Here is a 54,201-nt window from a genome sequence, read left to right on the forward strand (position 1 = left end):
CCATGATTCTGCATCAACACCGCACGAGAACGATGCCCCCGAAGCGTGTCCACGATCCCCCGACCGATCGAATCATCACCGATGATCGCGAACGGCCCCACCGGAACCGGACCCCCGAACTCATCCGCCATCGCCGTGACCACACACGGGATCTCCTCACCCCGCGCCGCCCACGCCACCGCATACGGCGAATGCGTGTGCACCACACCACCCACCTCGGGCATGTTCCGATACACATACGCATGAGCCGCGGTATCACTCGACGGCGACCGATCACTACCCGGCGTCCCCGGCACCACAGTGCCATCCAGATCGCACACGATCATGTTCTCCGGAGCCAACTCCTCATACGACACCCCCGACGGCTTGATCACGAACAGATCAGCGCGGGGATCCCCACCCAGACGAACCCGCCCCGACACGTTGCCCCCGGTCCACACCACCAGCCCGTACCGCACCAGCTCACCGTGCAACGACGCCACCTCGGCCCGAACCCGCGCCACTTCTTCGTGCTCCATCGGATGCTCCCTCGCCTCGGATACCCGGACCGCCGACCGATCGGGACGGACGCCATGTTACCGGTAACAGGCTCCAGGCTCCGCGGGAAGTCTCGGCGAGCGCTCTGTCAGGATGGGTCGAGTGGGTGACAGCGTTCGACTCGGCGTGATCGCGATCGGCCTCGGCGTGATCGTGGGCATCGTCCTGTTCGTGCCCTTCGTCGCGGTCCAGTACCGCCGCGCCGGGCACCTCACCGCCGGCCAGTTCGCGCTCTGGGCAGCAGCGCTCGTGTACTTCTGCGCCATCTGGACTTACACCCTGTTGCCCCTGCCCGAGCCCGCGGGCATGCGCTGCGCGGGGGTGAATCTCAACCCTCTGCAGCTGATCGACGACCTCCGAGGCGCCGCCCGCCGCGCAGACGGCAGCCCGCGCGCGTTCCTGGCGGACGTCGCCGTGCTGCAGCTGGCCCTGAACGTCCTGCTCCTCCTGCCACTGGGGTTCTTCCTGCGCGTGCTCGGAAGGCGCGGCATCCTCGTCGCCTTCGCCGCGGGCCTCGGCATCTCGCTCGTCATCGAGTTCACGCAGCTCACGGGCGTCTGGGGCATCTACCCCTGCGCCTACCGCGTCTTCGACGTCGACGACCTCCTCACCAACACCGCCGGCGCCGTGCTCGGCTCGATCCTGGCATTCGCCGTCCCCCGACGCGCTCCGCGTGACGAGCCCGACGCCCCACGGCCCGTCACCCGGGGCCGTCGCATCCTCGCGATGGCGTGCGACCTGCTCGCGTACACGGTCGTCGGGATCGTCGTCAGCGTCGTCGTGCAGCTGGCCTTCGCGGTCACGGGCAACCGCGACGTCGCCCTCGCCGGTGACATCGCGGGGCAGGCCGGGTCGATCGCAGCACTCGCCGTCGTGGTCGGATGCGTCGTCGTATCGGGCCGCTCGATCGGCGACGTCGCAGTGCGCCTGCGCTACCGCGGCGTCGCCCCCGCCCCCGCCGCCGTGTCGCGCCTCGCCCGGCTCATCGGCGGGATCGGCGGATACGCGCTGCTCGACCAGCTCCCCGACGGCTGGGGCCTGCTCACCGCCGCATTCGCCCTGGCCGCCCTCGTCGTCGCACTCGCGACGCCGGACGGTCGCGGTCTCCCCGGGATGCTCGGCCGGCTCGAGCTGCGCGACAGCCGCGAGGATCGTCCTGCGGGACGATCGGATATCAGCCGTTCGGGGGACGCGCGAGGCAGCGACCGTCCGTAGCGTCGAAGCCATGGACGTCGAAGCTCTCGCCCACACCGCCACCGGCGCCCTCGTCGGCATCGCCCTCGGGTTCGTGATCGGGCTCGTGACCCTGAACCCCATGCTCGGCGTCGTCGTCGGGGGCGTCGCGATGGTCGTCCTCGCGATCGCGGCCGCCATGCTCCTCCCCCGCGGCGCCTACCGCTGACATCCCGCTTGACCCTCACGCAGCGTGAGGCCCGAGAGTCGTCGTATGACCGACTACTACGACGCCTTCGAGATCAGCCCCGTTCCCGCGCCCGGACCGGATGCGGTCGCCCCGCAGCCCTACCGCGGCATCTACGGCATGCCCGCCTTCGTCACCGTGCCCACCGCCGACCTCGCCGCGTCGACGGAGTTCTGGACGGCCGGCCTCGGCTTCTTCGAGCTCTTCACGATTCCGGGCACGCTCGTCCACCTGCGCCGGTGGGCTTTCCAGGACGTCCTGCTCGTCGCCGCCGAGCGGGAGGCGGAGCGCGCCAGGGCTGACGCGCCCGCGATGACCTACACCTTCGCCTGCGTGCTCCCTGAGCTCGACGCGATCGCCGAGGCATGCCGGGCACGCGGCACGGGGAGCGTGTCGCCGGCTCGCGACACGGCGTGGAACACGCGCGACGTCGAGGTCGTCACCCCCGAGAACGCGCGTATCGTCGTGACGGCGGCGAAGCCCTACGAGCCCGACAGCGCAGCCGCCCGTTCGCTGGCCGACATCGGAATCGCACCGGCGCCGGACGGGCACCGCGTCGACTCCAGCACCCGGAAGGCACCGCGATGACCGATCACGACGGGCTCGGTGTCGGTCGGACCGCCGCCGAGCTGAACGTCACGGTCCGGACCCTGCACCACTGGGACGAGATCGGCCTGGCGCGTCCCTCGCAGCGCAGCACTGCCGGATATCGGATGTACACCGCGAGCGACATCGAGCGATTGCAACGGATCATCGTCTACCGCGAGGTCGGCCTGGGGCTCGACCAGATCCGCGCCGTGCTCGACGAGCCCGGCGCGGACACGACCGCCGCGTTGCGCGCGCAGCGCGACGAGGTGGCGCGGTCGCTCCGACAGCTGGAGGGGCTGCGCACGGGCCTCGACCGCATGATCGAGGCCCACGAGCGCGGCATCCTCCTGACCGCCGAGGAGCAGCTGTCGATCTTCGGGCCCGACTGGGATCCGGACTGGCCCGCGCTGGCGCAGCGGCGCTACGGCGACAGTGAGCAGTGGCACCAGTACGCCGAGCGTGCGGCGACGCGGACCCCCGACGAGTGGCGCGCGATCACCGCGGCGATGTCGACGCTCGAGCACGATCTCGCCGCCGCCGCGGCGGCCGGCGTCGAAGCAGGCAGTCCCGAGGCCGACGTCCTGGCCGAACGGCATCGCGCCGCGCTCGGCGCCTTCTTCACCGTGAGCCCGTCGATGCAGGTCTGCCTGGGCCGCATGTACGAGGCCGACGCGGGCTTCACCGCGCACTACGAGGGCATCCGGCCCGGCCTCACGACGTGGCTGCGGCGCTGCATCGACGAGAGTGCCCGCGGTCGCGGCATCGACCCCGACACCGCCGCCTGGGAGTGACGTCCGCGGCGCCCCGCGACACCCGTGACGTCCCGTCAGGCGCGTCCGCCGGTGAACGCGCGCCACATCACGGCGGCGTGCGACTCCTTCGCGTGCGCGACCCCGACCTCGTCGCCCTGCTTCGCGCTGAACCACTCCTGAGCGCGGTAGCGCATCGCCCGCAGGATCAGCGGGATGCCGCCGTAGGCGGGCTGCGGGACGCGCGACTCCTCCCGCGACATCTGGCCGCGCCGGGCGAGGTCGCCCGCGGTGAACGCCCTCATGAGCTTCGCGACGCCGATCGCGTTGCCGTTGATGACGGAGTGGGCCGCGCCGTGCACCTCCCACCGCCAGGCATCGCGCGCGACGGCGACGAGAGCCGAATGGAAGTATCGCGGCGACGAGAAGTCGCGGGCGCCGCGGATGAGCAGCACCTGGGCCGATACCTCGGCGAGCCGATCGGTCAGCGGATACCGCATCATGTGCGGGAGCACCCGGATGAAGTACGCGAACCCGCAGAGCAGGTAGGCACTGACGGCGAGCAGCACCAGCCGGAACGGCTCGAAGAACGACGACTGCGCGAAGCGGATGGCCTGCAGCACGGTCGACCGCTCACGATCGTTGACCACCGGGCCGATGAGCACCGCTCGACGGATGCCGGGCCGCCGCACGAGCACCTCGGTCACGATCTGCGTTCCGAACGAATGCCCCAGCAGCACCGGGTCGTCGAGTCCGAACCGGTCGAGCACGGCCTCGACCTGGTCGGCGAAGAACGCGACCGACGGCTCGTCGCGGGGTGCGCGCTGTCCGGCGAAGCCCGGCAGATCGAGCGCGTACACGCGCGCGTCCTGCGCCAGCGTGGGAGCGAGCAGGTCGAAGTAGGTGGCCGCGACGCCGATGCCCGCGATCAGCACGAACACGCGCCCGGACTCGGCCGACCGCTCGGTCTGCACCCGCGTCACGCGGGTGCGCACACCGTCGAACTCGACCGTGTCGACGTCGATGTCCGCCGGCTCGAGCTCGTCCGAAACCCCGTCTCCGTCCACCATTCCCCTACCGTCTCACACCCGACGGCGGGCAGACTGAGCCGATGAGCATCACCTTCGCGATCGTCGGCAGCGGTTGGCGCAGCGAGTTCTTCCTGCGCATCGCCGCCGCACTGCCCGAGCGTTTCCGGGTGTCCGGCCTCGTCACCCGGAGCTCCGACACCGCCGCGGCCGTCGAGCGGCGATGGGGCGTCCGCGGCCACCGCGACCTCGACGACCTGCTCGCAGCCGGCACCCCCGACTTCGTCGTGGTCTCGGTGCCGCGCGACGTCGCCCCGTCGGTCATCGTCGAACTGGTCGAGCGGGGCATCCCCGTCCTCACCGAGACCCCACCCGCGGGCGGGCTCGACGACCTCCATCGGCTGTGGGATCGGGTGGGTGGCGCCGGGACGCCGACGGTACAGGTCGCCGAGCAGTACCACCTCTCACCCCTGCTCTCGGCGCAGCTCGCCGTCGCCCGCTCCGGACGCCTGGGCCGACCCACGCAGGCGCTCGTCGCGCAGTGCCACGATTACCACGGGATCAGCGTCATGCGCCGCGCGCTGGGCGTGGGCTCCGAGGAGGCGGAGATCACCGCATCCGTCTTCCGGTCGCCGCTCGTGGCCGGTCCGGGGCGCGACGGCGATCCCGTCGAGGAGCGCATCGTCACGGCGACGCAGACCACCGCCCGGTTCGAGTTCGGCGACCGGTTGGGCGTGTACGACTTCGCCGGCGAGCAGTACTTCTCGTGGATCCGCGGCAACCGGCTGCTCGTCCGGGGCGAGCGGGGCGAGATCGAGAACGGCGAGGTGCGCTATCTGCGCAGCTACGACGAGCCGGTCTTCGACACGCTCCGTCGCGTCATGACGGGCGAGGGCGGCAACCTGGAGGGCATGTTCCTGCGCGGCATCCTGCTGGGCGACGAGTGGGTGTTCCGCAACCCGTTCTCGCCCGCCCGCCTGAACGACGACGAGATCGCGATCGCGCGGATGCTGGACGGCATGCCCGCGGCGATCGCGGGCGGACCCGCGGTCTACTCGCTCGCCGAGGCGAGCCAGGACCACTACCTCGCGCTGCTCATGCAGCGGGCGGCCGACACCGGCGAGCGGCAGCGCTCGACGGTGCAGCCCTGGGCCGACGCACTCGGATTGCCCTGACGGCACCGTGCAGGGTAATTTTTCGGTATGCCGAAAAATCTGCGCCGCCGTCTCGCGCCCGCGCTCGTCGCCGTGGCGGTCGCGGTCTCGGCGCTGAGCGGCTGCGCCGAGACCGGCTCGGGCTCGGCGAACGGAGCCGGCGACGGCCGACCGGTGGTGCTGACGACCTTCACCGTCCTCGCCGACATCGCGCAGAACGTCGCCGGCGACCGCCTCGACGTGCGCTCGATCACGAAGGTCGGTGCCGAGATCCACGGCTACGAGCCGACGCCCCGCGACATCGCGGCCGCGTCCGACGCCGACCTCGTCCTCGACAACGGCCTCGGTCTGGAATCGTGGTTCCAGCGCTTCGTCGACACCGCCGACGCCCCGCACGCCGTCGTCTCCGACGGTGTCGAGACGATCGACATCACCGGCGACGCCTATGCCGGCAAGCCCAACCCGCATGCCTGGATGAGTCCGCTCAACGTCCAGATCTACGTCGACAACATCGTCGCGGCCTTCTCGGAGCTCGACCCGAACGGAGCCGACGAGTACGCGAGGAACGGCGCCGCCTACGCCGCCGAGTTGCAGCGGATCCACGACGAGCTCGTCGCCGATCTCGCCGAGGTTCCGGTCGCGCAGCGCGCCCTGGTGACGTGCGAGGGTGCGTTCTCGTATCTGGCGCGCGACGCCGGGCTGACGGAGGCCTACATCTGGCCGGTGAACGCCGAGCAGCAGGCGACGCCTCAGCAGATCCGGCAGACCATCGAGTTCGTCGACGAGAACGCGGTGCCCGCGGTGTTCTGCGAGTCGACGGTGTCCGACCGTCCGATGCAGCAGGTGGTCGAGGCGACCGGCGCGGTCTTCGGCGGAACGCTCTACGTCGACTCGCTGTCGGAGGCCGACGGTCCCGTGCCGACCTACCTCGACCTGCTGCACCACGACACCCGCACCATCACGGCGGCGCTGACGGGTCGCGCGTCGTGAGCGCCGGCCGCGCCGCCGAGGCCACCGGCATCGAGATCACGGGCCTGTCGGTGCGCTACCGCGACATCGTCGCGCTCGACGACGTCGCCCTCTCGGTCGCACCCGGTCGGGTTACCGCGCTCATCGGGATGAACGGGTCGGGCAAGTCGACGCTGTTCAAGTCGATCACGGGCATCGTGCGTCCCGCGAGCGGCACCGTCGCGGTCGGGGGCCAGACGCCGGCCGCCGCGCGCCGCCGCGGCCTCATCGGCTATGTGCCGCAGAGCGAGGACGTCGACTGGAGCTTCCCGGTGTCGGTACGCGACGTCGTCATGATGGGCCGCTACGGCCGGCTCGGTCCCACCCGCCGCCCGCGCGCCGAGGATCACCTCGCCGTCGACGCCGCCCTCGAGCGGGTCGAGCTCGTCGACCTCGCGGACCGGCAGATCGGACGCCTGTCGGGCGGTCAGCGCAAGCGGGCGTTCGTCGCGCGCGGCATCGCCCAGGACGCCGGAGTGCTGCTCCTCGACGAGCCGTTCGCGGGGGTCGACAAGAGGTCGGAGGCGACGATCGTGCGGCTGCTGCGGGAGCTGGCCGCCGACGGGCGCACCGTCCTGGTGTCCACCCACGACCTCCACGCCCTGCCCTCGCTTGCCGACGAGGCCGTGCTCCTGCTGCGCCGCGTCGTGTTCCAGGGACCTGTCGGCGAGGCGTTGCGACCCGACAACCTCGCTCGCGCGTTCGGCCTCGATCCGGGGGCGGCCTCGTGAACCCGATCGACATCCTGCTCGAGCCGCTGCAGTACGAGTTCATGCTGCGCGCGCTGTCCGCAACGGCGATCGCCGCGATCGTGTGCGCGCTCCTGTCGTGCTGGCTGGTGCTGATCGGCTGGTCGCTCATGGGTGACGCCGTGAGCCACGCCGTGCTGCCCGGGGTGGTGCTCGCGTACGTCCTCGGCGCCCCCTTCGCCATCGGGGCGCTCATCTTCGGCTTCCTCGCGGTCGCCCTGATCGGCATCATCCGGGGGACGAGCCGGGTCAAGGAGGACGCCGCCATCGGCATCGTTTTCACGACGCTGTTCGCGCTCGGCCTCGTGCTCATCTCGGTCACACCGAGCCAGACCGACCTCAACCACATCCTGTTCGGCAACGTCCTCGGCGTCTCGACCGCCGACCTCGTCCAGATCGCCGTCCTCGCCGCCGTGGCCTTCGCCGTGCTGTTCGTCAAGCGGCGCGACCTGACGCTGTTCGCGTTCGACCCGATCCACACGTTCGCGATCGGACTCTCGCCACGGCTGCTCTCGGGACTGCTGCTGGGCGTGCTCGCGCTGACCGCCGTCGTGGCCCTTCAGGTCGTCGGCGTCGTGCTCGTGGTCGCGATGCTGATCATCCCGGGCGCCACCGCGCACCTGCTCACCGATCGCTTCGGCCGCATGCTCGTGATCGCGCCGACGCTCTCGGCGGTGTCGTCGATCGTCGGCATCTACCTCAGCTACTGGGTGGACGCTTCCTCGGGCGGACTCGTCGTGCTGGTGCAGGGCGTCGTGTTCGCCATCGTGTACCTCTTCAGCCCCTCGCACGGCGTCATCGGGCGCTGCATCGCATCGCGCAAGCCCGTGGCCCGATCCGATTCGGCTGGCTAGCGTGCGGATATGAAGATCAGCGAGATCCACTGGAACGACGAAGCCCGCCAGAAGGTGCTCGACGATGCCGACCGCGTCCTGCAGGATGCCGTCGCCGCCGTCGCCGCCACCGACGACGCCGCGGACGCCGACAAGGCCTACGCCGCGCTCGTCAGCCACATGAAGGACAAGTTCATCGATTGGGAGCCCGGCCCCGACGTGCGCAGGTACGCCGACGCCCTCGCCGCCGGCGAGGTCGAGCTCGAATCGACGGACTGATCACCGCCGCATCCTCCCCCTGGTCGCCGGCGACGCGGATGTCGGTGCCCAGGGGGACGATCGGATGATGGCCCGCGACCGCGCCCCGCTGCTGCAGATCAGCCGCATCTACGCCGAGGAGGCGGCGCTCGCTCTGCCCCGGGGCCAGGAGATCGCGGCACGGTGGCCCGACGCGGAAATCGTGCCGATCGATTCGCACTGGCTCGTCCCCGAGATCCACGGCGACGAGACGAACGTCCGGCGCTGGGTGCGGATCAAGACCGAGGCCCTCGTGCTCGGGGTGAAGAAGTCGGTCGCCACACGCCTGAACGGCCGATCGGCCGATTTCATCGCGCCCTCGACCGCGAACGGCTGCGCGATGGCGTGCTCCTACTGCTACGTCCCGCGGCGCAAGGGGTACAGCAACCCCGTCACGGTGTTCGCGAACATCGACGAGATCTCACGCCACCTCGCCCGCCACATCTCGAGGCAGGGACCGAAGAGCGAGCCGAATCAATGCGACCCCGAGGCGTGGGTCTACGACATCGGCGAGAACAGCGACTGCTCGGTCGACGCGATGATCAGCGAGAACGTCCGCGACCTCAGCGAGCTGTTCCGGATGTCGCCGACCGCGAAAGCGTCCTTCGCCACCAAGTACGTCAACCGCGACCTCCTCGACTGGGATCCGCTGGGACGCACGCGCATCCGCTTCTCACTCATGCCGCACGAGACCGCGAAGGTCACCGACATCCGCACCTCGCCGATCTCCGAGCGGATCGCCGCCGTCAACGACTTCGTCGAGGCCGGCTACGAGGTGCACCTGAACTTCTCGCCGGTGATCCTGACGCCGACGTGGGTCGCCGACTGGACCGCGCTGCTGCGCGAGCTCGACGATGTGCTCTCCGAGCGGGCGAAGGCACAGCTGGCATGCGAGATCATCCTCCTCACGCACAACGAGGGCCTGCACGAGGTCAATCTCGGCTGGCACCCGCGCGGCGAGGACCTGCTGTGGACCCCGCGGATGCAGGAGACCAAGCGTTCGCAGAACGGCGCGATCAACGTCCGCTACCGATCGCCGCTCAAGGGCGAGGCGGTCGCGGCGCTGTGCGCGCTCATCGAACGCGAGCTGCCGTCGTGCCGCATCCGCTACGCGTTCTGACGCGCCGGCCCTCCCTCTCCCCTTGCATCGCGCACGGGGTCTGCGCCACCCTGGCGGGATGTATGTGCTGCTGCCGCTCCTCGTCCTCGTGCTGATGGTCGCGGCCCTCGTCGACGCGATCACCCGTCGCGACGACCAGGTGAAGCACCTGCCGAAGTTCGCCTGGGTTCTCTTCATCGTCTTCCTGCCGTTCATCGGCTCGGTCCTGTGGTTCACGCTCGGGCGCGAGTGGGACGCCTCCCCGAAGGAGTCGATGAGCTTCGGCGACCCGCGCCGCTGGTCGCGGGACGACGCGGGGCCCGCCTCGCCGGCCGGACGGCCGGCACCCCGCGACTACCGCACGACGGCGCAGCAGCTCGCCGACCTCGAACGCGAGATCGAGATCGCCGAGCTCGAGGCCGAGCTGCGACGCCGACGCGCCGTCGACCCTCAGTCGCCGGACGCCGGCTGACGCACCGACACGATCTGCCAGTCGCGTCGCCGCGGGGCGACACGACGCCAGGGGCGGGCGATGAGCCACCCGACGGTCGCGCCGGCGGTGTTCGCCACGACGTCCAGCACGCTCGACGTCCGCTCGACGAGCAGCGCGCCCTGAGCGAGCTCGATGACGACCGAGATCGCGAGGGCGGCCGGGATCACGACGGCATGCCAGCGGCGCCATCCGATTGCGGCGCACCACCCGAACGGCACGAAGAGGACGATGTTCGCGGCGAACTCGATGCGCCCGTACGTGAGCCACGGCACCGCGGCGGTGATGGAGCGCAGCAGCGGACCCGCATCGCGGTCGACGGGCGTCGGCCAGAAGGCGATGAACGCCAGGACGACGATGTACGCGGCCAGCAGCAGCCGAGCGATCGCGGCTGACGAGATGGTGCGCCGCGTCGCGGTCACCGCACGATGACCGTCGGCGACCCGACGTGCGCCGCCACGTGCTCGCTGACCGAACCGAGCAGCAGCCGCGACAGTCCGGTGCGCCCGTGCGATCCGACGACGGTGAGCACGGCGCTGCGCGACCCCTCCTCGATGAGGGCGGAGGCGTCGCCGACGTCGATGCGCGTGCGCACCTCGAGCTGCGGATGCCGCGAGCGCACGGGTTCCAGCATGCGCTCGAGCATCCCCGCTGTGGCCTCGGTCAGGTCGACCGGCATGGGCCCCGTCCACAGGTCGAGACCCGGCTCGGTGCCGACCGAGACGGGCTCCCAGGCGGCGAGGGCGATCAGGGGTTCACCCGCACGTTCGGCCTCGATCGCGGCGAAGGCGAGGGCGCGCGCGGAGACGTCCGACGGGTCCACGCCGACGAGCACGCCCGAGCGTGGCGCGTCGTCGGCGCCGGTCTCGCCTCGGGGGTCGGGCACGACGGCGACGGGGCTGTGCGCATGTGCGATGAGGGCGTGATACGAATGACCGTGCTCGGCCGGGAGCACGAGGATCTCGGCGTCCGTGGTCGCCGCAGCGGCCGTATCGGCGTCGTCGCGCGTCGGCGCGATGAGCAGCTCGCGCAGCGGCAGGCCGAGCGCCTCCGCCCGGCGCACCGCCCAGACACGGGCACCCGCGCCCGCGGCGTCGGTCACTCCCAGAATCACGTCGCTCATCAGTACCGCTCCTTCTTCCCCGGTTCGAAGCCCCCGATCGTCCCAGGCTAGCCGCCCGGCGACGCGATCCTCGGCCCGGCGGGCGCGCCCACCGATAGAGTCGAGGCGTGGCACAGCGACCGGGCTCCGATGCGTCGCGTCGCTATGTCGTCAGCGGGCACTACGAGCCGCCGGCCGAGCCGGACCGGCCGCCGCAGGCCGCTCCCCGTCGCCGTCGACGCCGCCTGCCGCGCTGGGCCGTCATCGTCCTGGTCGTCGCCGCCATCGCCCTGGTGATCACCGGCATCGCTTTGGCGGTGTCGTTCGCGTGGAACGGCGTCCAGACGCTCACCGCCCGCCCTCCCGGCGTCGGCACGGCGTTCGTCGCCCCGGAGGAGTCGAAAGCGGCGCGAGCAGCCGCTGCCGGCGGCTCGGCCGACGAAGTGGCGGCCGCCGAGTACCTGGCGGCCCAGCCGACCGCGTACTGGCTGACGCCCGAGCAGGACCCCATCGGCGAGGTCGGGCCGCGGGTGCTGAACATCGCCCACGAGGCGCGCGAGAGCGACACCGCGATGGCCGTCGTCGTGTACGGCCTGCCCGGCCGTGACTGCGGCAACCACTCGGCGGGCGGCCTCGACGAAGCCGACTACGAGACCTGGACGACCCAGATCGGCACGGCGCTGCGCTCGGTACGCGACGTCAAGAAGATCGTCGTCGTCGAGCCCGACAGCCTCGCGCTGGCACCCGAGTGCGGCAACGTCGACGAGCGCGTCGAGCAGCTCCGCGGAGCGCTCGGCCGCCTCACCGGGGCGGACACCTGGATCTACGTCGACGGCGGCCACTCGAACTGGCTCGGCGTCGAGACGATGGCCGGCCTCATCGAGCGGGTCGCCGGGTCGGGCGTGCGGGGCTTCGTCACCAACGTCTCGAACTTCAACGACACGTACGACGAGTTCGCCTACGCGCACGCGCTGTCCGAACGCCTCGGTGGTCTCCACGCGCTCGTCGACACGTCGCGCAACGGCTCCGGCGCTCCGGGAGACGGCGACTGGTGCAACCCGCCGGGGCGGACCGTCGGGGACCCGAGCGGCACGTACGGCGACGACGTCGTCGACACCAACCTGTGGATCAAGCCGCCCGGCGAGAGCGACGGGCCGTGCAACGGCGGTCCGGACGCCGGAGTCTGGTGGCCCGCGGGCGCAGTCGACCTCGCGCGCGAAGCCGTCCGGTGAATGTCCGCCGTTCGGACGACACTGCCGTACCCCCCGCGTATGGCAAAATTACGCGAACCTGAGGGAGAAGAGTGACGAGCATGGCGTCCGAGCAGCAGAAGACCGCGGTCATCGTCGAGGATGATCCCGACATCCGCCATCTCCTCGTCGAAGTGCTCGAGGCCGCAGGCTTCTCCACCGTCTCGGTCGGCAACGGGATCGACGGCATCCAGGCGGTCCTGTCGTATCGACCGCTGCTGACGACGCTCGACGTCAACATGCCCGGCATCGACGGATTCGAGGCGGCACGCCGCATCCGCGCCCAGAGCGACACGTACATCATCATGCTCACCGGACTGTCGGAAGAGGCCGACGTCGTGCTCGGACTCGGCGCGGGAGCCGACGAGTACATCGTCAAGCCGTTCCGCCCTCGGGAGTTCCGCGCGCGCGTCGACGCCCTGCTGCGCCGGCCCCGCGCAGCCGCGCCGCAGCAGGCCCCGCAGCAGGATTCGGTCGGCCCGTCGTTCCCGGGCGCCCGCGCCGCCGCGGCGCCCGCAGCGGCACCGGCCGACGACGCGCCGCTCTCGTACGAGGAGTACATGGCACGCTTCCCGGGTGCCGCCCCGGCCCCGGCGGCCGCCCCGGCGGCATCGCCGACCCCGGCGCCGGCCCCCGCCCAGCAGCCCGTGTACCTGCCTCAGCAGCAGCCGATCATCGTGCATCACCCGAGCGATGCGCCTGCCGCATCGACCGGCGCCGCGTCGATGGGCGCGGAACTCGTCGTGCATCAGCCCGCGGGCGAGCTCGTCTCGACGGCGGGAGAGCACTGGCTCACGCACCGCGACCTGCAGGTCGACACCGACACCCGCCTCGCCTACGTCGCGGGTGCCGAGCTCGACCTGACCCGCACCGAGTTCGATCTGCTGTCGACCCTCATGGCGTCCAAGCGGCGCGTGCGGTCGAAGGCCGATCTCACCCTGGTCCTGCGCGGCGAGTCGTATGTCACGAGCTACTTCGTCGGCGAGGCCGACAAGCGGGCGATCGAGGCCCACATGACCAACCTGCGACGCAAGCTCAGCGACAACCCGACGAACCCGCGTTACATCGAGACGGTGCGCGGCGTCGGGTACCGCATGACGTCCGAGATGGCCGCCCCGGCCTGACGGCGGGACGGCCATCTCGGCACGTCGTCACTCCGAGCGGGTCAGACCTTGTAGCCGTTCTGCCGGCGCACGAGCTTGGTGAACATGAGGAGCGTCTGCAGCACAGTCACGACGCCCACGATGGGCCAGCCGATCCAGAGGATCGACGACTGGGCGACGGGGCCGATCAGGTTCCAGACGACCGCCATGGCGAGCAGCACGGCGACGAGGATGAGCATCGGCATCCAGTGACCGATGCTGCCGCCGCCGCTCTCGGCCTTGGCCTGCATCGCCCAGTTGTCGACCTTCTTCTTCGACAGGAAGCGCGACCACGACCGCATGAAGTGGCCGAGTCGCACCCACATGAACGCCTCGGCCGGGAACACCAGCAGGGCGAAGAGGATGTCGCGCTGGTTGCGGTCCTTGATGCTCAGCGCCATGCGCAGGTTCAGCGCGATCGCCACCGCCGGGGGGATGAGCCACAGCGGCGAGAAGACGAAGGCGCTGATCGACAGTGAGCCCGCGAGCAGGATGAGGAACGCCACGCGGACGAACAGGTTCGTCAGCATGCCGAAGTTCTCGAACCAGCGCAGACGCAGGTTCGGGTGGAACGGCTGCCCCTTCGTGTCGCCGCGCTGGCCCGGCCACATCAGCTCGATCGCGCCATAGGTCCACTTGACCTGCTGTGCGTCGTAGCCCTTCAGCGTCGTCATGCCGCCGACGTTGGCACGGGCGTAGGGGCTGATCTTCGTCAGGTAGCCGGCGCTCTTGATCTGCAGCGAGAGCAGCGAGTCCTCGACCTCCGAGTCCTTGACCCAGGGGGTCGACTGGTGGTTCGCCTTCATGGCGTCGCGCAGGGCGTTGGTCGAGAAGATCGAGAACTGTCCGCCGAGCACTGCCATGTTGCGACCGCGCAGGAGGTTCTGCATGTTGAAGGCCGCGAACTGTGTGCGCTGACCCGCGATGAGGAACTTCGCGATCGTGCCCTTGATGGGCCGGTCGTCGATGGAGTAGATCGCCGAGATGCCGCCGATGCGCGAGTCTCCGACCGCCTCGGACTCGAGGTACTCGACCGCCCGGGAGTCCGCGATGGTGTCGCCGTCGACGCCGAGGAGGTAGTCGTAGCCCTCGACGAGCGAGTACCCGTAGTTGAGGGCACCGACCTTCTTGTCGGGGTTCTTGCCGATGTCGTGGACGAACACCTCGGTGAACTGGGTGCCGAGCTCGGTCGTGACCTCGTGCGGCCCGGCGTAGCCGGCCGCGATCTTCACGGTGTTGTCCGAGGTGTTGTTCGCGATGACGTGGATGACGTCGGGAACGCGGCTCTGACCGAGCAGCCCCTCGATCACGTCGGCGATCGACTCCTCCTCGTTGTACGCCGGGATGACGCAGCCGATGGTGGAGCGGTGGACGGTCGTGTGCTCGAGGACCGACTCGAAGTCGTCGGGATAGGCCGCGTCGAAGTGGTCGGTGAGCTGCACCGGGACCGGCTGGGCCGCGGCCTGCGGAGCCGGGCGATGCGGCTGCGCGAACGCCGGGTTCGTCGTGTACGGCGTCTGGGTCATGCGATCACGTCCTGTGCGAAGTGGTGGGCAGCTGATGTCTGCCGGGATCCATTCTCGGGGGCGGCGTGTTCAGAGTGGGCGAAGCCAAGCGCAATTTCTGCGCAAGGAACGGGGCCGAGTGGGGTCAGGGCGTCGCCGTCGCCGTCGGCTCGGGCGCCGGCGCGGCTGCGGCCGCCTGCTCGTCGGAGAAGATCGCGATGGGCAGGTACTGGTAGACCGTCTGCTGCGTGAAGCTGGCCTCGTCGTTGGCGTTGCCCTCGACCCAGACGGTCATCGCGAACTCGAGCGTCATGCCGTAGGTGTCCGCGGGCAGGCCGTGGATCATCGTCTCGGGCACGTAGAGACCGCCCTGGAAGCTGTTGAGCAGCAGGCCGCGGTCGGAGCGGATGGTGTCGCTCGGCACGAGCGTGCGCGGGTCGGCGCTGAACTGGAAGGGGCTCTGCACCTGACCCGAGGTCTGCGCCGTCTGCGACGTGATCGAGATCGACGAGATGAACACGCGTCGCTTCTGCGACAGCACCGACTTCTCGTCGACCCGGTTGTCGTGCACGTTGACGGCGAGCCCGAAGGTCTTCTCGGCGTCGGGCGTCCACTCCTGCGTGCGCTTGGGGTTCTGGGCCCAGACGTCGAGGCGCAGCTCGAGGTCCTGGGCGACGTCGGACGAGAGCGAGACCGACCCGTCGTAGGTGAACTGCGAGTTGAAGGCCATCGCGGGCGAAGCCGAGGCTGCCGGAGCCGGCACGGCCGACACGGGCTCGCCCTGGGCGCTGTTGATCATGTCGGTGATCTGCGTGCAGCCCGAGAGCGCGACGAGGGAGACGACGAGGGCGCCCGCCGAGACGGCGGTGCGGAGGGCGAGGGAGCGGCGCGGAGACATGGGAGACCGGGTTTCTCGAGGCAGGGGCCGGCGTGGGATGTCGCGGCCTCGCCATACAACCACCCCCGGGGCCGCGGTCCCGGCGGTTTCGCGATCTCTTCAGCCCGCCTTGCGGCGACCTTGAGGTTTCAGTCCTCGTCGACCTCGCGCGCTGCGATGGCGACCGTGATGCTGTCGGTCGCGGTCTGCTTCGCGAACTCGCTGGAGGTCGGCGTCGTCTGCACGAGGAAGTCGTAGGTGAACCGGATCGTGACGAACGTCGCCTCCTCCGGGACCTCGCCGACGTAGAAGGTCTGCGAGTAGCTGTAGGGCGACAGCACCAGGTAACCGGGATTCGTCGCGGACTGGTCGGAGGTGGGGGCCAGCGGGCTGAGGTCGCCCTCCGCGTTGCCGGGCACGGCGATCATCGTCGCCTTCTGGAGATAGACCTTCTGCCCGTCGTCGGGGCTCACCGTCGTGACGAGTGAGAGGCTGACGGGCTTGAGCGCCGTCGCCGACCAGCGGTCCATCGAGAGGTCCGACCAATAGTTGAGCGCACCGGACACCGAACCGGCGGTCACCTGCCGCTCGGTCGACCCGCTCGAGAGGTCGTTGGGCACGGGAGGCGGCACCGCGGTGCGCGAGATGCTCGGCGAGGGCGCGGGCTCGCCGGCGTCGCTGCTGCCGACTCCGCCACCGGACGGGACGTTCCAGGGCGCGGGACCGCAGCCCACGAGAGCCACGGCCAGCGCCGTCGTCGCGGCAGCCGTCACCCAGCGTCGCATCATCGTCTCCTCCGCTTCCCCTCCCCCCGAGTGTAGGGGGCGAGCGGCGCCGGACGCGGCCAGCGCTCGCGGCTCTCAGCCGGGCTGGGCCGTGACGAGGATGGGCAGGTGGTCGCTCAGGCCCTGCGGCAGCGTCTGCACCCGCGAGATGTCGAAGCCGACGCTCGTGGCGAAGTCGTAGTGGCCGCGGAAGAACTTGTAGCGCGTGTAGGTCCGCGCATCGCTGAGCGTCAGCTCGTAGCCCTGCTTGCGCACGACCTGACCGAGGTTCTCCTTGAAGACCGGATAGTTGTAATCGCCGACCATGAGGATCGGCAGGCCCGAGCCGAGCTCGGCGAGGGCGCCGAGCGCCGCCTGGATCTGGTTGCGGCGCAGCGAATTGAGCGCCGTGAGCGGCGCGGCGTGGAAGCTCGCCACGATGAACTCGTGGCCGTCGTCGATGTCGCGCAGCCGCACTCCGAGCATGCGCTCCTCGGCCGGCTTGAGCACGCGGTCGTGCAGCGACTTCTTCAGCGCGAGCGAACGGACCTCGATCGCCCGGTAGGTGTTCTCGCGGTAGTACACCGCGAGCCCGAGCCGGTTGCGCGCCGTCGCCTCGGCCAGCCGCAGGCCGCTGATCTCATCGGGGATGCCGGTGGTGTCGGCCTCCTGCAGGCACAGCACGTCCGCGCCGTGCTGCTCGACGAGGGCGGCGAGTTCGGATGCCGCGCGGTGCTTGCGCAGGTTGTACGAGATGACCTTCATGGTGCCGCCAGGCTACGCCCGCCAGCTTTCGGTCAGATGTCTGTTGCGCGGCGCGCGCGGGTCTGCTCCGCACGCGCCGCGAGCAGGTCGTCGGCGGGATAGCCGACTTCGGTGAGGGTGAGCCCGCGCGCGGCGAGGACGACGAAGGCGCTCGTGCGCTCGCGGGCGTCCCGCAGCACGGCGACGTCCGAGACGGCCAGCCGACCCTCGCCGACGGCGACGCAGGCTCCCACGAGAGCACGCACCATGCTGTGGCAGAACGCGTCGGCCTTGACGTTCGCGACGAGCACTCCGCGCTCGTCGCGGCGCCAGTCGAACTCGAGGAGCGTCCGGATCGTCGTGGCCTCGGGCCGCGGCTTGCAGTACGCCGCGAAGTCGTGCAGGCCGACGAGGCTGCGGGCCGCGGCATCCATCGCGTCGACGTCGAGCGCCGCCGGCACGAACGTCGTCCGGAACCGCTCGAGGGGGTCGTAGCCCACCGCGCGGTCTGCCACTCGGTACGCGTAGCGGCGCCAGACGGCCGAGAACCGCGCGTCGAATCCCTCGGGCGCTTCAGAGGTCGCCCGCACCGAGACGTCGGCGTACCGCCCGAGGACGCCGTTCAGGCGCGCCGCGAGCGCGTCCGCGCGAGGGTCGCGCCCCCGCCGCAACCTCGCCTCCTGCGCATCCGTCAGGTCGAGGTGGGCCACCTGACCCGACGCGTGCACGCCTGCGTCGGTGCGACCCGCGACGACGAGCTGCGCCTCGCCGCCGAGGATCCGCCCGACGGCCGCCTCGATCGACCCCTGCACCGTGCGCAGGGAAGGCTGACGAGCCCAGCCCGAGAACGCGGTCCCGTCGTAGGCGATGTCCAGTCGCAGTCGCACCCGTTCAGTCTTCCAGCTCGGCCCGGGTGGGCGGATCGGCGCCGGGCCGCGACACGGTGACGGCGGCAGCGCGCGCGGCGATGCGCATCGCGTCGGCGAGGGCGTCGCCGACGGCCGGCACGCCGCGCTCGACGAGGGTCGCGATGAGGCTCGCCATGAACGAGTCGCCGGCTCCGATCGTGTCGGCGACCGTGACCGGCACGCCCGCGACCTCGACGACCTCGCCGTCGGCCGCCCGCCCGACGGCACCGTCGCCGCCGAGCGTGATGACGACCGCGGACGCGCCGAGGCCGGCGATCGTCTCCAGCACGGTCGCCATGTCGGCGTCGGGCCAGAGCCACGCGGCGTCCTCGTCGCTCAGCTTGACGAGGTCGGCGGCGGCGGCCGCGCGCGCCAAGCGGGCGTGCGCCGTCTCGCGCGTACCGACGAGCGCCGGGCGGATGTTGGGGTCGACCGTCACGATCGCGTGGCCGCGGGCCGATTCGAGCGCGGCGAGGCATGTCTCGCCGCCCGGGTCGAGGAAGAGGGCGATCGACCCGCTGTGGACGAGCGCTGCCCCGTCGCGGGGCGCCGGGGGCACGAGGCCCGCGACCGCGAACGCGTACTCCGCGGACCCGTCCGGTCGGATGCGGGCACGCGCGGTGTCGGTCGGCGTCGTGGTCCACGACCCGTCGGCGACCACCGCCCCGGCGTCGCGGACGTGCGCCGCGATGCGTTCCCCCCGGTCATCGCGGCCGAGGCGCGTGGCGAGACGCACGGGCACACCGAGCCGGGCGACGCCCACCGCGACGTTCGCGGGGCTGCCCCCGACGTGCTCGGTGACCGCGTCCTCGGTCTCGACGATGTCGATCAGGGCCTCGCCCAGCACCAGGACCTCGGGAGAGCCCATGTTCCACCCGTTCTCGAACTCGTTTCGCGCTACACACCCCGGTCTACCACATCCCCTCCGCCGCTCCCGTCTACACTGGGATGCCGCCGCCGCCCGTCCCCCCGACGCCCTCGGACACCGCCGTATGACCTCTCCTCCCCTGCCGCGCGCCCGCATCGCGGGAGTCGACGGCCTGCGCGCCATCGCCGTCGCGCTCGTCGTCGTCTACCACCTGTTCCCCGGCTCCGTGCTGCAGAGCGGCTACGTCGGGGTCGACGTCTTCTTCGTCATCTCCGGCTTCCTCATCACGACCCTTCTGCTGCGCGAACGCGCGCGGACGGGACGCATCCGACTGCGCCGGTTCTGGTCGCGTCGCGCGCGACGCCTGCTGCCCGCTCTCGCGGTCGTGGTGACCGTCAGCGCGTCACTGGCCTGGCTCGTGGGCGGCGACGTGCTGGTGAACATGGGACTTCAGGTCCTGGGGGCCGCGACGTTCTCGTACAACTGGGTCTCGATGGCCGACGGCGGCGGCTACTTCTCGGCCGCCGATCCCGAGATCTTCCGGAACCTCTGGTCGCTCGCGGTCGAGGAGCAGTTCTACGTCGTGTGGCCGCTGCTGCTGCCCCTCTTCCTCCTCCTGCCCGGACGCCGTTCGCGTGCCGCCGTGGCGCTCGCCCTCGCTGCGGCATCGGCTGCCGGGGCGTTCCTCGCCGTCGGCAGCGGCGCCGATCTCACCCGTGTCTACTTCGGCACCGACACCCACGCATTCGGACTGCTGATCGGCGTGGCCGTCGCGTTCGGGCTGCACGGCCTCGTCGTACGGCGCGCCTCGGTGGCCGGGGTCGGGCCCGTGTGGGGGCTCATCACGGGCTCGCTCGCGACCGTCGGCATCGTCCTGGCGGCCTCGCTCGGCGGCGGTGGATCGATCGCCTTCCCCGCCACCAGTGTGCTCGCATCAGCGCTGACCGCCGTCGTCCTGATGGTGGCCGCCTGGCCCGGCTCGTGGTTCGGCCGCGCGCTCGACGTCGCGCCGCTGCGCTGGATCGGCGAGCGGTCCTATGCCATCTACCTGTGGCACTGGCCGTTGCTCGTCCTGCTGTCGTTCCATCTCACCGCAGCCGGGCCGGAGGCCGGGGTCGCCGTCGGCGCCGGCCTCGGCGTCGCGGGCGCGAGCGTCGCCCTCGCGGCTGTCTCGTACCGGTTCATCGAACAGCCCGTCCGGATCCACGGGTTCCGCGGTGCGTTCTCGCGCGCCCGCGCCGGTCTGCGCTCTCACCCGCCCCGGCGACTGGCGACTCTCGCGGCCGCTGTCGCCGCAGCGCTCGCCCTCGGCGGCACGACGGCGGCGGTGGCGGCGGCGCCCCGCGAGACGACGAGCCAGAACGCGGTCGAGGCCGGTCGCGACGCACTCGAGCAGGCGCGCCGGCTGCCGACGCCCGCCCCGTCGCCCGGCGCGCAGACGGTGGACGGCACCCGCGTCACCGCGGTCGGCGACTCGGTCATGCTCGCGTCGGCACCCGGCCTGCTCGCGGCGATGCCGGGTATCGAGGTCGACGCCGAGGTCTCTCGCTCGGTGTGGGCCGGTGCGCGCATCGTCGACGAGCTCGCGGCGTCAGGCGACCTGCGCGACTACGTCGTCGTCGGGCTCGGCACGAACGGTCCGGTCTCGACCGATGCGCTGCAGAGCATCGTCGACGCGGCCGGCCCCGAGCGCTACGTCATCCTGGTCAACGCCTTCGCGCCCCGCGATTGGATCGACGGCGTCAACCGCGATCTCACCTCGTTCGCGGCGGAGCACCCGCGCGTCGCGGTCGCCGACTGGGCCGCCACCATCGCGGGACGCACCGATCTGCTCGCGGGCGACCGGATCCATCCGGGTGCGGCCGGCGGCGAGCTCTACGCCGAGACCGTCGAACGGGCGGTAGAAGGCGCGGCGACCCAGCTCGCCACGGCCCAGTGGGCGGCGCAACGGACCCGTGACGGGCTGCTGGAGCTGTTCTCCCGTGTCACGGAGGATCCGGACGCCGAGCGGCGTTGAGCCCGGCCGCGACGGCCCGCTTCAGTAGCGGCGGACGAGCACGCGGTCACGCTCGAACGCGGTGAAGCCGAGCCCGCCGTACAGGGCGTTGGCCCCCGTGGGACTCTCGGTGTCGACGTCGAGCACGGCCGTGCCGAGCCCGGCGTCGCGCATTGCGGCGAGCGACCGTGAGATCACGGCCGGAGCGAGCCCGCGCCGCCGGTGGGAGCGCACGACCCCGACCAGGTCGATGTACGCGTTCGGGCCGAGCACCGCGAAGTCACCCTCGTTCACCGACGCGAGGCAGAAGGCGACGATCCGACCGTCGTCGAGTGCCAGCGTGCAGAGATCAGGGCGCAGGAACGCGCCCCCGACGAACTGCTGCCAGCGCTCGGGCTGACTGGGCAGACTCCCCCAGTGGTCGCGGAAGGCGTCGTTGCGAGCGAGCCGGGCGTCTTCCGCCCGGTCGGGCGAGTACGGCACGAGCTCGATACCCTCGGGCGCCGACACGTCGGCGATGGGCTGCGACAGGTCTCGGTGCATCGTCGAGAACCAGCGCTCGGTGCGGTACCCGTGCGCCTCGGCGATGCGCTCGAGCGCCGCGTCCTTCTCCGACGCGTAGACCTGGATCTCCGCGGGCAGCGCGGCCACCGCATCCGAGGTGGCCGCCTCGACCAGCTGCTGCTCGGCGCGCGCGTGCTGCCAGCCGAACAGCGATGCGCCGATGCCGCGGCCGCGCCGGTCCGGACGCACGGCACCGGTGAGGTACACGTGCAGGTGCTCGTCGCGCGCCGGATGCAGCGTCACCGAACCGACCGCGACCGCCGCGCCCGTGGCGTCGAACGCGATGAGGGTGTCGCGTGCGTGGTCGACGTGCGAGAGCTCGAACGTCTCGGCCACGTCCTCGCGCGGCGTCGTCCAGGTGGGGTGGTCGACCTGGTCGGCCGCCACGAACACGCCATGGATCGCATCGATGTCGTCGGCCGTCGCGGTGCGCCAACGGTCGACCTCGGGGTGGGACGGGATGACCGGATCGGATGTGGCGCCGACGCGCTCGGACAGGGGCTGCTGTTCGCTCACCCCTCCACCATCGCATATCGCCGCACGGAAACGACGTCGGGCCCGCACCCTCGGAAGAGGTGTGCGGGCCCGACGTACGAGCGGAGAGCTCTTACTTCTTGTCGTCCTCGGCGGGCGCCTCAGCGGCGTCCTCGGCCGCAGCCTCGGCGGCCGCGCCCTCCTCCGGCGACTCGGCGCCGGCATCGGCAGCCGCGTCGTCAGCCGGAGCCTCGGTGGTCTCCTCGACGGGTGCCTCCTCGGCCGGGGTCTCCTCGGCGACCGGAGCGGCCGCTGCCGACTTCTTGGCCGACTTGGGCTTCGGGCTCACCGGCTCGAGCACGAGCTCGATGACGGCCATGGGGGCGTTGTCGCCCTTGCGGTTGCCGACCTTCGTGATGCGGGTGTAGCCACCCTCGCGCTCGGCGACCAGCGGAGCGATCTCGGCGAAGAGCTCGTGCACGACGCTCTTGTCACCGATGATCGACGCGACGCGACGGCGGGCGTGCAGGTCGCCGCGCTTGGCGAACGTGACCAGACGCTCGGCGAACGGACGCAGGCGCTTGGCCTTGGTCTCGGTCGTCGTGATCGACTTGTGCGTGAACAGGGCCGCGGCGAGGTTCGCGAGAAGCAGGCGCTCGTGTGCGGGGCCGCCTCCGAGGCGGGGACCCTTCGTGGGCTTAGGCATGTTTCATTACTCCAGGAAGAAAGAGGGGCTCAGAGGTTCTCGTCGTCGTATCCGCCGTAGAAGTGCGCACCGTCGAACCCGGGGACCGAGTCCTTCAGCGACAGGCCGAGGGAGACGAGCTTGTCGCGCACCTCGTCGACCGACTTCTGACCGAAGTTGCGGATGTTCATGAGCTGCGTCTCCGAGAGGGCGACGAGCTCGGACACCGTGTTGATGCCCTCGCGCTTGAGGCAGTTGTACGAGCGGACCGACAGATCGAGGTCCTCGATCGGCATCGAGAGCTCGTTGGTGAGGACCTCGGCGACCGGCGCGGGGCCGATCTCGATGCCCTCGGCCTCGACGTTCAGCTCGCGGGCCAGACCGAAGAGCTCGACGAGCGTGCGGCCGGCCGACGCGACGGCGTCGCGCGGCGAGATGGACGCCTTCGACTCGACGTCGAGGACGAGCTTGTCGAAGTCGGTGCGCTCACCGGCACGGGTGGCCTCGACGCGGTAGCTGACCTTGAGCACGGGCGAATAGATCGAGTCGATCGGGATCTGACCGGCCTCGGCGTACTCGTTGCGGTTCTGCGTCGCCGAGACGTAGCCGCGACCGCGCTCGATGACGAGCTCGAGCTCGAACTTCGCGCTGTCGTTGAGCGTCGCGATGACCAGGTCGGGGTTGTGCACCTCGACACCGGCAGGAGCCGAGATGTCGGCGGCCGTGACCTCACCGGCACCCGTCTTGCGCAGGTACGCCGTGATCGGCTCGTCGCGCTCGGACGAGACGACCAGCTGCTTGATGTTGAGGATGATCTCGGTGACATCCTCCTTCACGCCCGGGATGGTGCTGAACTCGTGCAGCACGCCGTCGAAGCGGATGCTGGTGACGGCCGCACCCGGGATGGACGACAGCAGGCTGCGGCGCAGCGCGTTGCCGATGGTGTAGCCGAAGCCGGGCTCGAGCGGCTCGACGACGAACCGGCTGCGGAACTCGCCGATCTTCTCCTCGGTCAGAGTGGGACGCTGTGCGATGAGCACTATGTGTTCCTTTCGATCACGTGCCCGCTATATGACACGTGCAATTCAGTGAGGTGTTGAGTTTTCAAGGAAACGACGGAAGTCCGGATGCCGCGGGGTGCGGCATCCGGATCCGTGTCAGCTCAGACGCGGCGGCGCTTGGGGGGACGGCAGCCGTTGTGGGCCTGGGGGGTGACGTCCTGGATGGACCCCACCTCGAGGCCGGCGGCCGTCAGCGAGCGGATCGCGGTCTCACGGCCCGAACCCGGACCCTTGACGAAGACGTCGACCTTCTTGACGCCGTGCTCCTGCGCCTGACGCGCAGCGGACTCGGCAGCCATGCCGGCGGCGTACGGGGTCGACTTGCGCGAGCCCTTGAAGCCGACGCCACCCGAGGAGGCCCAGCTGATGACGGCGCCCGACGGGTCGGTGATCGAGACGATCGTGTTGTTGAACGTCGACTTGATGTGGGCGTGGCCCAGCGCGATGTTCTTCTTCTCCTTGCGGCGCGGCTTGCGCGCTGCGGACTTGGCCTGTGCCATGTGCGTGTTCTCCTAAACCTGTGGGGGCCGCGCCTTAGCGCGCCTTCTTCTTGCCGGCGACGGTGCGCTTGGGACCCTTGCGCGTACGCGCGTTGGTCTTGGTGCGCTGGCCGCGCACGGGCAGGCCACGGCGGTGGCGCAGGCCCTCGTAGGAACCGATCTCGACCTTGCGGCGGATGTCGGCGGCGACCTCGCGGCGCAGGTCACCCTCCACCTTGTAGTTGCCCTCGATGTAGTCGCGGAGCGCGACGAGCTGGTCGTCGCTGAGGTCCTTGACGCGGATGTTCTCGTCGATCTCCGTCGCAGCGAGGATCTCGTTCGAGCGGGTACGGCCCACGCCGTAGATGTACGTGAGGGCGATCACCACGCGCTTGTCGCGCGGGATGTCAACGCCGGCAAGACGTGCCATGCGGTTCTCCTAGGAGTAGTCGAAGGTGTGGAGCAGGATCGGTGCCCGGGCCTTCGTCCCGAGGTGTCCCCCGCCGGCCGAGCCGGCGGGTTCTGATCTGCCTGAATGTGTATTGAGTTGTCGTCGGGCCGGGTGCCGCGCGGAGGCGGCATCCGGTCAGCCCTGGCGCTGCTTGTGACGCGGGTTCGACTTGCAGATGACCATGACGCGACCGTGGCGACGGATGACCTTGCAGTGGTCGCAGATGGGCTTGACGGAGGGGTTGACCTTCATGATGTTCCTGATTCGCTGTCTTCGCCGACGGAGCCGGAGCTCCGGGGCGTTACTTCTCGACCGGTGCGCGCTGCGCTCAGCGGTAGCGGTAGACGATGCGCCCGCGGGTCAGGTCGTAGGGGCTGAGCTCCACGACCACGCGGTCTTCGGGGATGATGCGGATGTAGTTCTGCCGCATCTTTCCCGAGATCGTTGCGAGGACCTTGTGTCCGTTGCTGAGCTCGACGCGGAACATCGCGTTCGGCAGAGCCTCGGAGATCACGCCCTCGATCTCGATGACACCGTCTTTCTTGGCCATACGCTCGCTTACAGTTGTGCAGGCCGGTCGGTCTGCGTTGGATGGGATTGTCGGTGACACGCCGAGAGAGGCGCAACGCACCAAAGATCAAGCATACGCGCTACCGCAGGCTCCGGCAACTCGCCGTATCTGTTCCGGCGCGTCGCCTCCCTCCCCGAACCCGTGCGGGCAGGCGAGCAGGCCGCTCAGTCGAAGAGTCTCGCGAACGAGCCGCGCGCGGGGATGTCGCTGTTCGAGATCGTCTCGCCGTTCACCGCGATCGTGGGGGTGCCGATGCCGGACGCGCCGGGCTGGATCGGCGTCTCCTTCGTCATGGAGGTGACGTACGACCCGTAGGTGCGATCGGCGACGCACGAGTCGATGCCGGTCACGCCGGAATCCGACGCGATCTGCAGGATCTGCTCGTCGGTCAGACCGGTGGTCTGCTCGGCGGGCTGCTGCTCGAACATGGCCTGCATGAACGGCACGGCCGCATCGGGATCGGCCTCCGCGACGCAGTACATCGCGTTCGCCGCGCGCGTCGAGTACTCGGTGCCCTGCGAGTACCGGTCGAGGATCGCGATGGGGTGGATGTTGAGGGTGATCGTGCCGTCGTTCACGAGATCGAGGATCTCGGGACCGTACGTCGTCTCGAACTGACCGCAGATGGGGCACATGAAGTCGATGTAGGTGTCGAGCGTCTGCGACCCCTCGCCCACCACGATCGCGCCGGATCCCTGCTCGATGCCCGAGCCGGTCGGCGGCGTGCCGGGGTCGGTCGCGCTGTTGTTCATCCACACGACCAGAGCGACGACGAGGGCCACCACCACGACGACGGCCGTCGACACCCAGATCGCGAACCAGTTCGTCTTGCTCGTCGCCGTAGCCATCACATCTCTCCTCAGCCGATTGCCGTCGGCACGATTCCATACGGAGCGAGCCCCGCGGCACCACCGTCGGGAGCCGTGAGAACCCAGATGCCCCCATCATGCACCGCGACGCTATGTTCCCAATGGGAGCCGTCCGAGCCGTCGATCGTCGAGACCGTCCAGTCGTCGTCCTCGGTGAACGTCTCCTCGGAGCCGGCCACGACCATCGGCTCGATCGCCAGCACGAGGCCGGGCTTCACCTCGGGGCCGAGATCGGCCACGCGGTAGTTGAACACCGAGGGCGCCTCGTGCATCTTGCGGCCGATGCCGTGACCGACGTAGTCGCGCAGGATGCCGTAGCCCTCGCCCGACGCCTCGATGGACGTCTGGATCGCGTCGCCGATCTCGCCGATGCGCTTCGCGTTCGCCATCGCGGCGATACCCGCCCAGAGCGACTCCTCGGTCACCTGCGAGAGCCGCTCGCGCGTTGCGACGAGATCGGGGCGCGCCGGGTCGGGGATGACGATGGTGACGGCGGAGTCGCCGTTCCAGCCCCGGAACTGCGCGCCGGCGTCGATCGACAGGATGTCGCCGGGTTCGAGGGGCCGCTCGCCGGGGATGCCGTGCACGACCTGCTCGTTCACCGATGCGCACACCGTGTGGCGGTATCCCCGCACGAGCTGGAAGTTCGACTCCGCGCCGCGGGAACGGATGACGTCCGCCGCGATCGCGTCGAGCTCGAGGGTCGTGACGCCGGGTGCGACGTGCTCGCGTACCGCCTGCAGCGCCGCGGCCGTGATGAGGCCCGGCTCGACCATCGCCTGCAGCTGGGCGGGCGACTTGTAGATGGAGCGGCGGCCGATCACGCCGTGATGCCGCGTGCGACGAGCGCCGCGGTGATGCGCTCGGTGATCTCGTCGAGCGAACCGACCCCGTCGACCTGGTCGACGATACCGCGCTCGCGGAAGACGTCGAGGATCGGCGCGGTCTCGCGCTCGTAGATGGAGAGGCGCTTCGCGATCGACTCCTCGTTGTCGTCGGACCGCCCCTGCTCCGCGGCGCGCTTCGACAGGCGGGCGATCGACTCGTCGCGGGGCACGACCAGCTCGATGACCGCCGTGAGCTCTTCGTCGCGGTCGCGCAGGAACGCGTCGAGATCGCGTACCTGCGAGACGTTGCGGGGGTATCCGTCGAGGAGGAAGCCGCCGGCGGCGTCGGCCTGCTCGAGGCGGTCGCGGACGATCGCCCCGGTGAGCTCGTCGGGCACCAGGTCACCGGCGTCGATGATCGCCTTCACCTGCTGACCGAGCTCGGTGCCCTCCTTGACGTTCGCACGGAAGACGTCGCCGGTCGAGACCGCGGGGATGCCGAGGGCCTCCGCGATGCGGACGCCCTGCGTGCCCTTGCCCGACCCCTGCGGTCCGACGATCAACAGACGTGCAGCCGTCATCGCAGCAACCCTTCGTAGTGGCGCTGCTGGAGCTGCGCGTCGATCTGCTTCACCGTCTCGAGGCCGACACCCACGATGATGAGGATCGATGCGCCGCCGAACGGGAAGTTCTGGTTCGCCCCGACGGTCGCGAGGGCCAGTAGCGGCAGCAGCGCGATGAGACCCAGGTAGATGGAACCGGGGGCGGTGATACGGGTGAGCACGTAGTCGAGGTACTCGGCGGTCGGACGACCGGCACGGATGCCGGGGATGAAGCCGCCGTACTTCTTCATGTTGTCGGCCACGTCGACCGGGTTGAACGTGATGGCGACGTAGAAGTAGGTGAAGCCGATGATCAGCAGGAAGTACACCGCCATGTAGAGCGGGTGGTCACCGGTCGTGAAGTACTGCTGGATCCACGCCACCCAGCCCGGGACGTTGCCGTCGGCATCCGGGTTCTGGTTGAACTGCGCGATCAGCGCGGGGATGTACAGCAGCGACGATGCGAAGATCACCGGCACGACGCCGGCCATGTTGACCTTGATCGGGATGTAGGTGTTGGTGCCGCCGTAGGTGCGGCGGCCGACCATGCGCTTGGCGTACTGGACGGGGATGCGCCGCTGCGACTGCTCGACGAAGACGACGAGCGCGACGACGACGATGCCGACCGCCAGGACGAGGAGGAAGACCTCGAAGCCGCGCGCGACCGCGATCGACCACAGGGCCGCGGGGAAGGTCGCGGCGATCGAGGTGAAGATGAGGATCGACATGCCGTTGCCGACGCCGCGCTCCGTGACGAGCTCGGCGAACCACATGATGAGGCCGGTGCCCGCGGTCATCGTGATGATCATCAGCAGCTGGGCGTACCAGGCCTCGGAGGTGACGAGCTGCTCGCACTCCGGGACACCGGCGACCGGGATCAGCTGGCCCGAGCGCGCGACCGTGACGAGGGTCGTCGACTGCAGCAGCGCGAGCGCGATCGTCAGGTAGCGGGTGTACTGCGTGAGCTTCGCCTGGCCCGCCTGGCCCTCCTTGTAGAGGGTCTCGAAGTGCGGGATCACCACGCGCAGCAGCTGCACGATGATCGTCGCGGTGATGTAGGGCATGACGCCCAGCGCGAAGATCGACAGCTGCAGCAGGGCGCCGCCCGAGAACAGGTTCACGAGCGAGAGCAGACCCTGCGCGGTGCCGCTCTGGTCGAGGCAGCTCTGCACGTTCGGGAAGTTCACGAACGGCGTCGGCACGTGCGCGCCCAGGCGGTAGATGGCGATGATCGCCAGGGTGAAGCCGATCTTCCGCCGGAGATCCGGGGTGCGGAAGACCCGCGCAATGGCGCTGAACAAGTGGATTCCTCCCAAGGGATGGGCGGCGTCTCGGGAAGACACCGTCAACCAGGGTATCCCAGGCCGTTCACAGGCGCGCCTCGGATACGACGAAGCGAGGGCCGGAGCGAACTCCGGCCCTCGCTGGCGACTTACTTGATGGAACCGCCGGCCGCGACGATCTTCTGCTCGGCAGAGCCCGAGACCTTGTCGACCGACACGGTGAGCGCCACCGAGATGTCGCCGGTGCCGAGCACCTTGACCTTCTCGTTCTTGCGGACGGCACCCTTCGCGACCAGGTCGCTGATGGTGACGTCGCCGCCCTGCGGGTAGAGCTCCGCGAGCTTGTCCAGGTTCACGACCTGGTACTCCACGCGGAACGGGTTCTTGAACCCGCGCAGCTTGGGGGTGCGCATGTGGAGCGGCATCTGGCCACCCTCGAAGCCCACCTTGACCTGGTAGCGAGCCTTCTGGCCCTTGGTACCGCGGCCCGCCGTCTTACCCTTCGAGCCCTCACCGCGACCGACACGGGTCTTCGCGGTGTTGGATCCGGGGACCGGACGCAGGTGGTGCACCTTCAGCACACCGGGACGAGCAGCCGTGGTCTCGGCCTTCGCCTTCTTGTCGTCCTTCTTCTCAGCCATCAGTCGATCTCCTCAACCTTCACGAGGTGCGCGACGGTCTTGACGTAACCGCGCGTCTGCGCGTCGTCCGGACGGACGACCGAGTCGCCGATCCGCTTGAGACCCAGCGAACGCAGCGTGTCGCGCTGGTTCTGCTTCTCGCTCACCTTGGACTTGACCTGGGTGACCTTCAGTCGAGCGGCCATCAGGCACCTACCTTCTGTGCGGCGTTCGCCTCGGCCTCGGCGCGCACGAGACGAGCCGGCGCGACCTGGTCGAAGTCCAGGCCACGGCGTGCGGCGACCGCACGGGGCTCCTCGAGCTGCTTCAGTGCCTCGACGGTCGCGTGCACGATGTTGATCGTGTTCGACGAGCCGAGCGACTTCGACAGGACGTCGTGGATGCCGGCGCACTCGAGCACGGCGCGGACGGGACCACCGGCGATGACACCGGTACCGGCGGCGGCGGGGCGCAGGAGCACCACACCGGCGGCAGCCTCACCCTGGACGGGGTGGGGGATGGTCGAGCCCGTACGGGGCACGCGGAAGAAGTTGCGCTTGGCCTCTTCGACACCCTTGGAGATGGCGAGGGGGACCTCACGCGCCTTGCCGTAGCCGACGCCCACGAGCCCGTTGCCGTCGCCGACGACGACGAGAGCGGTGAAGCTGAATCGACGACCACCCTTGACGACCTTCGACACGCGGTTGATGGTGACGACGCGCTCCAGGAACTGGCTCTTGTCGGCATCACGCGAACCACGGTCGCGGTTGTTGGAACGCTCGCGGCTGCCGCGACGGGGCTCGCGAGCCTCGCGCTCGACGGGAGCGGTGCCGGCGGCCTGCTCGGTCGTGGCCTGTTCGGTCACAGGGTTCTCTCCGTTGTTGTTGGTCACTGCATCGCTCACAGGTTCAGACCTCCCTCGCGAGCGCCGTCGGCGATCGCTGCGACACGTCCCGCGTAGCGGTTGCCACCGCGGTCGAACACGACGTCCTCGACGCCGGCGGCCTTGGCGCGCTCGGCGACGAGCTCGCCGACCTTACGGGCCTTGGCGGTCTTGTCACCGTCGAACGTGCGCAGGTCGGCCTCGAGGGTCGACGCCGAAGCGACCGTGTGGCCCTTGGCGTCGTCGACGAGCTGCACGAAGACGTGGCGGGCGGAGCGGGTCACGACCAGGCGCGGACGGACCTCGGTGCCCACGATCTTCTTGCGAAGGCGGGCGTGACGACGCGCGCGCGCGTCGGACTTGCTCTTCAGAGCCATGCTTACTTACCAGCCTTTCCGGCCTTGCGGCGGACGACCTCGCCCGCGTATCGCACGCCCTTGCCCTTGTAGGGCTCGGGCTTGCGGATCTTGCGGATGTTGGCCGCGGTCTCGCCGACCGCCTGCTTGTCGATGCCGCTGACCGTGAGCTTGTTGTTGCCCTCGACGGTCAGGGTGATGCCGGCGGGAGCCTCGACGGTGACGGGGTGCGAGAAGCCGAGAGCGAACTCGACGGACGAGCCCTTCTGAGCGACGCGGTAACCGGTTCCGACGACCTCGAGACCCTTGGTGTAGCCCTGGGTCACGCCGATGATGTTGTTGTTGATCAGGGTGCGGGTCAGGCCGTGCAGGGCACGCGACTCGCGCTCGTCGTCCGGGCGGGTGACGAGAACCTGGTTCTCCTCGACCTTGGCCTCGATGGGCTTGGCGACGGTCAGTCGCAGCTCGCCCTTCGGACCGGTGACGAGAACGTCCTGTCCGGCGACCTCGACGGTCACACCGGCAGGGATGTCAATGGGGAGACGTCCAATACGCGACATCAGATCACCACACGTAGGCGAGGACTTCCCCGCCGACGCCCTTCGACTCGGCCTGGCGGTCCGTGAGGAGGCCAGAGGAGGTGGACAGGATCGCGACGCCCAGGCCACCGAGGACCGTGGGCAGCTCGGTGGACTTCGCGTAGACGCGGAGACCGGGCTTGGAGACGCGCTTGATGCCGGCGATCGACCGCTCGCGGTTGGGGCCGTACTTCAGGGTCATCGTGAGGGTCTGGCCCACACGGGCGTCCGAGATCTCCCACGCGGAGATGTAGCCCTCCTGCTTGAGGATCTCGGCGATGTTGGTCTTGAGCTTGGAGCTCGGCAGCGACACGGAGTCGTGGTGCGCCGAGTTCGCGTTGCGCAGACGGGTCAGCATGTCTGCGACCGGGTCTGTCATCGTCATAGGTGTATTCCTTCGATCATGAGGTTTCGACTGCCGTTACACGACAGGCGACCTTCTATGAATGTCCATATTCAGTTGTGCAGTCGTTCGGCCCCGGAGCATGCCCCGAGGCCGAACGATCGATTGTACCGGATTACGCCTGAGCGTCGTCCGACTTGAAGGGGAAGCCGAGCTGACGGAGCAGCGAGCGACCCTCTTCATCCGTCTTCGCCGTGGTGACGATCGTGATGTCGAAACCGCGGACGCGGTCGATGCGGTCCTGGTTGATCTCGTGGAAGACCGCCTGCTCCTGCAGACCGAAGGTGTAGTTGCCGTGACCGTCGAACTGCTTGGGCGACAGACCGCGGAAGTCGCGGATGCGGGGCAGCGCGAGGTTCACGAGACGGTCGATGAACTCCCACGCACGGTCGCCGCGGAGGGTGACGTGCGCACCGATGGCCTGGCCCTCGCGCAGCTTGAACTGCGCGATGGACTTGCGTGCCTTCGTGACGATCGGCTTCTGACCCGTGATCTTCGTCAGGTCGTCCACCGCGCCGTCGATCACCTTGCTGTCGCGAGCGGCCTCGCCGACACCGGTGTTCACGACGACCTTCACGAGACCGGGGGTCTGCATGACGTTGGCGTAGCCGAACTCGTCCTGCAGAGCCTTCTTGATCTCGCTCTGGTACTTCTGCTTCAGGCGGGGCTGGATCTTGCCAGCCGCCGCGGCAGTGGTGCTGCTCATATTCAGAGGTCCTTGCCGCTCTTCTTCGCGTAACGCACGCGGACGGTGCGCTTCACGCCGTCCTTCGTCTTCTCCTCGACGCGGTGGCCGACACGGGTCGGCTTCTTCGTCTCGGGGTCGACGATCTGGACGTTCGAGATGTGGATGGGGGCTTCGAAGGTCTCGATGCCGCCCGTCTTGGTGCCACGCTGCGTCTGGCCGACGCGGTTGTGCTTGGTGACGTAGTTGACGCCTTCGACGATCACGCGGTTCTGCTCGACGAGGACCTCGAGGACCTTGCCCTGCTTGCCGCGGTCGCCGCCGCGCTCGGGCTTGGCGCCCGTGATGACCTGAACCAGGTCACCCTTCTTGATGTTCGCCATGATCAGATGACCTCCGGGGCCAGCGAGACGATCTTCATGAACTTCTTGTCGCGAAGCTCACGACCGACCGGTCCGAAGATACGGGTGCCGCGGGGCTCCCCGTCGTTCTTCAGGATGACGGCGGCGTTCTCGTCGAACTTGATGTACGAGCCGTCGGAACGGCGCGTCTGCTTGACGGTGCGGACGATGACGGCCTTGACCACATCGCCCTTCTTGACGTTTCCACCGGGGATCGCGTCCTTGACGGTCGCCACGATGATGTCGCCGAGTCCGGCGTACCGGCGGGCGGAGCCGCCGAGCACGCGGATGGTGAGCAGCTCCTTGGCGCCGGTGTTGTCGGCGACCTTGAGGCGGGATTCGGTCTGGATCATGAGATCACTTCGCCTTCTCGAGAACCTCGACCAGACGCCAGCGCTTGGTGGCGCTCAGCGGGCGAGTCTCGTTGATGAGGACGAGGTCGCCGATGCCGGCGGTGTTGGCCTCGTCGTGGGCCTTGACCTTCGACGTGCGGCGGATGACCTTGCCGTAGAGCGGGTGCTTCACGCGGTCCTCGACCTCGACGACGATCGTCTTGTCCATCTTGTCGCTCACGACGTAGCCACGACGGGCCTTGCGGTAACCGCGGGCCTGGGGGTCGCGGACGTCGTGCTCGCCGTGCTCGTGGCCCTCGGCGACAGCCTCGGCTGCGTTCTTGTCGGTAGCCATTACTCGGTCTCTTCCTTCGCGGCCGCGGGGGCGTCATCCGCCTTCTTGGCCTTGGTCTTCTTCACCTTCGGCGCCTCGGCGACGGGCGTGGCACGGATGCCGAGCTCGCGCTCGCGGATCACCGTGTAGAGCCGCGCGATGTCGCGCTTGACCGCACGGATGCGGCCGTGGCTCTCGAGCTGGCCGGTCGCCGACTGGAAGCGCAGGTTGAACAGCTCTTCCTTGGCCTTGCGCAGCTCCTCGACGAGGCGCTGGTCTTCGAACGTATCGAGCTCGCTCGGGGCGAGCGTCTTGGTGCCGACAGCCATTACGCGTCGCCCTCCTCGCGCTTGATGATGCGTGCCTTCAGCGGCAGCTTGTGAATGGCACGGGTCAGGGCCTCGCGAGCGAGCTCCTCGTTGACTCCGGCGACCTCGAAGAGGACGCGACCCGGCTTGACGTTGGCGACCCACCACTCCGGCGAGCCCTTACCCGAACCCATGCGGGTCTCGGCGGGCTTCTTCGTGAGGGGACGGTCGGGGTAGACGTTGATCCACACCTTGCCGCCACGCTTGATGTGACGCGTCATGGCGATACGAGCGGACTCGATCTGACGGTTGGTCACGTAAGCGGGCGTGAGTGCCTGGATACCGTACTCGCCGAAGGAGACCTTCGTGCCGCCGGTGGCCTGGCCATCGCGCTTGGGGTGGTGCTGCTTGCGGTACTTGACCTTGCGGGGGATAAGCATCAGGCCGACGCTCCTTCTGCCACGGGGGCCTCGTTGCGGGGACCGCGACGGCGGTCACCGCGGTCGTCGCGACCGCGCGAGGTCTTCGGCGCGTTGGCCTGCTCGCGAGCGAGCTCCTTGGCCGTCAGGTCGCCCTTGTAGATCCAGACCTTCACGCCGATGCGGCCGAAGGTGGTCTTGGCCTCGTAGAAGCCGTAGTCGATGTTCGCGCGGAGCGTGTGCAGGGGCACGCGGCCCTCGCGGTAGAACTCCGAGCGGCTCATCTCCGCGCCGCCGAGGCGGCCCGACACCTGGATCCGGATGCCCTTGGCGCCGGCGCGCTGAGCGCCCTGCAGACCCTTGCGCATCGCGCGGCGGAACGCCACACGAGCCGAGAGCTGCTCGGCGATGCCCTGCGCGACGAGCTGGGCGTCGGCCTCGGGGTTCTTGACCTCGAGGATGTTGAGCTGGATCTGCTTGCCGGTGAGCTTCTCGAGGTCGGCGCGGATGCGCTCGGCCTCGGCGCCGCGGCGGCCGATCACGATGCCCGGGCGGGCGGTGTGGATGTCGACGCGGACGCGGTCACGGGTGCGCTCGATCTCGATGTTGCTGACGCCGGCGCGGTCGAGCGACGTGGTCAGCAGACGACGGATCTTGATGTCCTCGGCGACGTAGTCGGCGTAACGCTGGCCCGGCTTGGTCGAGTCCGAGAACCAACGCGACACGTGGTCCGTCGTGATGCCGAGGCGGAAGCCGTACGGGTTGACTTTCTGTCCCATTACTTGCTCGCCTTCTTGCTCGTACCGGCGGTCGCGGCATCCGCGTTCTCCGGCGTCGACAGCACGATCGTGATGTGGCTCGTGCGCTTCTTGATCTGGAAGGCGCGACCCTGGGCGCGGGGCTGGAAACGCTTGAGCGTCGTGCCCTCGTCCACGTACGCGTTCTTCACGTACAGGTCGGCGTCGTCCAGGAACTCGTTGTCCTTGTCGGCCTTGACGCGAGCGTTCGCGACGGCCGATGCGACGAGCTTGTAGATCGGCTCGCTGGCGCTCTGGGGAGCGAACTTCAGGATGGCGAGTGCCTCCTGAGCCTGCTTGCCCTTGATGAGCGCGACGACACGACGAGCCTTCTGAGGGGTCACGCGGATGTGCTTCACGCGTGCGGTGGATTCCACCATGTCTCTCCTCCTCTGTCCTCTCTGGAACTGCCCCCGCGTCAGCGGCGGCGGCCCTTCTTGTCGTCCTTCACGTGGCCGCGGAAGGTGCGGGTGGGCGCGAATTCGCCCAGCTTGTGGCCGACCATGGTCTCGGACACGAACACGGGGATGTGCTTGCGTCCGTCGTGCACGGCGATCGTGTGGCCGAGCATGGCCGGGATGATCATCGAACGGCGCGACCAGGTCTTGATGACGTTCTTGGAGCCGGCTTCGTTCTGCGCGACCACCTTGCGAAGCAGGTGCTCGTCGACGAAGGGGCCCTTCTTCAGGCTGCGAGGCATCTTCCTCTACTCCTACTTACGCTTCTTGCCGGCGTTGCGACGGCGGACGATGTACTTGTCGCTCTCCTTGTTGGGGTGGCGGGTGCGACCCTCAGCCTGGCCCCAGGGAGTGACGGGGTGACGTCCACCGGACGTCTTGCCCTCACCACCACCGTGCGGGTGGTCGACCGGGTTCATGGCGACACCACGAACCGTCGGACGAACGCCCTTCCAGCGCTTGCGGCCGGCCTTGCCCCAGTTGATGTTCGACTGCTCGGCGTTGCCGACCTCGCCGATGGTCGCGCGGCAGCGCGCATCGACGTTGCGGATCTCACCCGAGGGCAGACGCAGCTGGGCGTAGGGGCCGTCCTTCGCGACCAGACGCACGCTGGCGCCGGCCGAGCGCGCCATCTTCGCGCCGCCGCCGGGGCGGAGCTCGATGGCGTGGATGACCGTACCGGTCGGGATGTTGCGCAGCGGCAGGTTGTTGCCGGGCTTGATGTCGGCGCCGGCACCCGACTCGACGATGTCGCCCTGCTGGAGCTTGTTCGGGGCGATGATGTAGCGCTTCTCGCCGTCGAAGTAGTGCAGCAGCGCGATGCGCGCGGTGCGGTTGGGGTCGTACTCGATGTGAGCGACCTTGGCGTTGACGCCGTCCTTGTCGTTGCGACGGAAGTCGATCACGCGGTACTGGCGCTTGTGGCCACCACCGATGTGACGCGTCGTGATGCGGCCCTGGTTGTTACGGCCACCGGTCTTGGCGATCGGGCGGAGGAGCGACTTCTCGGGCGTCGATCGAGTGATCTCGGCGAAGTCGGCCACCGACGAACCGCGGCGACCCGGGGTCGTGGGCTTGTACTTGCGAATAGCCATGTTCGTTGTCCTCTATCCCGACCGTCAGCCGACTGCCGTGAAGATGTCGATGGTGCCCGACTTCAGGGTGACGATGGCGCGCTTGGTGTCCTTGCGCTTGCCGGTGCCGAAGCGGGTGCGACGGGACTTGCCCGCGCGGTTGAGCGTGTTGACCGCGGCGACCTTGACGCCGAAGATCTTCTCGATCGCGAGCTTGATCTCGGTCTTCGACGCACGGGGGTCCACGAGGAACGTGTACTTGCCCTCGTCGATGAGCCCGTAGCTCTTCTCGGAGACGACCGGCTTCAGGATGATGTCGCGCGGGTCCTTGTTGACGTCGGTCATGCCGACACCTCCTCGGTGGCGCCGGCCTTGGACGCGACGAAGGCGTCGTAGGCGGCCTTGGTGAAGACGAGGTCGTCCGAGACGAGCACGTCGTAGGCGTTGAGCTGGTCGAACGTCAGCACGTGGACGTACGCGAGGTTGCGCACGCTCTTGACGGTGAGCTCGTCACCGCGCTCGATGACCACGAGGACGTTCTTCGTGGCGTTGAAGCCGCTCAGGACCGCAGCCGCGGTCTTGGTCGACGGAGCGCCCTCGACACCGAACGAGTCGATGATGTGCAGACGCTGGCCACGAGCACGGTCGCTGAGCGCTCCGAGGAGTGCGGCGGCGACCATCTTCTTGGGGGTGCGCTGCGAGTAGTTGCGCGGCTTGGGGCCGTGCACGATGCCACCACCGGTCATGTGCGGCGCGCGGATCGAGCCCTGACGGGCGTTACCCGTGCCCTTCTGCTTGAAGGGCTTGCGGCCGGCACCCGAGACCTCACCGCGACGCTTGGTCGAGTGGGTTCCCTGGCGAGCCGCCGCGAGCTGCGCGACGACGACCTGGTGGATGAGCGGAACGTTGGTCTTGACGTCGAAGAGAGCGGCGGGCAGCTCCACGGAGCCGGCCGTCGTGCCGGAGGCGCTCCGGACGTCAAGCGCGAGAGTCGAGTCAGCCATGATCAGGCACCCTTCACAGCGTTGCGGACGTAGACGATGCGGCCGCGGGCACCGGGGACGGCGCCCTTGACGAGCAGCAGACCCTTCTCGGCGTCGACGGCGTGCACCGTGAGGTTGAGGACGGTGACGCGCTCGCCACCCATGCGACCGGCCATGCGCATGCCCTTGAAGACGCGGCTGGGCGTCGACGAGGCACCGATGGAGCCGGGCTTGCGGTGGTTGCGGTGCGCACCGTGCGAGGCCGAGACGCCCTTGAAGTTGTGGCGCTTCATGACACCCGCGGTGCCCTTGCCCTTGCTGGTGCCGACGACGTCGACCAGCTGGCCGGCCTCGAACGTGTCACCGGCGGTGAGCTCCTGACCGAGTGAGTAGTCAGCGGCGTCCGCGGTGCGCACCTCGGTGAGGTGGCGGCGCGGGGTGACACCGGCGGCCTCGAAGTGGGCCGTGAGGGGCTTGTTGACCTTGCGGGGGTCGATCTGGCCGGCGGCGATCTGGACGGCCGAGTAGCCGTCCTTCTCAGGCGTGCGGACCTGGGTGACCACGTTCGGCGCGATCTCGATGACCGTGACGGGAACGAGCTTTCCCTGCTCGTTCCAGACCTGGGTCATACCGAGCTTGGTGCCGAGGAGGCCCTTGGAAACCTTGGAGTTGATGTCAGCCATGTCGAACCTCAGAGCTTGATCTCGATGTTGACATCGGCCGGGAGGTCGAGGCGCATGAGCGAGTCGACGGCCTTGGGCGTCGGGTCGACGATGTCGATCAGACGCTTGTGGGTGCGCATCTCGAAGTGCTCGCGGCTGTCCTTGTACTTGTGGGGCGACCGGATGACGCACACGACGTTCTTCTCGGTCGGCAGCGGCACGGGTCCGACGACAGTCGCGCCCGCACGGGTCACGGTGTCGACGATCTTGCGTGCCGAGGTGTCGATGACCTCGTGGTCGTACGACTTCAGGCGAATGCGGATCTTCTGTCCCGCCATTGTCTGCTCACTCTCTTTATCGCGTCTTACGTCTCGCTGGTAGCGAGCGCATTGGACGCCCGGTGGCGCGGTCTGCGCCGGGCACTTCTCACCGCCGGGGCGGTGATGCTGCACCACTGTTCTGATGTCAAACCCGCAGGTCTCCCCGCGGTTCCGCACCGAGCGCGCACGCGCGCATCCTGTCGCCAGGGTGGTGTGGGGTTCGATGTTCGTCTGCCCGCGGCCTAGGACTCTGCGCTCGCGCGCCGCCTATGCACTGTCGTAGCAGTGATCCGGGATGCTGGGCACCCGTCGGAATGTGGAACCTGGATAGTCTACGTGCCGCCCGGGCGTGTCGCAAACCCGGGCGTGTCGCGAGATCCGCGCAGCGCCCCGCGCCGCGGCGGCGGGCCGCCGAACGCGTACCCTCGCCACGACCACGTACCTTCTATGGTGCACCCTCGCGACGGCGGTGCGTCCTCGTCGGGCGGTGCAGACTCAGCGCAGCAGGCCGTGCGAGCGGAGGAACGCGGCGAACGCGGTGCGGGAGCCGAGCCGCTCCCAGCCCCAGCGGACCGGGGTCCAGCCGGTCGCGGCGACGATGCGGCTCTCGCGTTCGCGCTGGTCGCGCAGCACGTCGCGGGGCGAACGGCCCGCCGTGAGCGCGGGATCGAGGTACTTGCCGTCCCCGTCGAACTCGCCGAAGCGCCGCAGCGTCGGCCAGGCGAAGTCGAGGAACGCACACCGGCCGCCGCCGATCGCGACGGGATACTGCAGCGCGGGCTGCGCGGCGCCGAGCTGCAGCATCCACAGCCGGCTGACGCTCTCCCCCGGCAGCTGCGCCCGGCCGTCGGCGATCGCGGCGACGAAGCGCGCGCGCCGAATACCGCGGGCACCGGGCGCATGCTCGATGCGCGCGGCCACCGCCGCGGAAAGCGCCGCAGCGGCAGCGGCCTCGTACACACCCCGTCCGCGCCACGCCACCGATCGCAGCGCGACGTCCATGGCAGCCGTCGCGGTCTCCGCCGACTCCGCGCACAGGACGTCGAAGAGCGTCCGGGCGAGATTCGTCGTGCGGAGAGCGTCGACCGATGTGATGTCGGTGGCCGCGACGTAGTGCCTGTGCCGCACGACGTCGCCCCGACTCGGAGCCGGCGCCGCGCCGAGCTCGAGCGTATGCACGCGAGCATCGTCGCCGCGGTGGACCGGGAGCCCGTGCAGCGCGGCGGCTGTCACGTGCGAGAAGACCGGGTCACGTGTCGCGACGGCGGACAGGGCGTGCGCGCGGAGCCGCATCCTCTCCTCCGGCCGCGCAGCCGACCACCGGGATGCCGCGATGTATACGCCTCGGCGCACCCGCACCACGTCCCCGCAGCGCTGGGGAGGAAATCCCGCCCCGCACGCGAGAACGCACCGTCGCCGCGATCACGCACCATCTACGGTGCGTTCTCGCGGGGGCGGTGCGTTCTCGGCGAGCGGCTTACTGGTTGCCGATGTTCTTGTCGACGTTCTCGCGAACCTCGTCCACCTTCGCGTGATGCTGCTCGGGGACGACCTTCTTCACGGCGTCGGCCGCGCCCTGCAGGAACTTGTCGCTGACCTCCTCGGCCTTCTCGCTCTTGAGGGCCTCCTCGATCTTGTCGCGGTTCTGCTCGAACATCTGCTTGCCCTTGTTGATGATGTCGTCGACGCCCATGGCGGTCCTTTCGGTCGGTCCGTTCGGTACCTGCCCATGACAACGCGCCGCACCCGCGCCGTCAAGCACTTGCGGAAACGACGAAACCCCCCGGATCCGAAGATCCGAGGGGTTCCGCGAAGGAAGTCGGAAGACTTACTTGACGATCTTGGTCACCGTGCCGGCGCCGACGGTGCGGCCACCCTCACGGATCGCGAAGCCGAGGCCCTCTTCCATGGCGATCGGCTGGATGAGCTCGACCGACATGTCGGTGGTGTCGCCGGGCATGACCATCTCGGTGCCCTCGGGCAGCGAGATGACGCCGGTGACGTCCGTGGTGCGGAAGTAGAACTGCGGGCGGTAGTTCGTGTAGAAGGGGTTGTGACGGCCACCCTCCTCCTTCGAGAGGATGTAGGCAGTGCCCTCGAAGTTGGTGTGCGGGGTAACCGAACCGGGCTTCACGACGACCTGGCCACGCTCGACGTCGTCACGCTTGGTGCCGCGGAGGAGCAGACCACAGTTCTCGCCGGCCCAGGCCTCGTCGAGCTGCTTGTGGAACATCTCGATACCCGTGACCGTGGTCTTCTGCGTCGGGCGGATGCCGACGATCTCGACCTCGGAGTTGATGGCGAGGGTGCCACGCTCGGCGCGACCGGTGACGACGGTTCCACGACCGGTGATCGTGAAGACGTCCTCGACGGGCATGAGGAACGGCTTGTCCTTGTCACGCACCGGGTCGGGGATCGACTCGTCGACGGCGTCCATGAGCTCGACGATCGCGTTGACCCACTGCTCGTCGCCCTCGAGAGCCTTCAGGCCCGAGACGCGGACGACGGGAGCGTTGTCGCCGTCGAAGTCCTGCGAAGACAGGAGCTCGCGAACCTCGAGCTCGACGAGCTCCAGGATCTCCTCGTCGTCGACCATGTCGGACTTGTTGAGCGCGACCAGCAGGTAGGGCACGCCGACCTGCTTGGCGAGCAGGACGTGCTCGCGGGTCTGAGCCATCGGGCCGTCGGTGGCGGCGACCACGAGGATGGCGCCGTCCATCTGGGCAGCACCGGTGATCATGTTCTTGATGTAGTCAGCGTGACCCGGGGCGTCGACGTGAGCGTAGTGACGCTTCGGGGTCTCGTACTCGACGTGCGAGATGTTGATCGTGATACCACGCTGACGCTCTTCGGGCGCCGAGTCGATCGACGCGAAGTCACGCTGCACGTTGGTGGCCGACGGGTACTTGTCGGCGAGCACCTTCGAGATCGCCGCGGTGAGCGTCGTCTTGCCGTGGTCGACGTGACCGATGGTTCCGATGTTGACGTGCGGCTTGGTCCGCTCGAACTTGGCCTTAGCCACTGGGTCCTCCTCAGGACTGTCGTTGTAGATCTCCGGGCGCTGGATTGCGACCGGTTCTCTACGGGGATGTTTTCACTCTAGTAGAGAGGTCGATATTCAGTTTGAGTGGATGCCGGGAGCCGAGGCCCCCGGCACCCGGAGGGCTTACTCGCCCTTGTTCTTCTGGACGATCTCGTCGGCCACCGCGCGCGGGACCTCGGAGTAGCTGTCGAACTCCATCGAGTAGACCGCACGACCCGAGGTCTTCGAGCGCAGGTCGCCGATGTAGCCGAACATCTCCGACAGCGGGACGAGAGCGCGGACGATCTTGATGCCCGAGCCGTCCTCCATCGACTGGATCTGGCCACGACGCGAGTTCAGGTCGCCGATGACGTCGCCCATGTACTCCTCGGGCGTGCGCACCTCGACGGCCATCAGGGGCTCGAGGATGACCGGGTTGGCCTTGCGCAGCGCCTCCTTGAAGCCCATCGAGCCGGCGATCTTGAACGCCATCTCGGACGAGTCGACGTCGTGCGACGCACCGTCGAGCAGGATCGCCTTGACGCCCACGATGGGGTAGCCGGCGAGCACGCCGACGTTCATCGCGTCCTGGAAGCCCTGGTTGGTCGGCTCGATGTACTCGCGCGGGATACGGCCACCGGTGACCTTGTTCTCGAACTCGTACGTCTTGTCGGCCGTGACCTCGAGCGGCTCGATCGCGAACTGGATCTTCGCGAACTGACCCGAACCACCGGTCTGCTTCTTGTGCGTGTAGTCGTGACGCTCGACGACCTTCTTGATCGTCTCGCGGTACGCGACCTGCGGCTTGCCGACGTTCGCCTCGACGCGGAACTCGCGCTTCATGCGGTCGACGAGGATGTCGAGGTGCAGCTCGCCCATGCCCTTGATGACGGTCTGGCCGGTCTCGGGGTTGAGCTCGGTGCGGAACGTCGGGTCCTCTTCGGCGAGCTTCTGGATGGCGACACCCAGCTTCTCCTGGTCGGCCTTGGTCTTCGGCTCGATCGCGACCTCGATGACGGGCTCGGGGAACGTCATCGACTCGAGGACGACGGGCTGCGCCGGGTCGGCCAGGGTGTCACCGGTGGTGGTGTCCTTCAGGCCGATGACGGCGTAGATGTTGCCCGCGGTCAGCGAGTCGACCGGGTTCTCCTTGTTGGCGTGCATCTGGAAGATCTTTCCGATGCGCTCCTTCTTGCCCTTGGTCGAGTTCACGACCTGGGCACCCGAGTCGAGGTGACCCGAGTACACGCGGACGTAGGTGAGGCGACCGAAGAAGGGGTGCACGGCGACCTTGAACGCGAGGGCCGCGAACGGGTCGTTGGCGTCGGGGTGACGCTCGATGATCTTCTCTTCGTCCTTCGGGTCGTGCGCCTCGATGGCGGGCACGTCGAGGGGCGACGGGAGGAAGTCGACGACCGCGTCGAGCATGGGCTGGACACCGCGGTTCTTGAACGCGGAGCCGCAGAGCACCGGGTACAGCTCGCCGGCGACGGTGAGCTTGCGGATGGCGCCCTTGACCTCGGCGACGGTGAGCTCCTCGCCGCCGAAGAACTTCTCCAGCAGCGCGTCGTCGGACTCGGCGACGGCCTCGAGCAGCCGCTGACGGTACTCGGCGGCCTTGTCCGCGAGGTCGGCCGGGATCTCCTGGATCTCGTACTTCGCGCCCATGGTCACGTCACCCTTGGCGTCACCGGGCCAGACCAGCGCGCGCATCTCGACGAGGTCGATGACGCCCACGAAGTCGTTCTCGGCTCCGATGGGGAGCTGCAGCACGAGCGGCTTGGCGCCCAGGCGGCTGACGATGGTGTCGACGGTGAAGTAGAAGTCGGCACCCAGCTTGTCCATCTTGTTGACGAAGCAGATGCGCGGGACGTCGTACTTGTCGGCCTGACGCCAGACGGTCTCGGACTGGGGCTCGACGCCCTCCTTGCCGTCGAACACGGCGACCGCGCCGTCGAGGACGCGCAGCGAGCGCTCGACCTCGACCGTGAAGTCGACGTGGCCGGGCGTGTCGATGATGTTGATCTGGTTCTTGTTCCAGAAGCAGGTCACGGCGGCAGACGTGATCGTGATGCCGCGCTCCTTCTCCTGCTCCATCCAGTCGGTGGTCGAGGCGCCGTCGTGCGTCTCGCCGAGCTTGTGGTTGACGCCCGTGTAGAACAGGATGCGCTCGGTCGTCGTCGTCTTGCCGGCATCGATGTGCGCCATGATGCCGATGTTGCGGACCTTGTTGAGGTCGGTGAGCACTTCTTGTGCCACGGGCTGTTCCTTACGTTTGGTGGGGAGCGCCGGCCGGGAGGGTTCTCCCGGCCGGCGCCGAGAAGCTGTTTACCAGCGGTAGTGCGCGAAGGCGCGGTTCGACTCGGCCATCTTGTGGGTGTCTTCGCGGCGCTTGACCGCGGCACCCAGGCCGTTCGAGGCGTCGAGGATCTCGTTCTGCAGGCGCTCGGTCATCGTCTTCTCACGACGGCCCTTCGCGTACGAGACGAGCCAGCGCAGCGCGAGGGTGTTCGCGCGGTGCGGCTTGACCTCGACGGGCACCTGGTAGGTCGAGCCACCGACGCGGCGGCTCTTGACCTCAAGGGTCGGGCGCACGTTGTCGAGCGCCTTCTTCAGCGTGGTGACGGCGTCCTGGCCGTTCTTCGCCTCGACGCCCTTGAGGGCGGTGTAGACGATCGCCTCGGCGATCGACTTCTTGCCGTCCACGAGGATCTTGTTGACGAGCTGCGTGACGATCGGAGCACCGTAGACCGGGTCGTTGACGACGACGCGGCGGGGTGCGGGTCCCTTACGAGGCATCTAACTCAACCCTTCTTCGCGCCGTAGCGGCTGCGAGCCTGCTTACGGTTCTTGACGGCCTGGGTGTCGAGCGCACCGCGGACGATCTTGTAACGGACACCGGGCAGGTCCTTGACGCGACCGCCGCGGACGAGCACGAGCGAGTGCTCCTGCAGGTTGTGGCCCTCGCCGGGGATGTAGGCGGTGACCTCGGTGCCGTTGCGGAGCTTGACACGGGCGACCTTGCGCATGGCCGAGTTCGGCTTCTTGGGCGTGGTCGTGTAGACGCGGGTGCAGACACCCGCCTGCTGGGGGTTCGCCTTCAGTGCGGGCGCCTTGGTCTTGGAGACCTTCGGCGAGCGACCCTTGCGAACCAACTGCTGAATGGTTGGCACGTTCTCTCCTTGTTGTGCTGCACGGTGACAGCGTCGTGGTTTCACCACAGATCCACCGACGCGTCACGAATGCTGCGTTTTCAGGGGGTGGATATGCCGTGGGGGCGCCCTGTTCGCAGGACGATCCCGGTTCGCGTGCTCCGCTTCGACCTGATCGGACCGAGGCACGACGCAGGGCGCGCACGAGCGCACACCCGATCAATGATACGCCCCCGCGGCGAGGCGGGCAAACACCGGTCGGTCGCGGTGGTATCGGCCTCAGACTCCGGGTCGCTCGATGCGCAGTTCTGCGTCTCCGAGCAGGAATCTCTCCCCCGCGGGGGCGTCGGATCCCGGTTCGAGCTCGATCTCGGTGCCGAGGAAGCTCGTCAGCACCACCCCGTTCGTCGAGTGCAGATCGGTTATGTGCCAGAGCCCGGAGCGCAGCTCGAGCCGCGCGTGCGTCTTCGACACGGTCCGGGTGCGATCGTCGATCGCGACGAGCTGAGCGCGAGGGAACGCGGGGTCGGGCGCGGGCTGGCGGCCGACGATCGCGACGTCGCCCGTCAGCGGGGCGATCTCTCCGTCCGGGAGGACGAGCTGCCAGTAGACACGCCGGCGCGAGACGACGACCGTGTGATCGACGTCGGCCTCATCCGCGCCCTCGGCCCGCCGCAGCTGCGCCGGGACGGCGGCCTCGGCGGTGCGGGGCGCGCCGGCGGCGGGGGCACCACGCACTGCCGACACCTCGTCGGAGAGCTCGGGGAACTCGTCCGGGGTCCGCGCGAAGGCGCGACGGGCGATGGGCGACGCGGGGACCGCGTCCCAGGTGCGACGCCCCGGCCCGTACGCGGCCGCCGCGTCGGGGTCGGCGAACGACGGGATGACACCGGGACGGTCGGATGCCGCCCGTGAGGGGAAGGGGGAGGGGGAGATCGCCGAGACGTCGTCGATCTCGGAGGGCCAGCGGGCGTCGTCCGGCCGGTCGTCGTCTCCCGGTTCCGCCGGTCGGGCGGCGGGAGTCGCCGCACCGGCCGCCACGGCCGGCTCGGGAGCGGAGGGAGCAGGAGCGGGAGCGGGCTCGCGCAGGATCGGCGTGCGCACCTCGCGCGGCGCCGGCTCGGAGAAGGCGGGGCGGGCGTCGGCGGGAACGGGGTCGGCGGATGCGGCGTCCGCAGCGCCCGGCGGCGGTGCGTCCGACACGTCGGCGGTCGGGGCGCCGGGGCCGGAGTCGGCGAGCGGCTCCGCGTCTCCCGTGGACTCCGATTCCGGCTCGCTCTCGAGCTCCGGGTCCGATGCCGAGTCGGCCGCCGGTCGCGGCGCGGACGGGGCCGGTGACGCGGGTGGTGACGGGGCCGGGGCCGGGGTGGCGGCGAGCGGCTCGTCCGCCTCGCGCGGGGCGAACGGCGGCGGCGGCGCCCACGGCGAGGGCTGCAGCTCGGCGGGGGTTTCCTCGCGGAGCCGCTCGGGCTCGTCGGCCTCGCCGCTGGACGCGAAGGGAGCGGGGCTGAAGTGTCGGGCCGAGAGCACAGGACTCGCGAGCGTGGGCGGTGCGGCCGGCCCGGGGACCGACCCGGCGGCTGCGGGGCCGGGCGCGTCGTGCGTGAGCTCGTCCGCCCGCTCCCCCTCGGACAGCGGCGGCGTGAACGCCCACGGCGGCGGCGATGCCGCCGTGCGCGCGCCGCGCCAGCGCGCGGGGCCGAGCCCGAGGATGCTGGCCCACACGACGAACAGCAGGGCTGCCAGCACCGTCATCCCGGCGCCGACGGCGAATTGCCGGCCGATGCGATGGGCGGCGACGACGAGCAGCGCATAGAGCGCGAGCCACCCGGCGACCGGGATGAGGCCGACGAGGACGAGCCACGGGCTGAAGCCGGCGATGCGCAGCACCACGGCGACGTTGAGCACCGGCACCCATCCCTGCCACGCCTCCTCGTCGACCTTGCGGAAGAGCGCAGCGAGCGCCAGTGCCGTCCACACGTAGAGGACCGCACCCAGCACCGCCGAGAGGACGACGAGCAGGATGAGGAGCGGTTCGTTGCCGGAGGTGGTCATCGCCATCCACGATAGAGGCCGGACCGCCGCGCGCTGATCGTCACGACTCGCGTCCGGGATCGATCCCCGGCTCGAACGGCGCGTCGAGCGACCGGGTGAGCTCCGCGAGCATCGCCTCGATCTGCGGTTCGACGTGCTGCGCGACGGCCGCCTGCACCCGCAACCGGTGATGCAGGAGCACGGCGCAGATCTCCCGTCCGATCATGTTTGCGTAGTCGTCGGCGAGACCGACCTCCTGCCGCAACGCTGCCTTCGCCTCGCTGCTGAGCGGGGGCAGGTCCGGCACCGCCTGATCGGACTCCTGCGCCAGGCCGGAGATCGTGAACAGGAAGGGCGCCCCCGCGACCGGCTCGGGATCGAGTGGAAGCCCCTCGAACTCGGGCTCGAGACCCTCGGCCGGCCGATAGGTGCGGGCGCGGTTGCGCGCGGCCTGCTGATCGAGCTCGGCCTGCAGCATCGGGAGGTTCCGGGAGGTGTACTCGGCCACAGCCGCGTCGACGATCGCCTTCATCCGGGTCGAGAGCCCGTGCTGAACACCGTGCGGCACGTCGGCGCCGAGCCCGACCGCCGAGAGCACGGGCGAGCCGAAACAGCGCCGGCACGGCGCCACGCGGCCCCGGTGCGTCGCGGGCTGCCAGCGCGGCAACCAGCGCAGCCAGGCGTCCACCGCCTGGCTGACCTGGGTCTCGAGCGACCGCTCCACGGGGCTATTGTCGCCGATCGGCGCCGGCGACGCCGGGATTTCGCGTCATTCGTCCTCGTCGCGTTCCCAGCCCCAGCGCGGCGGCCGCGCGTGCGTGCGCACGAGCGCGACCGCGACCCAGCCGGCGACGGCGGCCGCGACGAGGAGGACGACCGCGAACCACGACAGCGCGAAGCCTCCCGCGGCGGCGATCGCCCGCGCGGGGTCGACGCCGACCACCACGGCCGCGACGACGAGTCCGACCAGGTACGCGAGAGGGGCGGCCACAGCGGCCAGCGCGGCGACGCCGTACGAGGGATGCGGTCCGCGCAGCGTCGCGCCGAGGACGATCGCGAGGGCGACGACCGCGGCGGCGAAGCCCACCGCGCCCGGCAACGGACCGAGGCCGCGGACGGCGATGACGTCGGCTCCGCTCGCGAGACTCAGGATGCCCAGTCCGCAGATGGCGAGCGCCCCGAAACCCACGACCGCGAAAGCGGTGGCGAGCCCGGGGCGCATTCCGCCGGATGCGGTGGACATCTCAGTAGCGGTGCAGCTGCGGTCCCGCTTCGAGGGTGCGCTCGTACTCACGCTGCGCCTCGGCGTTCAGCTCGGTGACGCGGCGTCCGCGCGCGGCGACCCAGGCGCCGAACCAGATCGTGAGCTCGCGTCCGGCGACGAGCGCCACCAGCGCGAGCGGTGCGAAGGCCTGCTCGCTCACCAGCGTGAGGGCCTGGCTCGGAGCGATCGTCCAGAAGGGGGCCTGGAAGAGCTGGCCCGCGATGTGACCGGCGTAGGAAGCGAGCCCGACCAGGAGGCCCAGCAGCACCCACAGGCCCCAGCGGCCGCGGTTGATGAACGCGCCGAGGATCCAGAAAGCGAGGAAGAACACCGCCACCGGCACCCAGAGCCACCACGAGGTCGCGGCGGCCAGGGCCTGCTCGCCGATGTTGGCGACGGTCACCTCGCCCCGCAGGGCGTCGATGCCGAGGGCGGCGCCGAGGTAGACGATCGCAAAGACGACGGCGGCCAGCAGGCCGATCGCTCCCGCAGCGCCGCGGTTCCCGCGCGGGGTGGGCGCCTCGGGGGCCTGCACGAAGATGGGCTGCGGGCTGGGAGCCGCGCCGGGGGTGGACGTCTCGGCGACCGGCTCGCTCGAGCTCACGCTGGTGGTGCGCGCATTTCGGTCGTCGGCGTCGTAGGCGCGGGTCGCGGTGTCGCTTGCCGCCGCGCCTCCGGCCGTGGCAGCACCGGCGGTGGCGGCAGCGGCCGTCGCGGAGCCCGAGTGGTCTGCGTTCGAGGTCGGGGTGCTCGCGTCGGCATCGCGCGGCGTGTCCCACTCGCTCGGCGAGTTCCACGCGTCGGATGCGGAGGACGAACCCACGGTGTCGGTGCGCTCATCACGCGCCGCCGCGGCATCGATCCGCGCGGCATCGTGCGACGCGTCATCGCCGGAGACGGCGTCGTGGGAGACGGCGTCGCGAGAAGCGTCGTCGGTGGCTGCGCCGTCGCGGGGCCGATCGGAGGCGGCGTCGGCGTCCGCCGAGCGCTCGGGCAGCGAGCCGGAGCCGGCGTAGGCGGCATCCCAGTCGTCCGCCGAGACCGCGTCGCGCGACGCCTCGGCGTCGGCGAGCCCTGCCCGGGCGCTGCTCACGACGTCGTCCACCGGCTTCGGCTCGTCGACCGGCTCGCCGTACTTGGGGTCGCTCATGCGCTGTGCTCCTCACGCGGTGACCGGTGCCGCCGCAGAGGCGAGGATATCCCGGCGACGCGGACCGGCCGCGGAGGCGTGCCGACGTGTCTGCGCACCGACCCCGACCGGCCGACGTATCGTCGTGCCATGACCCCGCGCGCCCTCCCCCGCCTGGCCCCGGCGGCGCTGATCGTCGCCGCGCTGCTGCTGTCCGGCTGCGCCCCCGAGCCCGGCGCCGACGGAAGCGCCCCGACGCCCGACACGAGCGCCTCGACCACGGTCGCCGGCCCGCAGCCGACGGCGACGGCGTCCGCCGAGGCGGGCGGCCCGGCCCCGGTCGCATCGGGTTCCGTCGTCTCGACGACGGTGCTCCCCCGCGACTGCGCCGGCATCCTCGGCGCACCGGCGCGCGCGGCGCTCGCTGACGTTCCGCTGAACGACCCCGCGTTCGGCGAGGGCGGCGTCCTCGCCGACGGATCGCTCCGCTGCGTCTGGGCCGACCCCGCCGCAGACACGGCGAAGATCGTCACCACGATCTCGTACGCCGAGCAGAACCCCGTGATCGACTTCCTGAACGAGCTGACCGCCATCGGATTCACCTGCTACGAGCCGGCGGGCGGCGTGCGGTGCGAGAAGACCTGGCAGAACGAGCGCTATCCCGTGACGGACGGCCGCACCCTGTTCTTCCGGGACGGCGTGCTGGTCGACACCCAGTTCTCGCACCTGGCGCCGGAGGGCTACACGTCGGGGATCATCGCCTCGCTCTGGCCGGCGGGTGCAGCGACGCCGGCCGCCTGACGCCGAGGACGGACGCCCCGCCGGATGCGCCGCGGTCGGCGGAGGCTCTCACCCGGCCGAGAAGACCGCGTTGCCCACGCGGCTCGCGTACTGCTCGGGATGCCACGCGTTCTGCGACGTCGACACCCAGTGCCCGTCGCCGGCCTCGATCGTCTCGACGAGGTCACCCTCGGTACGCGCGCAGAGCGTGCGGGAGGCGCGTTCCGTGCACGAGAAACCCTGCGCCGGCAGGGCGGAGGCCGCGATCGAGCCCGCATCTGTGCCGACCGCGCCGACCGTGGTCGAGATCGTCCCGGTCTCGGAGCTCCAGGAGCAGGTGAACCGCACCTCGGGGGCGAGCGCCTCGACGAGCGCCGAAGCCGACGACACGGGCGCGTCCTGCGTCTGTTCGAGCGCGACGCCGGGCGCGTACTGCAGCGACACCCACAGCGCTTCGGGGTACAGGTCGCGGCACTGGGCAGGGCCGTCGGATGCCGCGGGCTGCGGCCCCGCATCGGTCCGCTCCCCGAGCAGGCCCATCCCCGTCGTGACGAGCGGAACCGTCAGCACGGCGAGCACGACGAGGACCGCGGCGCAGAACACGCCCACCGTCCAGGCGAAGACGACGTTCCGACCCCCGATGCGTGCCACACCCCCACGCTAATCCGACCGCATCCGCTCGCCACCACCGACACGACGAAGGGCCCCGGGACATGCCCGGGGCCCTTCGGTGGATCAGCGCTCGATCAGTTGTAGCTGGTGAAGTCGCCGTCGGTCGAGAAGCTGTCGAAGTCGACGTAGCTCAGGTCGGCGTCGCTGTACGCGCCGTCCGACGCGAAGATGCGGTTGGGGTACCGCTCGCTCTTCGCCTCTTCCGTCGCCTCGACGGCCACATTGCGGTACTTCGCAAGGCCCGTTCCGGCGGGGATGAGCTTTCCGATGATGACGTTCTCCTTGAGGCCGACGAGCGGGTCGCTCTTGCCCTCCATGGCCGCCTGCGTGAGGACGCGGGTGGTCTCCTGGAACGACGCCGCCGACAGCCACGACTCGGTCGCGAGCGACGCCTTCGTGATACCCATCAGCTCGGGACGGCCCGACGCGGGACGCTTGCCCTCGGCCACGGCCTCGCGGTTGATCTGCTGGTACTTCTTGAAGTCCACCAGCTCACCCGGGAGCAGCGTCGTGTCAGCGTGGTCGACCACGGTGACCTTCCGCAGCATCTGCCGGACGATGACCTCGATGTGCTTGTCGTGGATCGGCACACCCTGCGACCGGTAGACACCCTGCACGCCGCCGACGAGGTACTTCTGCACCTCGCGGGCACCCTGCACGCGCATGATGTCCTTCGGGTCGAGCGTGCCGACCTGCAGCGGGTCTCCGACCTCGACGTGCTGGCCGTCCTCGACGAGGAGGGTCGCACGCTTCAGTACCGGGTAGACGACCGGCTCGTCGCCGTTGTCGGGCGTGATGATGATCTTCTTCGACTTCTCGGTCTCGTCGATCGTCACGCGGCCGGTGACCTCGGAGATCGGGGACGCACCCTTGGGGGTACGAGCCTCGAAGAGCTCCTGCACGCGGGGCAGACCCTGCGTGATGTCGTCGGCCGATGCCGAACCACCGGTGTGGAAGGTACGCATCGTCAGCTGCGTGCCGGGCTCACCGATCGACTGGGCGGCGATGATGCCGACCGCCTCGCCGATGTCGACGATCTTTCCGGTCGCGAGCGAACGCCCGTAGCACTTCGCGCAGACGCCGACGGCCGAGTCGCAGGTCAGGACCGAGCGGACCTTGATCGAGGTCACCCCGCCCTCGACGAGCTTGTTGATCAGCACGTCGCCCACGTCGTCACCGGCAGCCGCCAGGACCTCGCCCGAGGGCGAGACGGCGTCGGCGGCCAGGGTACGTGCGAACACCGAGTTCTCGACGTTGGCGTCCTTGACCAGGACGCCGTCGGCGCCGGCTGCGGCGATCGGGAGCTCGAGGCCCTTCGACGTGCCGCAGTCATCCTCGCGGATGATGACGTCCTGCGAGACGTCGACCAGACGACGGGTCAGGTAGCCCGAGTCGGCGGTACGCAGAGCGGTGTCGGCGAGACCCTTACGGGCACCGTGCGTCGCGGTGAAGTACTCCGCGACCGACAGCCCCTCGCGGTACGAGGAGATGATCGGGCGGGGCATGATCTCACCCTTGGTGTTGTTGACCAGGCCTCGGATACCGGCGATGTTACGGATCTGCAGCCAGTTACCACGGGCGCCCGACGACACCATGCGGTTGATGGTGTTCTCGGCGGGGAAGTTCGCCTTCATGGCGGCCTGCACCTCGTCGGTGGCCTCGGTCCAGATCTTGATCTGCTCCTGACGACGCTCGGCGTCGGTCACGAGACCCTTCTCGAACTGGCCCTGGACCTTCGACGCGAGCTTCTCGTACTTCGAGATGATCTCGGCCTTGTTCGGCGGCGTCAGGACGTCGCTCAGCGCGACCGTGACACCCGAACGGGTGGCCCAGTGGAAGCCCGCGTCCTTGATCCGGTCGAGCGAAGCCGCGACCTCGGTCTTGGGGTACTCCTCGGCCAGCTTGTTGACGATCTGCGACAGCTTGCCCTTATCGGCCTGTTCGCGGACGAACGGGTACCCCTTGGGCAGGGTGTCGTTGAAGATCGCCTGTCCGAGCGAGGCGTCGACCAGACCGTGGCGCTCGTAGCCCTCGGGGGCGTCGCCCTCGAGGAACGCGAGACCCGGGATGCGGATGCGGACCTTGGCCTGCAGGTCGAGGGTGCCCTCGTCCTTCGCCAGGATCGCCTCGCCGACCGAGCCGAACACTCGACCCTCGCCGGCAGCGCCCTCGATGACCGTCGTCAGGTGGTGCAGACCGATGATCATGTCCTGCGAGGGCAGGGTCACCGGGCGACCGTCCGACGGCTTGAGGATGTTGTTCGACGCGAGCATCAGGATGCGGGCCTCGGCCTGCGCCTCGACCGAGAGCGGCAGGTGGACGGCCATCTGGTCACCGTCGAAGTCCGCGTTGAACGCGGCGCAGACGAGCGGGTGCAGCTGGATCGCCTTGCCCTCGACGAGCTGGGGCTCGAAGGCCTGGATGCCCAGGCGGTGCAGGGTGGGTGCACGGTTGAGCAGCACGGGACGCTCGCGGATGATCTCCTCGAGCACGTCCCAGACCTCGGGACGCGTGCGCTCGACGGCGCGCTTGGCAGCCTTGATGTTCTGCGAGTGACCGAGGTCGATCAGACGCTTGATGACGAACGGCTTGAAGAGCTCGAGGGCCATCTGCTTGGGCAGACCGCACTGGTGCAGCTTCAGCTGGGGTCCGACGATGATGACCGAACGACCCGAGTAGTCGACGCGCTTTCCGAGCAGGTTCTGACGGAAACGTCCCTGCTTTCCCTTAAGCATGTCCGACAGCGACTTGAGCGCGCGGTTGCCGGTTCCGGTGACGGGGCGACCACGGCGGCCGTTGTCGAACAGGGCGTCGACGGCCTCCTGCAGCATCCGCTTCTCGTTGTTGACGATGATCTCGGGGGCCCCGAGGTCGATCAGACGACGCAGACGGTTGTTGCGGTTGATGACGCGGCGATACAGGTCGTTCAGGTCGGAGGTCGCGAAGCGGCCACCGTCGAGCTGCACCATCGGACGCAGCTCCGGCGGGATCACCGGCACGACGTCGAGCACCATCGAGGCCGGCGACATGCCGGTCTGCAGGAACGAGTTGACGACCTTCAGACGCTTGATCGCACGGATCTTGCGCTGGCCCTTGCCCTCGGAGATCTGCAGGTGCAGCGAGTCGGCCTCGGCGGCCAGGTCGAACGCCGCGAGGCGGCGCTGGATGCCCTCGGCGCCCATGTAGGCCTCGAAGTACTGGCCGAAGCGGTCCTGCAGCTCGTGGAAGACGTCGTCCTCCTGCTTGAGCTGGCCGACCTCGAGGGAGCGGAACTCCTCCCACACCCGCTCGAGGCGCGAGATCTGCTCGTCGAAGTTCTTGCGGACCGTCGCCATGTCCTTCTCGGCGGAGTCCTTGGCCTTCTTCTTCTGGTCGGCCTTGGCACCGTCGGCCTCGAGGGTCGCGAGCTCCTCCTCCAGCTTGGCCAGACGCGTCGCCACACGGGCATCGCGACGGTCGCCGAGGTTCTTGATCTCGAGACGCAGGTTGTTCTCGTGCGTGGGGAGGTCGCGGTGACGCGCGTCCTCATCGACCGAGATGACCATGTAGGCGGCGAAGTAGA

General features: G+C 69.4%; 68 protein-coding genes (1 of these 68 only partly in view). 15 read left to right on the plus strand and 53 right to left on the minus strand.

Translation table 11 applies throughout. The features are described from left to right. On the minus strand, nt 1–518 hold a 518-nt coding region (locus BLT21_RS06980), incomplete at its 3' end, for an L-ribulose-5-phosphate 4-epimerase (RefSeq protein ID WP_091500745.1). 121 nt (nt 519–639) lie between these two features. Between BLT21_RS06980 and BLT21_RS06985 the strand changes: the two genes are divergently transcribed. The 4 genes from BLT21_RS06985 to BLT21_RS06995 are packed head-to-tail and all read left to right on the plus strand — an operon-like array spanning nt 640 to nt 3,336. Beyond that, nucleotides 640–1,752, plus strand: coding sequence for a VanZ family protein (locus BLT21_RS06985; protein ID WP_256335975.1), 1,113 nt, complete (start codon nt 640–642; stop codon nt 1,750–1,752). Nucleotides 1,753–1,762: 10 nt separating this feature from the next. Next, nucleotides 1,763–1,939 carry a hypothetical protein gene (locus BLT21_RS15615; protein WP_176786835.1) on the plus strand — a complete coding sequence of 59 codons (177 nt, stop codon included), beginning with the start codon at nt 1,763–1,765 and terminating at the stop codon, nt 1,937–1,939. Between the two features lie 45 nt (nt 1,940–1,984). Continuing rightward, nucleotides 1,985–2,545, plus strand: coding sequence for a VOC family protein (locus BLT21_RS06990; protein WP_091500747.1), 561 nt, complete (start codon nt 1,985–1,987; stop codon nt 2,543–2,545). Further along, nucleotides 2,542–3,336, plus strand: coding sequence for a MerR family transcriptional regulator (locus BLT21_RS06995; RefSeq protein ID WP_091500748.1), 795 nt, complete (start codon nt 2,542–2,544; stop codon nt 3,334–3,336). The genes BLT21_RS06990 and BLT21_RS06995 overlap by 4 nt, the downstream gene beginning before the upstream one ends. 35 nt (nt 3,337–3,371) lie before the next feature. Here the strand turns inward: BLT21_RS06995 and BLT21_RS07000 are convergent, their stop codons facing one another. Continuing rightward, nucleotides 3,372–4,364: an alpha/beta fold hydrolase gene (locus tag BLT21_RS07000; protein ID WP_091500749.1), complete on the minus strand. Its 993-nt coding sequence runs from the start codon at nt 4,362–4,364 to the stop codon at nt 3,372–3,374. Between the two features lie 41 nt (nt 4,365–4,405). Between BLT21_RS07000 and BLT21_RS07005 the strand changes: the two genes are divergently transcribed. From BLT21_RS07005 to BLT21_RS07035, 7 genes are all read left to right on the plus strand, one after another. Further along, nucleotides 4,406–5,497 (plus strand): Gfo/Idh/MocA family protein, encoded by a 1,092-nt coding sequence (locus BLT21_RS07005; RefSeq protein ID WP_091500750.1) that lies wholly within the window; start codon nt 4,406–4,408, stop codon nt 5,495–5,497. A gap of 27 nt (nt 5,498–5,524) precedes the next feature. Continuing rightward, nucleotides 5,525–6,466, plus strand: a complete 942-nt coding sequence (locus BLT21_RS07010) for a metal ABC transporter substrate-binding protein (RefSeq protein ID WP_091500751.1) — start codon at nt 5,525–5,527, stop codon at nt 6,464–6,466. Then, the gene (locus BLT21_RS07015) at nt 6,463–7,215 is read left to right on the plus strand and encodes a metal ABC transporter ATP-binding protein (RefSeq protein WP_305367300.1); all 753 of its coding nucleotides are present in this window, start codon (nt 6,463–6,465) and stop codon (nt 7,213–7,215) included. Before BLT21_RS07010 ends, BLT21_RS07015 begins: the two co-directional genes overlap by 4 nt. Next, nucleotides 7,212–8,087, plus strand: a complete 876-nt coding sequence (locus tag BLT21_RS07020; protein WP_091500752.1) for a metal ABC transporter permease — start codon at nt 7,212–7,214, stop codon at nt 8,085–8,087. Before BLT21_RS07015 ends, BLT21_RS07020 begins: the two co-directional genes overlap by 4 nt. Nucleotides 8,088–8,096: 9 nt before the next feature. Continuing rightward, on the plus strand, nt 8,097–8,345 hold the full coding sequence (locus BLT21_RS07025; protein WP_091500753.1) for a hypothetical protein: 249 nt from the start codon (nt 8,097–8,099) through the stop codon (nt 8,343–8,345). Between the two features lie 67 nt (nt 8,346–8,412). Further along, entirely contained in the window at nt 8,413–9,483 is a 1,071-nt protein-coding gene (locus tag BLT21_RS07030; RefSeq protein WP_091502125.1) for a spore photoproduct lyase family protein, read from the plus strand. Nucleotides 9,484–9,541: 58 nt separating this feature from the next. Beyond that, nucleotides 9,542–9,934: a PLD nuclease N-terminal domain-containing protein gene (locus BLT21_RS07035; protein WP_091500754.1), complete on the plus strand. Its 393-nt coding sequence runs from the start codon at nt 9,542–9,544 to the stop codon at nt 9,932–9,934. Here the strand turns inward: BLT21_RS07035 and BLT21_RS15620 are convergent. Continuing rightward, on the minus strand, nt 9,913–10,374 hold the full coding sequence (locus BLT21_RS15620; protein ID WP_176786836.1) for a VanZ family protein: 462 nt from the start codon (nt 10,372–10,374) through the stop codon (nt 9,913–9,915). The two genes, BLT21_RS07035 and BLT21_RS15620, sit on opposite strands and share 22 nt — an antisense overlap. After that, entirely contained in the window at nt 10,371–11,075 is a 705-nt protein-coding gene (locus BLT21_RS07045) for a universal stress protein (protein WP_091500756.1), read from the minus strand. Before BLT21_RS07045 ends, BLT21_RS15620 begins: the two co-directional genes overlap by 4 nt. Before the next feature lie 107 nt (nt 11,076–11,182). On the opposite strand from BLT21_RS07045, the gene BLT21_RS07050 reads away from it, so the two are divergent. Next, nucleotides 11,183–12,286: a glycoside hydrolase family 6 protein gene (locus tag BLT21_RS07050; protein WP_256335976.1), complete on the plus strand. Its 1,104-nt coding sequence runs from the start codon at nt 11,183–11,185 to the stop codon at nt 12,284–12,286. Nucleotides 12,287–12,366: 80 nt separating this feature from the next. Continuing rightward, nucleotides 12,367–13,428 (plus strand): response regulator transcription factor, encoded by a 1,062-nt coding sequence (locus BLT21_RS07055; protein WP_091500757.1) that lies wholly within the window; start codon nt 12,367–12,369, stop codon nt 13,426–13,428. Nucleotides 13,429–13,469: 41 nt separating this feature from the next. Here the strand turns inward: BLT21_RS07055 and BLT21_RS07060 are convergent, their stop codons facing one another. The 6 genes from BLT21_RS07060 to BLT21_RS07085 all read right to left on the minus strand — a co-directional run bounded on the left by BLT21_RS07060 (nt 13,470) and on the right by BLT21_RS07085 (nt 19,112). Next, nucleotides 13,470–14,972: a glycosyltransferase gene (locus tag BLT21_RS07060; RefSeq protein ID WP_091500758.1), complete on the minus strand. Its 1,503-nt coding sequence runs from the start codon at nt 14,970–14,972 to the stop codon at nt 13,470–13,472. A 124-nt stretch (nt 14,973–15,096) separates the two neighbouring features. Further along, on the minus strand, nt 15,097–15,849 hold the full coding sequence (locus BLT21_RS07065) for a fructose 1,6-bisphosphatase (protein ID WP_091500759.1): 753 nt from the start codon (nt 15,847–15,849) through the stop codon (nt 15,097–15,099). A gap of 128 nt (nt 15,850–15,977) precedes the next feature. After that, nucleotides 15,978–16,616, minus strand: coding sequence for a hypothetical protein (locus BLT21_RS07070; RefSeq protein WP_091500760.1), 639 nt, complete (start codon nt 16,614–16,616; stop codon nt 15,978–15,980). Between the two features lie 72 nt (nt 16,617–16,688). Beyond that, on the minus strand, nt 16,689–17,357 hold the full coding sequence (locus BLT21_RS07075) for an endonuclease/exonuclease/phosphatase family protein (RefSeq protein WP_091500761.1): 669 nt from the start codon (nt 17,355–17,357) through the stop codon (nt 16,689–16,691). Between the two features lie 32 nt (nt 17,358–17,389). Continuing rightward, on the minus strand, nt 17,390–18,223 hold the full coding sequence (truA, locus tag BLT21_RS07080; RefSeq protein WP_091500762.1) for a tRNA pseudouridine(38-40) synthase TruA: 834 nt from the start codon (nt 18,221–18,223) through the stop codon (nt 17,390–17,392). A 4-nt stretch (nt 18,224–18,227) separates the two neighbouring features. Next, nucleotides 18,228–19,112, minus strand: coding sequence for a PfkB family carbohydrate kinase (locus BLT21_RS07085; RefSeq protein ID WP_091500763.1), 885 nt, complete (start codon nt 19,110–19,112; stop codon nt 18,228–18,230). Nucleotides 19,113–19,236: 124 nt separating this feature from the next. Between BLT21_RS07085 and BLT21_RS07090 the strand changes: the two genes are divergently transcribed. Beyond that, a complete protein-coding gene (locus tag BLT21_RS07090) occupies nt 19,237–21,129 on the plus strand; it encodes an acyltransferase family protein (RefSeq protein ID WP_091500764.1) in 1,893 nt (630 codons plus the stop codon). Between the two features lie 21 nt (nt 21,130–21,150). Here the strand turns inward: BLT21_RS07090 and BLT21_RS07095 are convergent, their stop codons facing one another. The 41 genes from BLT21_RS07095 to BLT21_RS15820 form a co-directional block, all read right to left on the minus strand. Beyond that, nucleotides 21,151–22,188: a GNAT family N-acetyltransferase gene (locus BLT21_RS07095; protein ID WP_256335977.1), complete on the minus strand. Its 1,038-nt coding sequence runs from the start codon at nt 22,186–22,188 to the stop codon at nt 21,151–21,153. A 91-nt stretch (nt 22,189–22,279) separates the two neighbouring features. Continuing rightward, the gene (rplQ, locus tag BLT21_RS07100) at nt 22,280–22,852 is read right to left on the minus strand and encodes a 50S ribosomal protein L17 (RefSeq protein ID WP_091500766.1); all 573 of its coding nucleotides are present in this window, start codon (nt 22,850–22,852) and stop codon (nt 22,280–22,282) included. 29 nt (nt 22,853–22,881) lie between these two features. Beyond that, a complete protein-coding gene (locus BLT21_RS07105) occupies nt 22,882–23,871 on the minus strand; it encodes a DNA-directed RNA polymerase subunit alpha (protein WP_023954080.1) in 990 nt (329 codons plus the stop codon). A 122-nt stretch (nt 23,872–23,993) separates the two neighbouring features. Beyond that, entirely contained in the window at nt 23,994–24,392 is a 399-nt protein-coding gene (rpsK, locus tag BLT21_RS07110; protein WP_023954078.1) for a 30S ribosomal protein S11, read from the minus strand. 34 nt (nt 24,393–24,426) lie between these two features. After that, on the minus strand, nt 24,427–24,801 hold the full coding sequence (rpsM, locus tag BLT21_RS07115) for a 30S ribosomal protein S13 (protein ID WP_056371363.1): 375 nt from the start codon (nt 24,799–24,801) through the stop codon (nt 24,427–24,429). Between the two features lie 156 nt (nt 24,802–24,957). Further along, complete coding sequence (rpmJ, locus tag BLT21_RS07120) at nt 24,958–25,074, minus strand: 50S ribosomal protein L36 (RefSeq protein WP_005050492.1); 117 nt, start codon at nt 25,072–25,074, stop codon at nt 24,958–24,960. A 76-nt stretch (nt 25,075–25,150) separates the two neighbouring features. Continuing rightward, a complete protein-coding gene (infA, locus tag BLT21_RS07125) occupies nt 25,151–25,372 on the minus strand; it encodes a translation initiation factor IF-1 (protein WP_017201569.1) in 222 nt (73 codons plus the stop codon). A gap of 185 nt (nt 25,373–25,557) precedes the next feature. Next, a complete protein-coding gene (locus BLT21_RS07130) occupies nt 25,558–26,241 on the minus strand; it encodes a DsbA family protein (RefSeq protein WP_091500767.1) in 684 nt (227 codons plus the stop codon). 11 nt (nt 26,242–26,252) lie between these two features. Then, the gene (gene map / locus BLT21_RS07135) at nt 26,253–27,086 is read right to left on the minus strand and encodes a type I methionyl aminopeptidase (RefSeq protein WP_176786837.1); all 834 of its coding nucleotides are present in this window, start codon (nt 27,084–27,086) and stop codon (nt 26,253–26,255) included. Beyond that, nucleotides 27,083–27,670, minus strand: a complete 588-nt coding sequence (locus BLT21_RS07140; RefSeq protein WP_091500768.1) for an adenylate kinase — start codon at nt 27,668–27,670, stop codon at nt 27,083–27,085. The genes map and BLT21_RS07140 overlap by 4 nt, the downstream gene beginning before the upstream one ends. After that, nucleotides 27,667–28,992 (minus strand): preprotein translocase subunit SecY, encoded by a 1,326-nt coding sequence (secY, locus tag BLT21_RS07145; RefSeq protein ID WP_091500769.1) that lies wholly within the window; start codon nt 28,990–28,992, stop codon nt 27,667–27,669. Before secY ends, BLT21_RS07140 begins: the two co-directional genes overlap by 4 nt. A gap of 131 nt (nt 28,993–29,123) precedes the next feature. Then, nucleotides 29,124–29,615 carry a 50S ribosomal protein L15 gene (rplO, locus tag BLT21_RS07150; RefSeq protein ID WP_256335978.1) on the minus strand — a complete coding sequence of 164 codons (492 nt, stop codon included), beginning with the start codon at nt 29,613–29,615 and terminating at the stop codon, nt 29,124–29,126. Beyond that, nucleotides 29,615–29,800, minus strand: a complete 186-nt coding sequence (gene rpmD / locus BLT21_RS15745; protein ID WP_023954062.1) for a 50S ribosomal protein L30 — start codon at nt 29,798–29,800, stop codon at nt 29,615–29,617. The genes rplO and rpmD overlap by 1 nt, the downstream gene beginning before the upstream one ends. After that, on the minus strand, nt 29,800–30,498 hold the full coding sequence (gene rpsE / locus BLT21_RS07155; protein WP_023954060.1) for a 30S ribosomal protein S5: 699 nt from the start codon (nt 30,496–30,498) through the stop codon (nt 29,800–29,802). The genes rpmD and rpsE overlap by 1 nt, the downstream gene beginning before the upstream one ends. After that, a complete protein-coding gene (gene rplR / locus BLT21_RS07160; RefSeq protein WP_091500770.1) occupies nt 30,495–30,854 on the minus strand; it encodes a 50S ribosomal protein L18 in 360 nt (119 codons plus the stop codon). Before rplR ends, rpsE begins: the two co-directional genes overlap by 4 nt. A 2-nt stretch (nt 30,855–30,856) precedes the next feature. Next, nucleotides 30,857–31,393 (minus strand): 50S ribosomal protein L6, encoded by a 537-nt coding sequence (rplF, locus tag BLT21_RS07165; protein WP_091500771.1) that lies wholly within the window; start codon nt 31,391–31,393, stop codon nt 30,857–30,859. A gap of 4 nt (nt 31,394–31,397) precedes the next feature. Then, a complete protein-coding gene (gene rpsH / locus BLT21_RS07170; RefSeq protein ID WP_091500772.1) occupies nt 31,398–31,796 on the minus strand; it encodes a 30S ribosomal protein S8 in 399 nt (132 codons plus the stop codon). 133 nt (nt 31,797–31,929) lie between these two features. Then, nucleotides 31,930–32,520: a 50S ribosomal protein L5 gene (rplE, locus tag BLT21_RS07175; protein WP_091500773.1), complete on the minus strand. Its 591-nt coding sequence runs from the start codon at nt 32,518–32,520 to the stop codon at nt 31,930–31,932. A gap of 2 nt (nt 32,521–32,522) precedes the next feature. Continuing rightward, complete coding sequence (gene rplX, locus BLT21_RS07180; RefSeq protein ID WP_091500774.1) at nt 32,523–32,882, minus strand: 50S ribosomal protein L24; 360 nt, start codon at nt 32,880–32,882, stop codon at nt 32,523–32,525. A gap of 2 nt (nt 32,883–32,884) precedes the next feature. Further along, complete coding sequence (gene rplN / locus BLT21_RS07185; RefSeq protein ID WP_091500775.1) at nt 32,885–33,253, minus strand: 50S ribosomal protein L14; 369 nt, start codon at nt 33,251–33,253, stop codon at nt 32,885–32,887. Between the two features lie 4 nt (nt 33,254–33,257). Further along, entirely contained in the window at nt 33,258–33,587 is a 330-nt protein-coding gene (gene rpsQ / locus BLT21_RS07190; protein WP_023954049.1) for a 30S ribosomal protein S17, read from the minus strand. Beyond that, nucleotides 33,587–33,895, minus strand: a complete 309-nt coding sequence (gene rpmC / locus BLT21_RS07195) for a 50S ribosomal protein L29 (RefSeq protein ID WP_091500776.1) — start codon at nt 33,893–33,895, stop codon at nt 33,587–33,589. The genes rpsQ and rpmC overlap by 1 nt, the downstream gene beginning before the upstream one ends. After that, nucleotides 33,895–34,314, minus strand: a complete 420-nt coding sequence (gene rplP / locus BLT21_RS07200; protein WP_091500777.1) for a 50S ribosomal protein L16 — start codon at nt 34,312–34,314, stop codon at nt 33,895–33,897. The genes rpmC and rplP overlap by 1 nt, the downstream gene beginning before the upstream one ends. Then, a complete protein-coding gene (gene rpsC, locus BLT21_RS07205; protein WP_023954045.1) occupies nt 34,314–35,072 on the minus strand; it encodes a 30S ribosomal protein S3 in 759 nt (252 codons plus the stop codon). Before rpsC ends, rplP begins: the two co-directional genes overlap by 1 nt. After that, nucleotides 35,072–35,470, minus strand: a complete 399-nt coding sequence (rplV, locus tag BLT21_RS07210) for a 50S ribosomal protein L22 (RefSeq protein WP_091500778.1) — start codon at nt 35,468–35,470, stop codon at nt 35,072–35,074. The genes rpsC and rplV overlap by 1 nt, the downstream gene beginning before the upstream one ends. 38 nt (nt 35,471–35,508) lie before the next feature. Then, nucleotides 35,509–35,790: a 30S ribosomal protein S19 gene (gene rpsS / locus BLT21_RS07215; RefSeq protein WP_023954043.1), complete on the minus strand. Its 282-nt coding sequence runs from the start codon at nt 35,788–35,790 to the stop codon at nt 35,509–35,511. 12 nt (nt 35,791–35,802) lie between these two features. Further along, on the minus strand, nt 35,803–36,642 hold the full coding sequence (gene rplB / locus BLT21_RS07220; protein ID WP_023954042.1) for a 50S ribosomal protein L2: 840 nt from the start codon (nt 36,640–36,642) through the stop codon (nt 35,803–35,805). 24 nt (nt 36,643–36,666) lie between these two features. After that, nucleotides 36,667–36,966, minus strand: a complete 300-nt coding sequence (rplW, locus tag BLT21_RS07225; RefSeq protein ID WP_091500779.1) for a 50S ribosomal protein L23 — start codon at nt 36,964–36,966, stop codon at nt 36,667–36,669. After that, entirely contained in the window at nt 36,963–37,625 is a 663-nt protein-coding gene (gene rplD / locus BLT21_RS07230) for a 50S ribosomal protein L4 (protein ID WP_091500780.1), read from the minus strand. The genes rplW and rplD overlap by 4 nt, the downstream gene beginning before the upstream one ends. 2 nt (nt 37,626–37,627) lie before the next feature. After that, nucleotides 37,628–38,287: a 50S ribosomal protein L3 gene (gene rplC, locus BLT21_RS07235; protein ID WP_023954036.1), complete on the minus strand. Its 660-nt coding sequence runs from the start codon at nt 38,285–38,287 to the stop codon at nt 37,628–37,630. Nucleotides 38,288–38,295: 8 nt separating this feature from the next. Then, on the minus strand, nt 38,296–38,604 hold the full coding sequence (gene rpsJ / locus BLT21_RS07240; RefSeq protein ID WP_017201594.1) for a 30S ribosomal protein S10: 309 nt from the start codon (nt 38,602–38,604) through the stop codon (nt 38,296–38,298). A 477-nt stretch (nt 38,605–39,081) separates the two neighbouring features. After that, the gene (locus BLT21_RS07245) at nt 39,082–39,879 is read right to left on the minus strand and encodes a hypothetical protein (RefSeq protein ID WP_091500781.1); all 798 of its coding nucleotides are present in this window, start codon (nt 39,877–39,879) and stop codon (nt 39,082–39,084) included. Between the two features lie 184 nt (nt 39,880–40,063). Beyond that, complete coding sequence (locus BLT21_RS07250; protein WP_091500782.1) at nt 40,064–40,279, minus strand: Rv0909 family putative TA system antitoxin; 216 nt, start codon at nt 40,277–40,279, stop codon at nt 40,064–40,066. 135 nt (nt 40,280–40,414) lie between these two features. Beyond that, the gene (tuf, locus tag BLT21_RS07255; RefSeq protein WP_091500783.1) at nt 40,415–41,608 is read right to left on the minus strand and encodes an elongation factor Tu; all 1,194 of its coding nucleotides are present in this window, start codon (nt 41,606–41,608) and stop codon (nt 40,415–40,417) included. Nucleotides 41,609–41,752: 144 nt separating this feature from the next. Next, nucleotides 41,753–43,867, minus strand: a complete 2,115-nt coding sequence (gene fusA / locus BLT21_RS07260) for an elongation factor G (protein WP_091500784.1) — start codon at nt 43,865–43,867, stop codon at nt 41,753–41,755. Between the two features lie 69 nt (nt 43,868–43,936). Then, complete coding sequence (rpsG, locus tag BLT21_RS07265) at nt 43,937–44,407, minus strand: 30S ribosomal protein S7 (protein WP_091500785.1); 471 nt, start codon at nt 44,405–44,407, stop codon at nt 43,937–43,939. A 5-nt stretch (nt 44,408–44,412) separates the two neighbouring features. Then, nucleotides 44,413–44,781: a 30S ribosomal protein S12 gene (gene rpsL, locus BLT21_RS07270; protein WP_018171438.1), complete on the minus strand. Its 369-nt coding sequence runs from the start codon at nt 44,779–44,781 to the stop codon at nt 44,413–44,415. A gap of 258 nt (nt 44,782–45,039) precedes the next feature. Then, nucleotides 45,040–46,815 carry a DUF5684 domain-containing protein gene (locus BLT21_RS07275; protein ID WP_143024952.1) on the minus strand — a complete coding sequence of 592 codons (1,776 nt, stop codon included), beginning with the start codon at nt 46,813–46,815 and terminating at the stop codon, nt 45,040–45,042. A gap of 40 nt (nt 46,816–46,855) precedes the next feature. Further along, on the minus strand, nt 46,856–47,518 hold the full coding sequence (locus tag BLT21_RS07280) for a spermidine/putrescine ABC transporter substrate-binding protein (protein WP_091500787.1): 663 nt from the start codon (nt 47,516–47,518) through the stop codon (nt 46,856–46,858). A 45-nt stretch (nt 47,519–47,563) separates the two neighbouring features. Beyond that, nucleotides 47,564–48,037: a hypothetical protein gene (locus BLT21_RS07285; protein WP_091500788.1), complete on the minus strand. Its 474-nt coding sequence runs from the start codon at nt 48,035–48,037 to the stop codon at nt 47,564–47,566. Between the two features lies 1 nt (nt 48,038). Continuing rightward, nucleotides 48,039–49,208, minus strand: coding sequence for an ABC transporter (locus BLT21_RS15820; RefSeq protein ID WP_256335979.1), 1,170 nt, complete (start codon nt 49,206–49,208; stop codon nt 48,039–48,041). 129 nt (nt 49,209–49,337) lie between these two features. Between BLT21_RS15820 and BLT21_RS07295 the strand changes: the two genes are divergently transcribed. After that, the gene (locus BLT21_RS07295; protein ID WP_091502130.1) at nt 49,338–49,988 is read left to right on the plus strand and encodes a hypothetical protein; all 651 of its coding nucleotides are present in this window, start codon (nt 49,338–49,340) and stop codon (nt 49,986–49,988) included. Nucleotides 49,989–50,036: 48 nt separating this feature from the next. On the opposite strand, the gene BLT21_RS07300 is transcribed toward BLT21_RS07295, so the two are convergent. Together BLT21_RS07300 and rpoC are read right to left on the minus strand one after the other, a co-directional pair. Then, entirely contained in the window at nt 50,037–50,618 is a 582-nt protein-coding gene (locus BLT21_RS07300) for a hypothetical protein (RefSeq protein WP_091500789.1), read from the minus strand. Between the two features lie 95 nt (nt 50,619–50,713). Next, nucleotides 50,714–54,201, minus strand: partial view of a DNA-directed RNA polymerase subunit beta' gene (gene rpoC, locus BLT21_RS07305; RefSeq protein ID WP_091500790.1) — the 3' portion only. The gene runs 385 nt beyond the window's last position; 3,488 of the gene's 3,873 nt are visible here — the last part of the coding sequence; the start codon falls outside the window, past its right edge — the gene reads right to left on this strand; it ends in the stop codon at nt 50,714–50,716.

Origin of the sequence: Microbacterium sp. cf332 (assembly GCF_900102175.1) — a bacterium.
Taxonomy (GTDB): domain Bacteria; phylum Actinomycetota; class Actinomycetes; order Actinomycetales; family Microbacteriaceae; genus Microbacterium.

Excerpts from the sequence above, each read along its gene's own strand:
- rplX (WP_091500774.1), bottom strand. The coding sequence starts at position 32,882 with ATGGCGAACATCAAGAAGGGTGACCTGGTTCAGGTCATCACGGGCGCC.
- rplC (WP_023954036.1), bottom strand. The coding sequence starts at position 38,287 with ATGGCTGACATCAACTCCAAGGTTTCCAAGGGCCTCCTCGGCACCAAG.
- BLT21_RS07070 (WP_091500760.1), bottom strand. The coding sequence starts at position 16,616 with ATGATGCGACGCTGGGTGACGGCTGCCGCGACGACGGCGCTGGCCGTG.
- rpsM (WP_056371363.1), bottom strand. The coding sequence starts at position 24,801 with ATGGCACGTCTTGCCGGCGTTGACATCCCGCGCGACAAGCGCGTGGTG.
- rpmD (WP_023954062.1), bottom strand. The coding sequence starts at position 29,800 with ATGGCCGCTCGACTGAAGGTCACCCAGGTCAAGTCCAAGGTGAGCGAG.
- BLT21_RS07085 (WP_091500763.1), bottom strand. The coding sequence starts at position 19,112 with ATGGGCTCTCCCGAGGTCCTGGTGCTGGGCGAGGCCCTGATCGACATC.
- rplV (WP_091500778.1), bottom strand. The coding sequence starts at position 35,470 with ATGGTGGAATCCACCGCACGCGTGAAGCACATCCGCGTGACCCCTCAG.
- BLT21_RS07065 (WP_091500759.1), bottom strand. The coding sequence starts at position 15,849 with ATGTCTCCGCGCCGCTCCCTCGCCCTCCGCACCGCCGTCTCGGCGGGC.
- BLT21_RS07285 (WP_091500788.1), bottom strand. The coding sequence starts at position 48,037 with ATGTCCACCGCATCCGGCGGAATGCGCCCCGGGCTCGCCACCGCTTTC.
- BLT21_RS07275 (WP_143024952.1), bottom strand. The coding sequence starts at position 46,815 with ATGACCACCTCCGGCAACGAACCGCTCCTCATCCTGCTCGTCGTCCTC.
- rpsH (WP_091500772.1), bottom strand. The coding sequence starts at position 31,796 with ATGACGATGACAGACCCGGTCGCAGACATGCTGACCCGTCTGCGCAAC.
- rpmC (WP_091500776.1), bottom strand. The coding sequence starts at position 33,895 with ATGGCTGTCGGCACCAAGACGCTCGCCCCGAGCGAGCTCGATACGTTC.
- BLT21_RS06990 (WP_091500747.1), top strand. The coding sequence starts at position 1,985 with ATGACCGACTACTACGACGCCTTCGAGATCAGCCCCGTTCCCGCGCCC.
- BLT21_RS07075 (WP_091500761.1), bottom strand. The coding sequence starts at position 17,357 with ATGAAGGTCATCTCGTACAACCTGCGCAAGCACCGCGCGGCATCCGAA.
- BLT21_RS07250 (WP_091500782.1), bottom strand. The coding sequence starts at position 40,279 with ATGGGCGTCGACGACATCATCAACAAGGGCAAGCAGATGTTCGAGCAG.
- rplB (WP_023954042.1), bottom strand. The coding sequence starts at position 36,642 with ATGGCTATTCGCAAGTACAAGCCCACGACCCCGGGTCGCCGCGGTTCG.
- rpsG (WP_091500785.1), bottom strand. The coding sequence starts at position 44,407 with ATGCCTCGTAAGGGACCCGCACCCCGCCGCGTCGTCGTCAACGACCCG.
- rplW (WP_091500779.1), bottom strand. The coding sequence starts at position 36,966 with ATGACCGACGTCAACAAGGACCCGCGCGACATCATCCTGAAGCCGGTC.
- rplD (WP_091500780.1), bottom strand. The coding sequence starts at position 37,625 with ATGGCTGACTCGACTCTCGCGCTTGACGTCCGGAGCGCCTCCGGCACG.
- BLT21_RS07030 (WP_091502125.1), top strand. The coding sequence starts at position 8,413 with ATGGCCCGCGACCGCGCCCCGCTGCTGCAGATCAGCCGCATCTACGCC.
- rpsC (WP_023954045.1), bottom strand. The coding sequence starts at position 35,072 with ATGGGACAGAAAGTCAACCCGTACGGCTTCCGCCTCGGCATCACGACG.
- rpmJ (WP_005050492.1), bottom strand. The coding sequence starts at position 25,074 with ATGAAGGTCAACCCCTCCGTCAAGCCCATCTGCGACCACTGCAAGGTC.
- rpsQ (WP_023954049.1), bottom strand. The coding sequence starts at position 33,587 with ATGGCTACCGACAAGAACGCAGCCGAGGCTGTCGCCGAGGGCCACGAG.
- BLT21_RS07035 (WP_091500754.1), top strand. The coding sequence starts at position 9,542 with ATGTATGTGCTGCTGCCGCTCCTCGTCCTCGTGCTGATGGTCGCGGCC.
- BLT21_RS07005 (WP_091500750.1), top strand. The coding sequence starts at position 4,406 with ATGAGCATCACCTTCGCGATCGTCGGCAGCGGTTGGCGCAGCGAGTTC.
- rpsJ (WP_017201594.1), bottom strand. The coding sequence starts at position 38,604 with ATGGCGGGACAGAAGATCCGCATTCGCCTGAAGTCGTACGACCACGAG.
- BLT21_RS15820 (WP_256335979.1), bottom strand. The coding sequence starts at position 49,208 with ATGAGCGACCCCAAGTACGGCGAGCCGGTCGACGAGCCGAAGCCGGTG.
- BLT21_RS07045 (WP_091500756.1), bottom strand. The coding sequence starts at position 11,075 with ATGAGCGACGTGATTCTGGGAGTGACCGACGCCGCGGGCGCGGGTGCC.
- BLT21_RS07025 (WP_091500753.1), top strand. The coding sequence starts at position 8,097 with ATGAAGATCAGCGAGATCCACTGGAACGACGAAGCCCGCCAGAAGGTG.
- rplE (WP_091500773.1), bottom strand. The coding sequence starts at position 32,520 with ATGAGCAGCACCACTGCCGCGGCGGCTGGCAAGATCCAGCCCCGCCTG.
- BLT21_RS07055 (WP_091500757.1), top strand. The coding sequence starts at position 12,367 with ATGGCGTCCGAGCAGCAGAAGACCGCGGTCATCGTCGAGGATGATCCC.
- BLT21_RS07130 (WP_091500767.1), bottom strand. The coding sequence starts at position 26,241 with ATGGCTACGGCGACGAGCAAGACGAACTGGTTCGCGATCTGGGTGTCG.
- rplO (WP_256335978.1), bottom strand. The coding sequence starts at position 29,615 with ATGGCTGAGAAGAAGGACGACAAGAAGGCGAAGGCCGAGACCACGGCT.
- BLT21_RS07140 (WP_091500768.1), bottom strand. The coding sequence starts at position 27,670 with ATGACGGCTGCACGTCTGTTGATCGTCGGACCGCAGGGGTCGGGCAAG.
- infA (WP_017201569.1), bottom strand. The coding sequence starts at position 25,372 with ATGGCCAAGAAAGACGGTGTCATCGAGATCGAGGGCGTGATCTCCGAG.
- rplF (WP_091500771.1), bottom strand. The coding sequence starts at position 31,393 with ATGTCGCGTATTGGACGTCTCCCCATTGACATCCCTGCCGGTGTGACC.
- rplR (WP_091500770.1), bottom strand. The coding sequence starts at position 30,854 with ATGGCTCTGAAGAGCAAGTCCGACGCGCGCGCGCGTCGTCACGCCCGC.
- rplP (WP_091500777.1), bottom strand. The coding sequence starts at position 34,314 with ATGCTTATCCCCCGCAAGGTCAAGTACCGCAAGCAGCACCACCCCAAG.
- rpsK (WP_023954078.1), bottom strand. The coding sequence starts at position 24,392 with ATGGCACAGGCCAAGTCCGCAGCGCGCAAGCCGCGCCGCAAGGAGAAG.
- BLT21_RS06995 (WP_091500748.1), top strand. The coding sequence starts at position 2,542 with ATGACCGATCACGACGGGCTCGGTGTCGGTCGGACCGCCGCCGAGCTG.
- rplN (WP_091500775.1), bottom strand. The coding sequence starts at position 33,253 with ATGATCCAGACCGAATCCCGCCTCAAGGTCGCCGACAACACCGGCGCC.
- BLT21_RS07295 (WP_091502130.1), top strand. The coding sequence starts at position 49,338 with ATGACCCCGCGCGCCCTCCCCCGCCTGGCCCCGGCGGCGCTGATCGTC.
- BLT21_RS07000 (WP_091500749.1), bottom strand. The coding sequence starts at position 4,364 with ATGGTGGACGGAGACGGGGTTTCGGACGAGCTCGAGCCGGCGGACATC.
- rpsS (WP_023954043.1), bottom strand. The coding sequence starts at position 35,790 with ATGCCTCGCAGCCTGAAGAAGGGCCCCTTCGTCGACGAGCACCTGCTT.
- BLT21_RS07010 (WP_091500751.1), top strand. The coding sequence starts at position 5,525 with ATGCCGAAAAATCTGCGCCGCCGTCTCGCGCCCGCGCTCGTCGCCGTG.
- BLT21_RS07090 (WP_091500764.1), top strand. The coding sequence starts at position 19,237 with ATGACCTCTCCTCCCCTGCCGCGCGCCCGCATCGCGGGAGTCGACGGC.
- BLT21_RS07060 (WP_091500758.1), bottom strand. The coding sequence starts at position 14,972 with ATGACCCAGACGCCGTACACGACGAACCCGGCGTTCGCGCAGCCGCAT.
- rplQ (WP_091500766.1), bottom strand. The coding sequence starts at position 22,852 with ATGCCTAAGCCCACGAAGGGTCCCCGCCTCGGAGGCGGCCCCGCACAC.
- BLT21_RS07245 (WP_091500781.1), bottom strand. The coding sequence starts at position 39,879 with ATGCGGCTCCGCGCGCACGCCCTGTCCGCCGTCGCGACACGTGACCCG.
- BLT21_RS15615 (WP_176786835.1), top strand. The coding sequence starts at position 1,763 with ATGGACGTCGAAGCTCTCGCCCACACCGCCACCGGCGCCCTCGTCGGC.